Origin of the sequence: Spirosoma foliorum (assembly GCF_014117325.1) — a bacterium.
In the GTDB taxonomy this organism is placed as follows: domain Bacteria; phylum Bacteroidota; class Bacteroidia; order Cytophagales; family Spirosomataceae; genus Spirosoma; species Spirosoma foliorum.
In genome coordinates this window covers 6,166,658-6,224,328 of the sequence record NZ_CP059732.1, presented here as the reverse complement: position 1 = coordinate 6,224,328, position 57,671 = coordinate 6,166,658, and the positions used below count along the sequence as shown (strand labels likewise).

Sequence of the window (57,671 nt, the reverse complement as noted above, 5' to 3'; positions counted from 1 at the left end):
TTCCGAACCAGGGTAGCTTTTACTTGTCCTTTACCATTGTCTTCGAGCCGGTATTGACCGATATAAGAGCCGTCTGTTGGCCCTGTTTTACGGCCAACCATCGCGTATAATACCCCCGATGGGTTTTTATAAAGCGCAATGCCCATCAGATCGCGGAAGCCACTAGCGGTGTCGCCAACAAACATATCAAGACCACCATTGTCGACGGGTTTCATGTCGGGCAGCGAGAAAATTCGGAGCTTGTGCGTGAATCGTTCGGTGGTTACGGCAATGTCGGTGGGTTTGCCGCCCAGCATCAGGCCGTATGCAATGTCCACATTATTGGGGCGCTTGAGGTCGTGAACTTCCCGAACAATTTTGCCTTTCAAATCGAAGACATATAGGCCACCGTCCTGGTCTTTATCGGTACCGATGATCAGGCTTTTAGCATGGTCGGCCGGGTTAATCCAGATGGCCGGATCGTCGGTGTCGTGCCGAACGGTGTCGGTAATGATAACGGGCTGGACAGTAGTTTGGGCTGTAGATTGACAGGCAACCAGGAAAAAGGATAAGAGAAACGAAAGATAGATTTTCATGTAGAAAGGTTGTGACACAGAGATTCACAGAGAAAATAGAGACACACGGAGAGATCTCTGTGAATCTCTGTTTTCTCCGTGTGTCTCTGTGTTACAATCCTTTAAACTTAATTACTTCCGAAAGCACCAATGGTTGTTGATGGAGCTGGCGACTTATACGTCGTGCCATTCGCGAAGGAAATACCATCAGCATACAGGCGGGTGAAGCTCGTGATGCCTTTGCCGATGGCGGGTGAACCTGACTGCAAACGGAAATCCCAGGCTGTGTTGAAAGTTGCGTTTTTAGAATCAGTTGTGAGTGGATAGTTCACAAACTTCGGATCATTGTCGCCAACGGTTTTGCTGATGATGTCGTTGGTACCAGTCAGAATTTCGGTGGTTGGCTGGAAGCCTGTTACACCGTCCTGTGTTGCTCCGTAATACAGGTTGTTGCTCACTTTGGTGCGGCTATCTTCAGGGTTCTTCGGATCGCGTTTTACGCCGAACCGGTCGTTTGCCAGCAGGTTGTTGTACAACTCGGCCCGAACGGCAATTTCTACCCAGATTGAACCACCTTTGATGGTTGGCCGACGCCAGCCTGCATTCACAATCGTATTGTTGTAGGCTACTACATAAGCTTGTGGGGTACGGTCGCCTGTGTTCGAGAGTTTCAGGGCATTGGTGTTAGGGCTATAGACCATATTGAACGCGACATCGGCCTGAACACCCGACTTGATATTGATGGCATCGCCACCCGATACACCTTGGGTGTAAATCTTGTTATTAGCAATGATCACCTTTCCACCTTCGATGTAAAAACCATCTTCGTTCTGATTGTTCAGGCGGCTATTTACGATAACCAGCTTGCCGTTCACGTTCGAGTAGTTAACGGCCGGAACGTGGTTGCCCGCAGCCGCTTTGTACAAGCCTGCTTTTACTGAAGGTGAACTCTCGGTCGTTACCGCGCCACCGTATTCGAGAATGGCATTGTCGAGGAGCAGCTCGGCGCAGGTTGGTGCCGCAATGATGCCACCCCACAAGTTACCCCACTGATTAGCCGTCGTTTTCCAGGCATCGGGTACTGTGAATTTCACCGGATTTGCCGATGTGCCCATTACGTACAGATTTCCTTTCACGATCAACTCGGGCTTCACGGTCGAGTCGCTGAAAATTACGTTGACACCTTCTTCAATAACCAGTGACGTACTGGCTGGAATTTGTAGGTGGCCCGTGATTTTATAGGTGTTTCCTTTCGTCCAGGTACCTGACACATCGCCTGATACGGCTTCTTTTACAACAGGCGTTGGGGTTACCGTGCTACCGTTGTCATCGCTCTTCGAGCAGCCTACGAGTACAGCCGCTGATAGCGCAGCCAGAATAATTACTTTTTTCATGATTGTTGGTTGATTATGAACTTGTTGGTTGCATGGAACGCAGATTTTTATGATCAATAGGATGGATTATGATTTTCTATTTTTTTAATCATAACAATCCTAATAATCTGCGTTCTATTGTCTTGGACTTACAGTTTATACCTCACCCCCAGCACATAAGAGCGCTGGTAGAAATCGCGCCGGATGAGGGTTTTGCCGGATTCATCCTGGTTCGGTACGTCCGAATTTTTACTGTTGACGTTTTTGATGAAAATCTCCGTTGGGGTGTTTAGCAGGTTATTGGCTTTGGCGAATAGCAGAAGGCTTTTGCCCAGTTTCTTTTCGACCGATGCGTCCATCTGAATGAAGCCTTTCTGGTACAGGTCGTTATCGACAAACTGCGATACGGTGTTGATACGTGGTCCTGTGTAGCTGGCCGCCAGTTGACCATCCCAGCCATGTTGGGTGTCTTTGTAGAGCAGCGACAGGTTGGCGATGTGCGCCGATTGCCCGTACAGTGCCCGCGTTTGGCTAACTGTAATAGTTTCCAGATCACCCTGCGCATTCCGAATTCGTTTTGACTTGGGCGTTGTGATGCTGGAGTTTGTGTAGGTGTAATTCGCTTTGATGCCCCACTGCCGGAAATACTTGATGGCATCCAGCTCTAGTCCCAAATTCGTTGCGTTGCCGAAATTGCCCGGTCCGTAGTATAAATCCTGTCCCCGGATGGCGTCTTTCTGAAGCGTATACTCGATCGGGTCCTGAATGTGCTTGTAGAACAGGCCAACCATGAACTGCTCCAGCGGACGCGGGAAGAACTCGTAGCGCAGGTCAACGTTGTCGGCAATGGCACGCTTCAAATTCGGGTTACCGCGCTCCTGATACTCTTCGTTGACAATCCGGTAGGGAACGATCTCGAAAAAGCCAGGCCGGTTCAGCGATCGGAAGTAAGACAGCCGCCAGTTGGTGTGCTCGTCGGGCCGATAGCGGAAGTGCAAACTTGGCAACACATCCGTATAAATCTGGCTTCCGGTTGGGTTGTCTTCGCCAATCGGGAATTTCATGGCGTAGCCCTGATCGGTATGTTCGATGCGAACACCCCCGGTTACTTCAAGCGGTTGATCGGTGGTGCGGAATTGCAGGTAACCCGAAGCGGTTTTCTCGGTGGCATCGTAGTTCAGGGCCGATGCAACTGAACCGAGTGGGTTCTGAATCGTCCAGACAATCTGGTTGTAGTCGGTGAAGTCTGTGCCGTATTGGGCGAATGGATTGGAAGGCCGGAGCGTGTAATTGTTGTAAAAATTCGTCCGTTGCTTGTCGCGGTATAAACCACCCGCCATCCATTCAACGGCCATCCCTGCGAGATTGGTTTTCAGCGTCAGGTTCAGATAACCCGCCAAATCCGTATCGGAATTGTGTTCCCAACGACGCTGGCCGTCCTGTACCGTTGTTTGTTTCTCAACGAAGTTTGTGCGCGTTCCCAGCAGCGGCACATAGGTCTGATCGGGCACTCCGTTCGTTGCCAGCGAATACACTGCCGACCAGTTAATGGCGAAGGCTGGGGTAACCTGATGCGTTCCCTGAAGCGTACTGTTGTAAATCTTCTGCTTGGTCAGACGTGAGCGGGTTTCATAGCCGAGAGTTGCGTTGCCCAACACCGGATCGAAGCCGCCAATGCCCAATTCGGTGGTTTTGGTCTCCCGAATCTGTTCGTTCGTTAGGCTAATCAGAGCGTTGAACCACTGGATTTTGTTGCGTTCCGGTCCGCCGTTGCGGTTCACCCGAAAATCCATCTTGGCATGCAGCCCATAGCGGGTTTGCCGCTCCGAAAATTGCCGTTCGCTTTGTTTGGTAAGGGTTACCCCGCGTAACGTATCGACCACATCACCCGTAAAAAACAGGCTGTTGCTTCCCCGGTACGTATTCTGTAAACTACCGGCCAGCATAACGCCAAACCGTTGGTCAAAGAATCGATTGCCTATGGCAAAACTGCCCATCAAATTCGGCGGGGGCGACTGACGCGTGTAGGTGGTTGAGGCTTTATTGAAATCCGAAAACTTGGCACTGTACTGACTACCAAACTGCTCGTAAGGCGACTGTGAATTGATATTCTTCGTATCGAAACTCACAAACGGGCGATTGAAAAACAGTTCGCTGTAGCCCGACGAAACGTTGGCCAGAATCGTCGGACGGTCGGGCGCATCTTTCATGACCATATTGATGGCACCACCAACCGCATCGCCCTCCATACTCGGCGTAAGGGCCTTGTAGACTTCCAATCGGTCGAGGAGTTCGGATGGAAAAATGTCGAGCGGAACGTAGCGGTAGCGATTATCAGGACTAGGGATTTTCACCCCGTTAACCAGCGTGTAGTTGTACCGTTTGTCCATTCCCCGCAGAATGGCGTACTGTCCATCGCCATTGCTGTTGCGCTCAATCGAAATGCCGGATACCCGCTGAATGACGTTGGCAACGGTTAAATCGGGAGAGAGTTCGATGGTTCGACCCGATACGATGTTGGTCACTTGCAGGGCATTCCGTTCGAGATCGCGAGCGGTGCGATCACTGCTGCCGTCGCGTTTGGCGGTTACCTTTACTTCGGCAATCTGTCGATCGGTTTCGGTTTCCAGTGGCAAATCCAGCGTAATAACCTGTTCATCACTTGCGACAACCACATCGCGGATCATCGTTTTGTACGAGACGTAGCTGATGCGAATTTTATGCGTTCCGGTAGGTACGTTTTTAATCAGATACGAGCCATCCAGGCCCGATACGTTATACAGTTTTGTGTTTTCCAGAATTAGCGTCGCGCCAATAATGGGTTGACCTGTGGTGGCATCGATAGCTCGCCCCCGGATGGTACCGGCCCAAACGTTGGGGATCAGAAGCAGGCAAACGATTGTCAGTAGTAGTCGGTTCATACAGTTTGCGAATGACAACTAGCGGGGCTTACCGGAAGGCCAAGGCCGTACTAAGTTGGTGTCGCAAAGGTGAGGGAGAGCGGATGAACCGGACAAATTTGACCCGTGAACAAAAAGGCAACAAGACGTTTTAGGGTGTGAACAGAAAGGCAACAATAGAATTAAACTGCCATTAAAGTACTGATTATTAATGATTTGACTTGGTTAGTGAAAGCCATTATCTTATTGTTACTAAACTGTTTCCTAATTGTGAAGGCTAACCGAATCGCCTAAATCGTGCTGCTTTCTGGCGATGGTAGCGGCTGCAAAGGAAAGCGCTGAATATAGGCCGAGAGCGATTCGCCTTCGGCAAGACCTAGCTTTTTACGAAGTCGATAACGAGAAACCCGCAGACTATCCGATGAAATCCCGAGCAACGTAGCGACATCGGCAGAGCTAATGTTCATTTTCAGTAAGGCAATCAGGCGCAGGTCGGTGGCGGTCAAGTCTGGGAAATGCTGCGTGAGTTGCGTGAAGAAATAAGGATGAACCTGATCGAAGATCGTTCTGAAATCATCCCAGTATTTGTCCTGACTAAAGTTCAGGCTGATTTTTTCAACCAGTTGTCGGAGTTGTTTTTTCTGATCGCGTTTGTCGTCTTTCAAAATCGCTGTCAGATCTTCTTTGAGTTCTTCCAGCACCTGATTTTTCTGAATGATTTGTAGCGTATGCGTCGTTAATTCTTTGCTCTTCAACTCAAGCTGACCTTTCAGGTTTTCTTCTTCCAGTTGCTGGTTCTTCAATTCCACCTGCATCAGCTCGTTCTGGGTCTGGAATATCTGTTGGTTCTGCTGATTGAGCGCCTGTTCATTTCGAAGTTTCAACCGTTGCCGACTAATGACAACCGCAGCCAGAATCCCAATCAAGACCAGCACAACACTGGCCGCAATGATAATCACGAAGTCAACTTGTTTCTGGGCGTTCAACTGCGCAATCTCACTGTCTTTCCGCTCAACATCATAGAGTGTTTGCAGTAACGTAATCTGGCGGGTATTTTCGGCGGCATAGATGGCATCGACTAAGTCACGGCTTCGTTCCAGATAGGCGTAGGCGCTGTCCGGTTGATTGAGGAAGCGATACGTTTTGGCAATATCGCGAAGGGCCGCGCTAAGCTGGTACAATTCGCCCGTTTGTTTCGCCCGATTCATGGCCTCGTTTGAGAGTTTCAACCCTTCCTGATAGCGGCCTGTTTTCCGAAAAACATCGCCAAGGTTGTTGATGATTTCAATCTGGCCAATCTCATCATGGGTTTTCTGGGCGAGCGTCAGCGCATGTTGATAATAAAAATGGGCCGAGTCGTAGCGGGCTTCATCTTCAAAAATACTGCCCAGATTTTCATAGATTTTAGTCAGGCTAGTCACGTCATTAGCTGCCTGACTGTTGGCCAGCGCCAGTTTTTGGTAATGGTAGGCCTGTTTAGGATCTTTTCGCTTTTCGTAGATATGCCCGATGTTAGCATACGTCTGGGCTAACCCTTCGACGTTGTTACGTTGACGGTAAAAACTCAGTGCTTCGTTGAACTGACTCTGTGCGCGATCTACCTGCTCATTATAGTAATAAACCGTACCGAGTTCATTCCGATTGCGGGCCAACCGTTGGGTATCGTTGGTGTTGAGGAAGATTTTCTGGGCCTGTAGCAGATAATCGATGGCCTGCACATAACTCCCCTGATGATACAGGAGCAAACCAATTTGCTGGAGACAATCGCCCTCCATCGGTCGATCGTTTTGATTAACGGCTTTATCGAGCATAACCTTGATGAGCCGATAAGCGGAGTCGGGGTATTGGCGTGAAAGCTGCTCTGTATTGGTAAGAACCTGAGCCGACGACGGAACACTAAAAAGTCCCCAAACGATGAAAAATAGGAGTTTTATACGTAAACGCAGGCAACGAATTAAGGTATGGGCACAAAGGCGATGCATTCTGTAGAGATTGGTAGAATCTATAAAGATAAAGCCTCGCTCAGCATCCGTAATGTGAAATTTTTGTTAAGCAATCTGGCGCGAGTATTTACTCGTGCCATTAATTTAGCCAGCATTCGCTGGCGTCAGTGAATACTGACTACATGAAAAGGCACGGGTAAATACCCGCGCCAGTACCACTATCAAAACTACCCGCTTTATTTAAGCGGTGCTTTTAACGTCACGAAATAGATTCGGTTGAGATCAACCTTGCCCGTAGCGGGCAGAATTTTGGTCGTGAATCCATTCTTCCCGTTGTCGACTACACCGAAATCGTCATCGTTCGAAATCGCCAGTTGAGTTGGGCTAAGTATAGTAACACCTTCTGCTTTGTCGTGCGGGTAAACGGGTGAAATCTCAGTCAGGATATCGAAAACCAGCGTTTTGGTGACCGGAACAACTCCTGCATTCTGTAAGCCTGCTTTGTCTTTAAGTTGTTCTACTGTCAAGCCATTATAGAGTTTACCCGCATCGCTATTCGTTGGGTCTGAGATATCAGTTGCACCAGCGAGATCGAATTTATAAATCCGTTTGAACGTAGCTGGCGAGACGGAATTTCCACCATAGTTACCATCGCGTTCTAAAGCGATGAACGTTGTGTTCGTGATGGCCGCAATTTCGCTACAGCCCGTCAGAGTCGAATTTTCCATCAAATAGGCATATTGCTTCGTGGCACCAGTGGCGATATCGAAGGTGATAACGCGCAACACAGTCGATCCCGATACGGCTCCCGACGATGGATTGTACATCGGCGACTGCATCAGGCCAACCAATGTTTTGCCATCGGGCGTAATAGTCAAGCCTTCCATACCCCGGTTAGGCCGACGACGGGCCAGCACTTTAGGGAGCGTGCGTCCGCCAGTACCCGAACCAAATGGGTTAATGCGTTCGATAGTTTTACCGGTAGCGTCGAAGTGGGCGATGTGCGGACCGTACTCATCACTGATCCAGAACGTCCCATCTGAAGCTAATACAAGCCCTTCGGAGTCAATACCATCGGCGTTAGGCGCAACCGTTTGTCCGTTCAGGTCGAGCGCAATTTCGCCCGTATTTCCCTGACCGATTGGGTTCGGGAGCCCGGTTAATAATTGGCCAGCGGCATTTTTGAGGAGGATAACTTTTTCTAAAACCAGCTGATTGCCAACTACATGGAATCGGCCGATTTGTGGAGTGAAATCCGCTTTACCGAAAATGATGGTGTTGGCCGCTGCACCCGCTGCATTTGGCCCTCTATCGGTCAATAGGTAAAATACCGTTGGGTCGGTGTGATCCTGGGCGATAGCAGAACCGAATCCACCATTGTAAAGAACCGTACCGTTGGGAGAGGTAGCCAGTATGGCTGGGTTCGATGCTTCGGAAAAGGCGGGAAGAACGGCCGGAATCCGATGATCTTCGCAGGCCGATACGACTAAACCAGCTATAAGCACACAACCCGTGGTGAGTGAGAGAGGTAGAGAGGCTATTTTCATGGAAAAAGCTTTGTTTTTCTACAAAGCTATAGCCCCTTATATTACCCAAATGTAATATGAATGCCTGGTTTGTTATGCCAGTATTAAGGTTTTAATCTGTTGATTGTTAGTGGTTTGCTATATGTATTGTGGATGGCGCGAGCGTCCTCGCTCGTGCCATCTATTCTTCGGCCTCTGGCCGATTGTCTCTTATATTATTCCGGCCAGAGGCCGGGGAATAGATAGCACGAACGTAGACGTTCGCGCTATCCACGCTATGTTATCAGGCGGCTTCTAATTGGCGGCAATAATAATGAGCTTGCCGACTCGCTGTGGGCTGATATAATTTTTGTTGAACGGCTCTGGCAAAGGCAGCTCGATCTGACTTGGTGTAGTACTCGGCAGCAGATGCACCAGAGGGAGCCTTGAATACCCGGCTAATACGCTGGCAAGCTTCCCATAACTCGGGATTCGACTTGATTTTATACTGGCGGATAGGCGTGTCGGCCCCAAACCAGAGATTGTTAATATTATTAGACGTTGCTTTTAATCGATGATGAGCCATAGTGAATTGTTGAGTTGGTAGTGCATAAGGATGCCTGATCGATAATCTGGAGGTATAATGAACCTACAGACCGAGCTGGCATGCCCGTTTTACAACTCCGAAGGGTTGATTTTGTTAGCCCTCAGAATTGCGAAAAATGAATGAGTGCGTTTTTTATTGATTAATCGGCTGTCTGTTTAGATTCTCAGGGATTCTTTGGCTTCTATTGTCGCTAGTTATCAGCGCTATAGAATCCCACAGAGTCCTCGTAGAATCTAGTTTGCCTAACCAGCACTAGAGCGCAGGAAGTAGCTCAATTGCCGAATGTTCGCCAGGTAATCGGTAGCGATCGTGCGGATGGAAGCCGCACTGGTCGAACCCAGCAATTGGCCCGCATGCTCATAAGGCGTAGCCTGATCGGCCAGGATATCATAAACACCTTCCGGCATTAATTCGTGATCTTCGTAGCCCCAGAACAGGAAATCGACAGCATCGAGTAAGCTATCAAACCCTAATCCATAAGACGTTTGAAATTGATTGAAAACAGCGATAAAGCGCATAACGATGATTCATATTGACCACCACAAAGGTAAAGCCCCGGTTTTTGTTGCGTGTTAAGGGAAGATTATTAAACCGATTAAGACGTAGTACGACACATGTACTATCTGTGTTTTTAGCCTTAAGGCACAGGAGTGACTTTTCGCTCATCCCGGAAAAATCCATACTCATCTTCCTGATTTGAAGGCTCATCGCCTTTTAGTTTCTGGCCCGATTGTTCAGTGGCAACTTTGTCCTACTCAAACGAGACAAACAAACATTTACTAACAAAAGCCATGAAAAATGTACTGATTCTGATGTTGGGCCTGGTAGCTAGTACCGCATCATTTGCAAACAATTCAACTATACAACCTTCTTCTACCCAGACTCGTGTTGTGATGACCGCCGGGCAGAAAATCAAACTATACGTTCAGCCGATTCAGACCAAAGGGAAATTAGCTATTTGGGATGCCAACGGACAGGTTGTTTATAAATCAACCGTGAATCTGAAAAAAGGACTGAGTCAGCAATTTGACTTCTCGAATCTTGAAACGGGTACCTACCACCTAACGGTTATGACCGACACCGAAACTTTGACCAAAACATTCGTGGTGCAGGCTAATCCAAACGAAAGCTTTGTGGTTCAGTGATTTAATGGATAATGATGAATGATGAATGATGAATGATATTATTTCTTTGAATATCAGGTAATTAGTTTTTACTATCATTCATCATTCATCATTCATCATTCATCATTTAATAAGTATGCACGATTCCCAGCTTCAAGGCGTCCTCATAGGCCTCTTTTTCGAACTGATATAGGTAAGGAGACCGGTGAGGACCAATTGATCGCTGTTCGGCTAGTTTTTTGATTAACCCCAGGCTTACCAGCTTTTTGGCGAAATTCCGTTGATCTAGGGTTTTTCCTAAAATCGTTTCATACAACGTGTGAATTTCGGGCAACGTGAATTTTTCGGGTAGCAGGTTGTAGCCAATTGGCTGGTGATAAATCTGGAGCCGAAGCGTTGTCAATGCCTTGTCGACCGTTTCATTTTGATCGAATAAAATGGGCGGAATCTCTTTAACGTCCCACCACTGGTAACCCTCGGTGAAAAAGTCGGTCGTAACGCTAACCTTCGAATAATCCACTAACGCAAAATAGCCAATCGATAGGGTTCGTTCGAACAGCCAGTTATCGTCGGATACCTCAAGACCATAATTTTCTTTGAACTCACGGGCGCTCCGTTCCTGAAGCCGATAAGGAGAATCGCCAAAAACGTGAAACTGTTGAAGGAATAAATCGTCGAGACCCGTTCGCTCGTTTAACACCCGATGAGCGGCCTGACTCAGCGGTTCTCTCCGCCGAATAAAACCGCCGGGCAACCCCCAACCATTAAGTCCTTTCCATTTCAGGAGTAAAATCCTGAGCTGCTGATCATGGTAGCCAAAAATGACCGGGTCGATAGTGACGTGAGGCAAATACTCCTGATGGCCGTTCTGGACAAAATCTGTGACTTCTTCGAGCGAGTTCATACATCAAAACTAAAAAAAACATTCCGTAAAATTTACGAATTAGAAGAAAAACGCCTTACCTTTATTTCGTAAAAATTACGCTTTTGAGAATCCTTCAATTTTTTCACTAAATAATCGAGCACTTTTCGATGTTACAACGTATCCCTAATCCGCTTAAATGGCTATTCGGAACGCTACTGATTGGGCTGGTATCCACAGGTCTATGGTCGTATGTGGGTATTGTTGACCCACCGCGTATTCTGGTGTTCAGCAAAACAGCCGCTTTTCGTCATGCTTCTATTGGGGCAGGGCAGAAAGCGTTGTTCCAATTGGGTAAAGAGAAAGGCTTTGCGGTAGATACTACTGAAAACGCAGCCCGCTTTACCGAAGAAAACCTGAAACGATACCGGGCTGTGGTCTTTCTGAGTACTACTGGCGATGTCCTAAACGCACAGCAGCAAAATGCGTTTGAGCGTTATATTCAGGCTGGAGGTGGGTATTTAGGCATTCATGCCGCTACCGATACTGAATACGACTGGCCCTGGTACAATCAACTGGCGGGAGCCTGGTTTTCCAATCACCCCATGCCCGACAACGTCCAGAAAGGCACTTTTGTCGTGGTCGATAAAAACAATCCTGCCACTAGTTTCCTCCCAGAGCGCTGGGAGCGGGAAGACGAATTCTATTCCTTTAAAAACATCAGTCCGGCACTGCATGTACTACTAACCATTGACGAAAAAACCTACAAGGGTGGTACTAATGGTGATAACCACCCGATGGCCTGGTATCAGGAGTTTGATGGTGGCCGTTCATTCTATACGGCGGGTGGTCACACCGACGCCACCTTCTCGGAGCCACTCTTTTTGCGGCATCTGGGCGCTGGATTACAGTACGTGATGGGGGGTGATTCGCCTAAACCACTGGATTATAGCAAAGCAAAATCGAAACTACTGCCCGACGAGAATCGGTTTTCGAAAGTTGTGCTGGCCGAGAAACTCGACGAGCCGATGGAGTTAGTCGTGCTGCCTGATAGCCGGGTATTGCTTGTGGAACGGAAAGGTGCGGTGAAACTTTATAGCCCCTCTACCAGCAAATTAACTACTATTGCTCACATTCCGGTCAATACCAAGGTGACGGACAAGGAAGGTAAAGTTGGGGAAGATGAAGGTGGGCTTCTAGGCATAAACAAAGACCCGCATTTTTCGCAAAACCATTGGTTGTACCTGTATTACTCGCCCGAAGGAAAAGAGGCTAAGAATATCCTGACTCGCTACGAGCTGAAAGGCGATGAACTGGTGCTGTCCTCGAAAAAAGTCATTCTGGAAGTCGATACGCAACGCGAAATCAGTGGTCACGCAGGGGGATCGCTCACTTTCGATTCAAAGGGGAATCTTTACCTCTCCACGGGTGATAATATCAACCCACAACAATCCAACGGCTATAGCCCGTCGGACGAACGGCCGGGGCGTTCACCTTTTGATGCGCAGATGACGTCGGCTAACACGAATGATCTACGCGGCAAAATCATTCGTATTCATCCTGAAGCGGATGGAACGTACACCATTCCCGAAGGCAACCTGTTTCCAAAGGGCACTACTAAAGCTCGTCCCGAAATCTATACGATGGGCCACCGGAATCCGTTTCGTATCTCGGTAGATCCAAAAACGGGTTTCCTGTACTGGGGTGACATCGGTCCTGATGCCTCGCAGCCCAATGATAAACGTGGCCCTGCTGGCCAGGATGAAGTAGGGCAGGCCCGAAAAGCTGGTAATTACGGCTGGCCTTATTTTGTTGGCGACAACAAACCTTACCACCAATACGATTTTGCCACGGGTGAGTCGGGTCCTTTGTATGACCCAGCCCAACCGATCAATAAATCCGTCAATAATACCGGATTGAACCAATTGCCCCCAGCGCAAAAAGCCTTTATTTGGTACCCATATGCCGAATCGAAAGAGTTTCCGTTGGTAGGTTCCGGTGGTCGTTCGGCTATGGCGGGCCCGGTTTATTACAAAGATCAATTCAGCGGAGCGAAGCGCCCTTTCCCGGATTATTACGATGGCAAACTCCTGACCTACGAATGGATGCGGGGCTGGTTGATGGCCGTTACTATGGATGCTTCCGGTAATTATAAGTCGATGGAGCGGGTGATGCCGAGCTATAAATTCTCCAACCCAATGGACATGGAGTTTGGGCCAGAAGGCGACCTGTACATGCTGGAGTATGGTAGCGGCTGGTTTACTCAGAATGATGATGCTCGACTGGTTCGCATTGAATACAACGGCGGTAACCGCAAGCCTGTTGTTCAGGTAGCTACCTCCAAAAAAGGCGGTGCCATTCCTTTCAAAGCCAGACTTTCGTCGGCTGGAACCAAGGACTTCGACAACGATGCATTGACCTACGTCTGGACCGTAAAACCCGCAGCAGGCGGCACTGCCCGGACCTTCCGGGAAGCCAATCCAACGGTCTCTTTCGACAAAGCTGGTATATATAAAGCCACGCTGACAGTTTCCGATCCAAAAGGGGGCAGCACGAGTCGGACTATCGAGATTATGGCGGGGAATGAAGAACCCGTGCTTACGTTCGAAACCCAGAATAGCAACCAGACATTTTTCTTTCCCGGCCAATCCTTTGTGTATGATGTAAAGGTTGAGGATAAGGAAGATGGTAGTTTAGCCAACGGAAAAATCAAACCCAGTCAGGTTGCGGTTAACATCGATTATCTGGCCGAAGGATACGATCTGGTCACAATTGCGCAGGGCCACCGCAGTGCCGATGCCACTGCTCAGGTAGGAAAGGGACTCAGCCTGATTGAAGCCAATGACTGCAAGGCTTGCCATAGCATGGAGAAAAAGTCGATTGGGCCAGCGTACCAACAAGTGGCGCTTAAATACAAGGGCGATGCCAGTGCTGCCGACCGCTTAACCAAGAAGGTTATTTCGGGAGGGAGTGGCGTATGGGGCGATGTTGCGATGAGTGCTCACCCACAGTTATCGGCAGCCGACGCTGGGGTTATGGTTTCCTATATTCTAAGCCTGGCCGAAAAGAAACAAGCGGCACCATCGCTGCCCGTTAAAGGGAGCTATACCATGAGTTTGCCATCAGGCGACAAAGGAGAGGGGCGTTATCTGGTTCGAGCTGCGTATCAGGATAAAGGTAGTGCAGGCATTCCACCCATTACGGCCGAAAAAACACTGTTACTCCGTAATGCCAAGATGCCTGCCGGAAAAGCCGATAAAACGGATGGGGTCATGAAATACGGTACCATTATCATTGCCTCCGTAAAAGGTGGGAATATTGGATTCAGTGGTATCGACCTGACAAATATTGCCCAGATTAAATTTACCGCTTCGGCACCCAAATCTCAGTTGAATGCGGCTGGTGGCAGTATTGAAGTGCGGTTAGATGAACCGACCGGTAAACTAATTGGCGAAACAGCTTTTATGTCGCCTACTGATGGAGCCAGCATGACGAATCTGCCACCGCCGGTCGTTGCCAAACTGACGGAGGTGAAGGGCGTTCACGATGTGTATCTGGTTTTTAAAAATGATAAGGCTCCAGCGGGTCAGGCGTTGTTTGTGCTGATGGATCTGGAATTTCAAACCAGCCAATCAGCGAGTGCCAGTGAAAAATCAGCCTCGGCTCAGCCTGCAAAATCAGCAGGGTCATCTGCCCAGGATTTGGACGCTTATGCCGGGAAATACAAAATGACGGGTATGCCTTTTGAGTACATTGAGATCACTCCTAAAGATGGCAAATTGCACATCAAGGCGGGAACGAATGAAGGCGACCTCGCATCAGGCGCTGAACCCGATGAATTTAAAGGCGATAATGGAACGGTATTCCAATTTGATCGGGGCACGGACAAAAAGGTTACCTCATTAACCCTCAAGGTTCAGGGCATGTCGTTCAAGGGTGCTAAATAAATGGAGTCATGGTAGCCTTTTTAGTCATCCCGACAAAGGAGGGATCTTAAAGCATCCTTAGTAGAGCATAAAGAAACCTTAAGATTCCTCCTTTGTCGGAATGACAAAAGAAAGGTCCTGTAATGCATTGTTAATAAATGATTTGGTCGGTGTGTAGTACATGCCTCATGTTAACTAAGTGTCACATTCAAAATTTCACAATTTAAACCAAGTATACCAATGAAAAAAGTAAGTCTATTCCTATTCATTTTCTTCCTGGGCGTTTGTGTCAAAGGCTTTTCTCAAACAACTCCTCCAACCGACTTTTTTGCGGGTAAATGGGAAATTACTATCAAAGGTACCCCAGAGGGCGATGCCAAGTTTGTAACAGAGCTGGTTCGGAAAGATGGCAAACTGACCGGCGAATTAAAAGATCCGGCTGGTGTTAGACCGGCTACGCCCATCACAAAAACGATCGAAGAAAAAGACAAATTAACCATTTACTTCGACACTGCTCAGGCGGGTGAGATTCCTGTTGAGTTGGCCAAAGTGGACGACGATCACCTGAAAGGATCGCTGATGAATATGTTTGAATCAGTTGGCGTACGGGTTAAATAATAACAGCCATCGTTCGGCGTAGTGTTTACTACGTCGGTGTGTTATCCGGTCTTTGACCGGTTTTTATCTTGCTTTTATTCCGGTCAAAGACCGGATAACACCTGAGCGTAGTCTTAGACTACGCTCAACCAGATAGCCACATAAAACAGCGCGGAGCGTACAAATCGTTGTACGTCCCGCGCTGTTTTGTCATTAAGGCAACCCCCTGTTACTGGACGTACTTCGTTCGTAATTGCGCCAGTTTTGCCGGCGTTAATTCCATCGCCTGAGCCAGAAACTTGTCCATCGAACCATATTGCCGATCAATCGCGTCGAAAGCACTTTGGAGATAAACGGGATTAGCCGCTAACATGCTTTTTACCGTTTTCTCATCCATACCCTGCTTAATCATCGACTGAATTGCCTGAGCCTGACCGCCTTTCCAATACTCATTGGTAGCTGCGTAATCTTTCAGAATAATGCTCCGGTCAACGCCCAGCGCCGATAGAATTAGTGCCGCGCCAATACCCGTCCGATCCTTACCAGCGGTGCAGTGAAACAACAACGCTTTGTCATTATCGAGAGCCAGTAACTGGTCGAACATGGGTTTGTATTTGGCTTTCAGATGGTCGGTGCGGCCATAAAAGGAAATCATCATGGAATCGCGGTTGGCAGGCTTGGCACCCATCAACGCGGCCGATGTGGCACGGGTGTTTTCGCTACCAGCAGGCATGTTATACCAGTTGGCTCCAGCGGGTAGCCGGTCAGGACTAGTTTTGATTTCGTCGGGGCCGCGTAAATCGCAGACGGTGGCAATGTGACGTGCACTTAAGACCTGTAGATCGGCATCGGTTAGTTTACCGATATCGGCAGAACGGTAGATGTGTCCCCATTTTACATGATGACCATCCTGCGTTGGATAGCCGCCGAGGTCACGAAAATTGCTGGCCCCTTCGAGGGTAACGGCCCGTCTTGAGTTATACACCAGCGTATCGTTAGTCTGCCCGAAAGAGACAGACGTAACGAATATTGAGAGAAGAAGAGTGAGTTTTTTCATGAGAATGTGATTGTAAAAAACCTATAAGGTCTTCGAGACCTTATAGGTTGGGAGCTGCATTGTAAAACTTACTTCGTTAACCAAGTATCCATATTCAAATCGTCGGTACCATTGAACTGGCTCATCACAGCGGCCTTATAATTGGCTGTATTGTAGGTCTGTTCATCGACTGGATACTGCCACCGACGTGGGATTTTGCCGTTTGAGCTAATGCCACCACCCGTTGCTACGAATGATTTAGGCAAGCCCGTCCGACGCCAGTTGTAGAAGGCTTCATAACCTGAATTCTGGTGGAAGGCTACGTACTTCTGGTTCAGAATCTGCTCTAGCCCATCGGCATTATCACCCTTGTAGGCTACACCCGCGTTCGACAGGAAGCTGCTGATCGAAATGGTTGTTGTGCCCAGTATTTTGCCACCCTGATCGCCAATGGTGTACGTTTGTCCTTCGGTCAGACCATAGAACGATAGCGATGCGTTGATGCCTTTCAGGTAATAGCTCTCCGCCGATGCACCCGATACCCAACCCCGGTTAATGGCTTCGGCAATGTTGAAGTTCATTTCCGAGTAACCCATAATGATATACGGCTCTGGCCCAGCCACTGATCCGTAGTAGCGTATATCGTTTGTATACGAATACTTGCCCGTCGGGCCAGCGCTGGCTCCTTCGGTATACAAATCACCAATGGCTTTCGAGATATCGGCGCCTACATAAGCCGTGAAATCGCTTACGTTCTTGCCCGAGGTAATTTGTGCGGGTGCGGGCGTTGCAAACACAAACGTACGTGGGTCCTGCGTGGCGGTTGTGATACTCAGATAAGGCGCACCTTCGAACTGATACTGGTTATTGGCATCGTTCGGTGTGTGCGGATAAGTGTTGTAGGCCGAGTTGAACACAAAATTCAGGTTGTCGGCATTGCTGGTCATGATCGGGTACTTCGTTGGGTTGTTCACGATAGCCGCAAACTGAGCTGGAATGTTCAGGTCTGCATTATCGGTAGCCCGCTTGCTGAGACTAATCAACACCCGAAGTTTGAACGTGTTAATTGCTTTACGCCACTTGGTGAGGTCGTTGCCGTAATAGTTATCGCCAGTGATTGACGCCGGTAATGCCGTAGAGCCTGCCAGCGTGCTTAGCACCGTATTCGCCGTATCCAACATGGCCAGGCTTCGGGCATAAACCGCCTTCTGGGTATCATAAGTAGGGTCCAGGTCGGTCAGGCCCTGTCCAGCCTGCGAAGCGGGTGTATCGCCTACCCGGTTAGCCTGCCACACAAATACATAAGCCCGAAAAAATTTGGCTAAAGCTGAATAAGCATTCGCTGCTGTTCCCAACGATTTGACGGCCTGGACATCCATCTGGTTGACGTTCTTCAGGACGCCGTATAAGGTAGTCGTGTTGGTCCAGTTATATTGGTTCTGACCACCATAATACAGGTTATTGGAAATTGAGAACTGGTTCCAACGGTGTACCTGGCTGAATGGTCCGCCATCGCCGATGTTGTACATATCGAACTGTATCTGAGGCAAAATCAACGAAGGGGGAACCGCTTTGTCTTCACCCGCTACGTTGGGGTTCGGCAACAGCTGGTCAAAGGATTTGCAGGCACTGACTGCCACGATGAGGGTCAGTGCTATAACTAGAGATTGAAGTCTTGTTTTCATCGTTTTCTTGAAGAAGAGTGATGATGTATGATGTAGGATATATGATGTATGCTGACCTATTAGTTGTGGGCTGCACATCATATATTCTACATCATACATCCTACATCATTAAAATGTCAGATTGATGTTTACACCGAACCGGCGCGTGGTGGCCGATTGTAAGCTTGGGTTTTTCAGCGTAGTTTGGCTCGACGCACTGTAGCCCTGTGCATACTGGTCAAGGTCGAAGTCTTTGCGCTGAGCGAAGTACAACAGGTTACGACCTACGAACGAGATGTTTGCCGACTTGATAAAGCGGGGCAGCATAGCGCCTGTGAACGTATAGCCCAGAATCACCTCACGCAGTTTACCATAGGTTTTGCTCACCATGTAAGGCTCTTCGATACCGCTGTTGTAAATACCCTGAACATAAGTCTGCACCGTAACGGCTTTCGTATTCGGCGCAAACTGCAATTCGCTCATGTTGCTGATATTTCCGTTGGCATCGAACTTAGCCGTGCCGCCGTTGGCAATAACCACACCAGGACCTACATAAGCCGCCGTTGGCGATTTAGTACCCAGGGCTGTGCTTTGCCATTCTTTCAGACGAGCAGCACCCAGATCACCCTGAACTGTTTCAACCTGGTTACCCGAATTCAGCGCGTAAGCATATACCTGATCGCGGATGACACCACCCACACGACCGTCGAACTGGAAGCTGAAGTTGATGTTCTTGTACGAGAATTTGTTGTTCAATGCCCAAACATAATCGGGGTTGGTATTGCCCATGAACTGAAGGGTATTCGTTCCTGAAGGGCGAGTCAACGGCGTACCTGTTGACGACTGAATGATCTGGCCATCGGGGCTACGCAGGTAGTTGTAGCTGTAGTAACCATCCAGCCGGTCGCCAATGTTGAACACATGGTTTGGTCCCGACAGGTAGATGCTTTGCTCATTGCCATAAATCGACTTTAGCGTCTCTTTGTAGGTAGACCAGTTCGCCAATACGTCCCAGTTCAAACCTGCTGGATTTTTGAGCACCGATCCCGTCAACGATACTTCCCAGCCTTGCTTCTGAGTGGTTACGGCGTTGGCAACCTGGGTGCTATAGCCCGACGATGACGCTACAGGAAGCGGGAAAATCTGAGGACCGTTGATCGAAGTAAAGTGCGTTACATCCAGGCCCAATCGGTTGTGCAGGAACTTGGCATCGAAACCGAATTCATACGACTCTACGTTGAAACTCTGTAAGTTCGGGTTGGCCAGACTGCTGGTATAACTCGCAGAAGGCAGGTTGTTATACGGCTTGCTGATCGTATACGTGTTTTGGTTAATGTAGCTCGGACCGTCATAAGCGGTCATCACTTCGTTGCCATAGCCAAGGAGCGCAGAAGTTGAGTTACCCGTTACCTGTTGGTAAGCCGAGCCAATGCTCGACATCGTGTTTCCACCCTTCACGTCAGCATACGAACCACGCAGTTTGAGGAAGGAAATAGCCTGGGGCAATTGTACGTAATCGGTAATAACCGTACTCAAAGCTGCCGATGGATAGAAGATTGTCCGGTTGGCGGCTGGCAGCGTTGATAGTTTATCGAAACGCCCCGTCAGACCCAGCGTCAGGTAATTCTTATACGTTAAATCGGTGGTTGCGTAAGCGCTCAATACCGACATATCCGAACGCCAGTTGTAGGCCTGAACCGGGTTTTTTGAGTTACTGAAATCATACACACCCGGCACGATCAGGAAGTCGGTGGTAGCCCAGCTTGAGTTGTAGTTGAACGTCCGGGCGTTACCGCCAAGTACCGCGCTAACGTGTAAATCTTTCGAGACATTCTTGTTGAAGCTCAGCAACAGGTCGGTGTTATTCTCGAACAGATTCCGGCGATCTTCGCGGTAATCGCCCAGACGAAGGTCAGGCGTTTTGTACGTAATGGCCGAGTAAGGTACTTTCTCCGTACGAAGCTGATTCCAGGTCGTAACCTGCGTACGGGCCGATAAATTCAGGAAATCGTTGATCTTATAGTTTAAGCGGGCGTAGCCGTAAACGTCTGTTTTGCGGTGTTCGTAAAGCCACTCATAAGCCACAAAATAAGGGTTGTTACCCCGGCCGTATTCCGCATAATATTGCTGAACGCCTGGCACACCCTGAGGGCCTTTCCAATAATCGCGCATGTCCTTCACCGACCAGCTGCTTGATCCGTAAACCTGGAAAATATAGGTTTCGCTTTCGGGGCCTGAGCTTGACTGAGGAATGTTCGGCGAGTTTTGCAGGCTCATGTTCAAACCACCATCGAATTTAAGGCGATCCGTGAAGTTGATACCCGCACTCAGGTTGAAATTGGTGATGTTCAACCGTGTGTTTGGCACCATACCTTTCTGGTAGTTATTCGAGATCGACATCCGAAGATCGTACTTCTCTCCACTCGACGAAATGGCCAGGTTGTTGGTCGATAACATACCCGTCTGCATGAAATCGCGGAAGTTGTTGGCACCACGCGCAACCCAGGGAGTCCCTTGCCGAACACCCGTTGTTGCATCGACCGGGCTATCGTATTGTGGCACAGGTTGTCCTTCAAAACGAGGCCCCCAGATGTTAGCCCGGCGGTTTGGGTTACCTACGTCGTATAGGTTATTGGCATAGGCATACTGGTAGTTTGATCCGAAGCCATACTCACTCTGACGCTCTGGAATAGCCAGAAAGCTAGGCTCGAACATTGTGCTGGTGTTGAAATCAACCGACACCTTACGCTTGTCTTTAGTACCCTTTTTGGTCGTAACCAGAATAGCCCCGTTCTGCCCACGGAAACCATACAGAGCCGCTGCGTTGGGGCCTTTCAAAACAGTATACGTTTCAATATCATCGGCCGATACGTTCCAGGTATCCGAGTTAATAGGGACACCATCGACGACAAAAAGCAGATCACTGTTGCCGCGCAGAATCAACTGCGGGCGACCTAATAATTCGGCACTTGAGGCCACCGTCAGACCGGCAATTTTACCCGTCAATGAATTGATCGGGTTTGGTTCGCGAGCCTTCACCAACTGATCACCAGCAATTTCCTGTGCGGTGTACCCAATGGTTCGGGCTTCTTTTTTGATACCCAGCGCCGTTACGATAACTTCATTTAATTGCGCCGTATTTTCGACCAGCGATACATCGATGATCGATTGATTGCCCACCGTTTTTTCCTGCGGATCGAACCCAATAAACGAATAAGTCAGGACCGCATTGGCAGAGGAAACATTGAGTGAGTAATCACCGTTGGCATCTGTCGATGCACCTGCGCTGGTTCCTTTAACAATCACGTTAACACCTGGCAATCCACTGCCTTTGGCATCCGTTACTTTCCCTTTAACAGACCTGCTTTGCGCATAAGCGCCATAACTCGCGAGGGTTCCCATGATCCATAGACCATAGAAAAGCAATCGGTAAGTTGATCGCGTAAATCGTTGTTTCATTAGATTGAATTAATTAGTAAGAAAGTGAAAATGGTAAGCACAAAAAAAGACACAGTAATACAGCAGATAAGCTTCGCTGTCTGGAAGAATTGACTCGGTAAAAAGCTGATTGACGCTACAGCGTATTTCTATTCTGTTGCAAAAGTAGAAGGGTAGTATTAACTAGATGAGAAGTCAGTATCACCAATAAATTATGAAATTATACGGTGCATAAACTGGCGATAATGTTTTTGCTTTAACCCTTTTAAACAGAGCATTTATTCCTGAGATTATATATTTATCGTTGTTGTATTAATGGTAATTATTTGATTTTCAGTGTATTGTATCTGATAATGATTATATAATATTGCCCTTTTTATTCATTGCCTACTTTTGTGCCATCACTGATAAACTAGTTGCCGAATGTTTGGCCATTGGGTAAACGAATTAATGAATCTGGTCGCTGGTAATAGCCGATATATTACGTATCGACGGCGCTGGAAAATTATATTTATGGTATTTATATTTCTGTTTTTATCAATTCCTATTTTATTATTTTACTTACTATAATTCCTATTTTTTTTAGAAATAGCTAGAAGAATTTATTGTAGATTAGGTTAAGAATGAGTGCAAAAAAATGAGACCAACATTGGTCTCATTTTTTTCTTTTTGTCATTCCAAGGTCAAGAGGAATCTTGACCTTGGTTACTAAGAAACGTTGAGATTCCTCCTGGCGTCGGAATGATAAAAAATAATCATCAATTTTATATATGCTAACCGCAGGTTTAGGAAAAATACTAACTGACTAGTGAACCGCGCCCTTTGTATTATGCGATAGTTATCCATGTGGTCTTATATCATAATGTATTGGTAACATGGAGCCAAAAAGGGGGGCGTAGTTTTGCAAACCAGAAACTATAACCTCTTATGAGACAAACTCTACGTACACAACTTTTCAACTTATTGCTTTGGAGCGGGACTCTATTGCTCGGAACGGGCCTGGCCAATAAAGCACTGGCCCAGTACACTGCCGGGAATTTGGTGGTACTACGCATAGGCGATGGAAGTGCGGCATTAAGTAGCGCAGGAACAGCCGGTTTTCTGGTCGAATACAGCCCTTCGGGCGGAGCGCCGGTTAGTACTGTAGCCTTACCAACAACTGTAGCGAGTGGGAATCGACGATTAGTCTTTAGTGGCTCAGCAACTGGCGATGGAGGGCTAAACCTGTCGAGTGATGGGCGTTATTTGACCCTGGCAGGTTATGATGCAAATACGGGTACGGCTAGCGTAGCCAGTGCCGGGTCCATTGATCGAGTTGTTGCGTTGATTGATAATGCGCAAACGGTTAATACAACAACCGTTTTATCGCAAAGTGTGGCCTACGGCGGAAACAATATTCGGTCAGCTGTTTCGAATGATGGGACTCAGATATGGACCGCTGGTACTGGAAGCGGTTCTACCGGCGGGGTTCGCTACATGGCGCTGGGCGCTACTACTGGAGGAACCCTGTTAAGTTCGAGCCCAACCAATACCCGTGTTGTCAAAATTTTTAATGGACAATTATACGTAACATCGGCATCCGGAGCGTTCCAGTCGGTAGCCCAGGTAGGGAGCGGCTTGCCAACAACAGCTAGTCAAACAACAACGATACTGCCCGGTTTGCCAACGACTTCGGGAAGTCCCTCATCCAATCCGTATTCATTTGTTTTCTTTGATCGTAGCTCTGCTGTTGCCGGGGTCGATCTACTCTACGTTGCTGATCAAACAGGCGGGATTCTTAAATATAGTTATGACGGAACTACCTGGACGGCAAAGGGTAGTGTAACAGGCGGAGTGACGGGAATAACTGGCGCTGTAAACGGTAGTGCCATTGATCTGTACGTCACAACAGGTAGCACGGCAGGTAATTCAATTTACAAGGTAACCGACGCGGGGGCCTACGATGCAACCATTACGGGCGCTGTTACCTCAGGAACTTTAGTGGCAACAGCTGCAGCCAACACAGTCTTCCGGGGCATTGCTTTTGCGCCTACAAACCCACAGCCTGATCTCACCATTACGCTGTCGGCCCCAACGTCGGCTACGCTCAATCAACCTTTCAATTATTCGCTGGTGGTTAGTAATTCGGGAAATGCAAGTGCGTCGAGTATTTCGGCTCAGTTTGCATTGCCTACTTCTACTAGCGCAACGTTCAACTCGACGGTTGATGCCGCTGGGTTTACGGGCAATCAATCGGGTGGAATTGTTTCGTTCTCGGGTGGAACGCTTGCTGCGGGTGCCAGCACGACACTAACGGTCAATGTTACACCAACTGTAACGGGGGCATTACAAAGCGGTACAGCTCTGGTCGACCCATCGAATAGCATTGCAGAAAGTAATGAAACGAACAACTCCGCTGCTGCCGTTACAACTACGGTTGGTGCGGGTAATTTCCCGCCAGTAGCGCCGGCCTTCACCAATCAAACGGGTGTGGTTGCCGTTCCATTTAGCTATGTGGTTCCGGCGTTTACCGATCCCGAAAGTCAGACACTTACCTATACAATTACAGGCGTTCCGGCTGGCTTGACCGCCGACAATAGCACGCTAACCATTAGTGGAACGCCCACAAGCACTGGCACATCGACCGTAACGGTTGTGGCGAGTGATCCGGGTTCTCTGTCTACTACGGGCACATTTACCATCACGATCAATGCCAATCAGGCACCCACGGCACCCGTGATCGCCAATCAGGTAGCCACCATCGGTACGGCGTTTAGTTTCACGGTGCCTGCCTTTTCCGATACGGAAAACCAAACGCTCACCTATGCAATCACGGGGTTGAGCAATGGGCTATCAGCCGACAATAGTTCTCGCGTGATTAGTGGTAACCCAACGACCTCAGGTGTGCAAACCGTTACGGTGGTTGCTACTGACCCGGCTAGCAACACCATTAGTGCCATCTTTTCAATTTCGGTCAATGCCGCTCCAACGGGTGTAATTCGGATTACCGAATTTGCTTACAATGGGGCAGGGGCCGCTAATGAATTTATCGAGCTGACAAACGTAGGCAATGCGCCCATCGACATGACGGGATGGAGTTTCGATGATAACAGTCGCGTACCGGGGTCGTTCACCATCAGTGGTTTCGGAGTGGTACAACCCGGCGAATCGGTGGTTATTGCCGAAGCGTCAGAAGCTGTTTTCCGGGCTGCCTGGTATCTTCCAGCAACGGTAAAAGTGGTCGGAAGTAATAACCAGAATCTGGGTAACGGCGATGAAATGAATATTTACGATGCGTCGAATAACCTGGTTGATCGGCTTACCTACCCAAGCAGCAGCGCAGGAGGTGCTACCGTATTTACAAACGGCGTGAGTGCCTGGACAACACAGGCTAACCTGGGCGCTAACACAATCAACACCTGGACGTTATCGGCTATCAATGATGTGCAAAACTCGTATTCATCGGTGGCGGGTAACGTAGGAAATCCGGGTGGTTATTATGTACCACTCAACCGTGTTCTGGTTCGCGAAACGCTCAATAATACAACCGTTACGGAAGGTGGCGCAACGGATACCTATACCGTAGCGTTGAATAGCCAGCCAACTGCGGATGTTACAATCACGATTACCAGCCCCGGCAGTCCATTGACTACCAATGTACCTTCGCTGGTATTTACACCATCGAACTATAGCACGGTTCAAACGGTAACGGTATCAGCCACGAACGATGGGATTGTACAAGGTACTCGTTCGGTTACCATTACCCAGAGCGCGAGTAGTACAGATCCTGCCTACAACGGCATCACGGTTAACCCGATATCGGTAACGATTGTCGATGGAGCAGCGGCCACTCCGGTCAGTATCAGTGCAGCTACAAACTCGGTTTATCTGAATGCACCAGCAGTTGGCCCAGCTTTCGTAAGTGGTGTGATCAACGACCCGACTGATCCGGCCAGTACGATTGGCGTGAACTTTACGTTGAGTGCTGCCACGGGCCTGACTGTTACGGCCACGAGCAACAATGCCAGTGTGGTGCCTGATGCCAACCTGAATCTGACAGGAACGGACGCTACGCGAAACCTCAAAATTACCCCAACTGGTGTAGGCTATGCGACCATTACGATCACGGTTAGCAATGGTACGACTTCGGCTTCCTATGTGATTAATTACGCGGCTTCGGCCGCTTCGACTACGGCCGCATCGACACGTTTCCACGCAGGCACGAGCGATGCATCAACGGCTATTCTGGTCGATGCTAACTACATGCTTGTTGGCGATGACGAAAACCAGGTGCTGCGGCTTTACAATCGCCAGAACTCAGGATTGCCCGTTAACGGATTTGACTATACATCGTCGTTGGGACTGACCGATATGTCGGGTGGAGTGCCGCGTGAAGTCGATATCGAAGCGTCGGTCATTTCGGGTAATCGTATTTACTGGATCGGCTCACAAAGTAATAAAGATGGGGGGGGAGCACGGCCTAACCGCGATCGGGTGTTTGCCACCGATGTCGCGCTGAATGGCGCTAGTACAACCCTGACGTACACAGGTCGGTATGATTATCTTCGCGAAGACATTATTGCCTGGGACGTAAATAACGGTCACGGAAAAGGGGCTAACTATTATGGATTGCAAGCTAGTGCCGATGCGGCTGTTGGCTCGAAAGTGACGAACGGGTATAACATCGAAGGGGCTGAATTTGCGCCAGATGGTAGCACCGTCTACATTGGTTTCCGTGCGCCACAAGTGCCCTTGCCTGGTCGTGCAAAGGCACTAGTTATCCCGGTTACTAATCTGACGAGTATTCTGAATGCCAACGGTGGCACACAAGGCTCGGCTACGTTTGGCGCACCGATCGAGCTTGATTTAGGCGGTCGTGGTATTCGGGAGATTCGGAAAAATGCATCTAACCAGTATATACTCATTGCTGGCGCAGCGGGTAGTACGACGAATACCCCACCAAACGATTTCCGACTGTATACTTGGACGGGTTTACCAACTGATGCGCCTATACTTCGGTCGGATAATCTGGCAACGTTGTCAGCGAATGGTAGTTTTGAGTCAATTGTGGAAGTGCCCACAACGCTGGCCGATAACAGCCAGATTCAGTTGCTGGTCGATAATGGCGATGCTGTTTACTACAATGACGCTATCGTTGCGAAAGACTTGACGCAGAACAACTTCAAGAAATTCCGTAGTGATATGGCTACACTGGGAGCAGCCATCAAAACCGACCTGACACCAATCCTAACGTTGCCTCAGGCGAATTTTGCAAGCAGTGGTCCCGATGCTTCGCGGAATTTCGTTGTCGAACTGGCCGAAGTTGCGGGTGTATCAACCCCCAGCGGTGCCGTTGTGATTACTGTTACTGCGCCTATTGGCTATACGGTCTCGTTTGCTAATTCGTTGACAACCATCGATGTGTCGGGTAGCTTAACAAATCCTACAGCTGTGAATAATACGAATTGGGTTGTTACCGAAAACATTGCTAACCGGCAACTAACGCTGACTATTAATCCGGGGCAAGTTGTGTCGGCTAATGGCAAGACCGCAGTAGGATTTACCATTAGCCGAACCACAGCGAACTCTGGCAGTGTTGCCAGCATCACGGTTAACGTCAAAGATGATTCGGCACAATCCTATGATGGTAACCCAGCCAACAACGTCTATGCCCGTATTATCAGCGGAATAGAGTCAAATTAATTGATGTATTTAATGAATAATGAATAATGAGGTATAAGTAAACCCTATCTCATTATTCATTGTCCATTATTCATTAAAATCAAACCTCCCACACAACAAGTTCTTCCTGATTGTACCAGCCATTAATGGCTGACTGGTATCGTTTTTCGAGTTCTTTTCGCTTGATTTTTAGCGTAGGCGTCATTAGGTTGTTATCTACTGTCCAGGCGTCTTTAACAAGGATAACTTTCTTTATGCGTTCGTAGGCTTGTAACTGGTTATTGGACACAGCCAGTGTATCGGTCAGGCTTTTGGCCACATCGACCGGAAGCGTTTTCTGGCCAACTTCCGACAGAACCAGCAAGGCAATGGGTTGGGGTAAGTGCATTCCCATCACGCAAATCTGATCGATGAGTGGGTTTTCACTAAATCCGAATTCCAGTTTTGCGGGACTGATAAATTCACCTTTGGGGCTTTTATAGAGGTCGTTCAGTCGCCCCGTAATTCGGAGATAGCCGTCGGCATCAAGTTCGCCAATGTCTCCCGTATGCAGCCAGTTATCAGCCGTGAGCGTTTTGGCAGTCAGTTCTGGATCACGGTAATAGCCCCGCATGTTCCAGGGTGCCTGCGTGAGAATTTCGCCCGTATCCGGATCAATTCGAACGTTCATACCGTCGTTAATTCGGCCCACCGTGCCATCCTTAATCCGATCGGGAGGCATCATCGAAACCGCGCCCAGATTCTCCGTCATCCCGTAACTATCCTGAATGCAGATGCCCAGTCGACGAAACCACTGAAGTAGCGGAATGGGCATGGGCGCTGCACCAGTCAGAATCATGACCGTATCATTCAATCCAAGGCGCTGACGGATTTTGCGTTTAACTAAGCTAGAGACGACCGGAATACGGAGCAGCATCTGTAGCCTGGATTCGGGCAGGTTTGCCTGAATACTCTGCTGAAACTTCGTCCAGATACGCGGCACGGCCAAAAAGTGTGTGGGTCGGGCAGCCGCCAGATTTTTGGCAAACGTGGCAAGCGACTCAACAAAATAAATGGTGCCGCCCGTGATTAAACCGAGCGCTTCGACAATGTTCCGTTCAGCTACGTGGCAAAGCGGTAAGTATGAAAAAAAACGGGATCCCGCTAAATCCTGAAAGGTTTGGGTACGAGTCGATTCGGCGATTTCGGCGGCTGCCCGGTAATCGATCATAACGCCTTTGGGTCGACCAGTGGTGCCAGAGGTATAAATAATGGTGAACAGGTCGTCGGGACTCGGTTTAGGACTTTCGATCATGGGTGGGTAACTGGCCACAATGTCATCCCACGAACGGGCCTCAGAATCAGATTGATTTTCTGGGAACGTGATGCAGAGGACATCCGTCGGCACACCGGCTCGCATGGTGCTCCAGTTATCCAGTTTCCCGGCAAATAGCACGGAACACTGGCTATGTTCCAGTACCGAATGGAGTTGTTCGGCGGTTAGGGTTGGGTATAACGGGACCGATATATGGCCGCTGATGAGAATGGCAATGTCGGCAATGAGCCAATGCGGACAGTTTTTAGAAACCAGACCGATTGGGCTTTGGGGCGGTAGATCGAGTGAACGAAGATAGCTCGCCATCGAACGGGCCTGTCGCCCTACTTCGGCCCAGGTATAGTCAATGTATGTATCGCCAACAGGTTGCCGGAGGTACACCTGATTGGCTTTCTCGCGCTCCCATTTGTAGAAGTAGTCAATGAAAGGCTTACTCGTCGACTGGGTTGTATTGCTACTGGACATGAGCGTGATAGAAAGGCGATTATAACAGCCGATCACCATCAAAAAAACGAATAGGCGCTTATTCTACTGACTGGCGCTAAGTCATTTATCGCTGTGTCGTAATCACGGTCATGTCCAGACAAACGGCTATGTAATGGCCCTTATAATCACGTTGATAAAACTGAAATGACTCACCGGGCGATGTGAGTGCCCAGTGGTGATTTTCCAGTTGAAAACGAACTGTATCCAGCGCCCACCATTTATCGGTTGCTTTCAAAAAGGCTTCCTTCGTCGTAAAAAGCCGGTAGAATATGGACGAGTGAAGCGATTTGGGAAAGACCTTTATCTGTTCATACTCGTGGGGCGTCAGAAAGTGCCGGACGTTCGTCAGGTCAATGGCTTTCGGTAGTTCAATATCGACCCCAATAGGACAACTGGAGAGGCCAATCAGGTAATGGCCTTCGGAATGGGATAGGTTGAAAAAGGGCATAGTCGTTTCGGCCAGCGCAGGCAGATATGGTTTGCCCATAGGTGTTAGCGCAAATGAAATAGAAGCGGGTGATATGCCTAAACAGTTGGCCAGTACTTGTTTCAGAACCGTTTGGCCCGTCAGGAACGACAATTTCTTCTGCGGGCTAATCAGTCGTTGGTATCGGTCTAGTTCGCTGTCGTCGAGCAGGGTTAGATCAGGGGTAATCTCTTCCTGCTCTTTAATGATTAACTCATAATTCATAGAGATTTTAGGGAGCTATGGCTAATCAGTAGAGTCATTTTTGATGCTCAGGGTTGGGATTGTAGAGGGGAAATGGAACGCGTATTGACTGACTCTGTCGATGGGCTATCGGTGGTTGGCTCAGCCACAGAGGCTGATTCTGGCGAGGACCGTTTAGTTTGGGTGCTATGCGCCAGAATCTTCACCAAAGCCTCTACCCGGTGCTGCTGTTCGATCAACGACCTAAGATCAGCTTGCATTTGGAGGATGGTTGGGTTCATACTTCGATTACGTTTGAGGCCTACAAGATTGTCGATAAGCACCAGTTATTAGATTCTCGCCGGATTAAAACCCGGCGAGAATCTAAGTCAGTTAAAAATACCGTAAGCCAAGCCGCTATTTTAGAGAAAGTTGCGAAGGAGGATAGGGTGTAGGTAAACCGCAGAAGTTAGTAGGTGAATGATGATTGGCCAGAACCGCTGGTAGATGCGCGTAATGAGTTTGCCTGATTGGGGGACTTCTTCTTCGTTGACGAAATAAGGCGCGGGTTCATCCAGAATTTTACCTTTGAATAGGGTCGCCTGTTCAGGCATTCGGGCGTGTTGTAGTTGGACATCCTAGTTGCTGCCGGTTATGTGGACCGGAATAAACGGAATCCAGTTGTAGGGAGCGCTGGTACCCAGCAGGTACCGAATTTTCGCTTCGGTGGGCCCCCGGAGCAGGTGGATGTCGTAAGGCGGATGGAAAGAAGGTTGAGGAGCGCTCATACCACATCTGTTTTGATCCTTATCGAATGTAATTCTTTCGCTATAAGGACTTTATGGTTACTTATTGAACGGTAGTTAAACTGAGTTTGCTACGTTTTTCGACAGGATTTACAGCCGGGCCGACGTTCGGATGAACAGGATTGGTTTTGCTATTAAAAATCCTGTTAATCCTGTCAGAAATCCTTCAGAAACTATTAGGTAAATGACCTGCTGTGCTTTCGTAGATAGGCATCGTCAAGCCCGTTCTAAACCCCGAAACAGTATGAAAACTTCACGCAGGAATTTTTTACGAAACTCAGCCATGACCGCTACTGGAGCGGGATTGATTAGTTTGCCTAGTCTGGAGGCCATTGCCAGTCAGCGCAAAACGATTTCCCCAAACGATAAGCTTCAGGTTGGCCTTATTGGCTGCAACGGCATGGGCTGGTCGGACCTGCGCTCGCATTTGCTCATGAGCGATGTCGAGTGTGTTGCGCTGGCCGATGTCGATCAGAGTGTGCTGGACAAACGTGCTGCCGATGTGCAGGTGATGCAAAAAAATAAACCGCTACTCTTTAAAGACTATCGGAAGCTGCTGGAACATAAGGATATCGATGCCGTCATCATTGGTACGCCCGACCACTGGCACTGCATGGCCATGATTGACTCAGTATCGGCGGGCAAACACGTGTACGTGGAGAAGCCATTAGCCAACAGCATTGAAGAATGTAATCTGATGCTAGCAGCCGCGAAGAAGTACAACAAAATTGTGCAGGTTGGCCAGTGGCAACGCAGCGGTTCGCACTACGAAAAAGCCATTGAATATATCCGGTCGGGGAAGCTGGGCAATATTCGTCTGGTGAAAGTATGGGCCTATCAGGGCTGGATGAATCCCGTACCGGTTCTCCCCGATAGTGCGCCCCCCGCTGGTGTCGACTACGACATGTGGCTGGGCCCAGCTCCCAAACGACCTTTCAATCCGAACCGCTTCCATTTCAATTTTCGCTGGTTCTGGGATTATGCGGGCGGCCTGATGACCGATTGGGGCGTTCATGAAATTGACATCGCGCTCTATGCCATGAATGCGAAAGCACCCAAATCGGTGATGGCCTCGGGCGGTAAACTCGCCTATCCCGACGATGCCTCTGAAACGCCGGACACCCTACAGGCTGTTTATGAATACGATGGCTTCAATATGCTCTGGGAACATGCAACGGGTATTGATGGTGGTAACTATGGCCGTACCGAAGGCATTGCCTTCATTGGCAATAATGCAACGTTGGTGCTAAACCGGGATGGCTGGTCGCTGTTGCCCGAAACCCAAACCAAGAACGGGATCAAGGTTTATAAAGTAGACAGCATCCCTAATCAGGCCCGAAATGGCGATTACCTGAACGAGCACACGAAAAACTTCGTCAATGCCATCAAAGCGAACGATGCCAGTCTGCTTAAGTGCGGCATTGAAACCGGCAGTATTGCCGCCATTAACGCCCACATGGGCAACATTGCGTACAAAACGGGCCGAAAAGTGTACTGGGATACGGCAGCAAAAGGATTTAAGAATGATGCACAGGCCAACGCGCTGATAGCAGCTCATTATCATAATGGCTGGAAGTTGCCGGTTGTTTAAGTTTTCAGAATTTTACCCCACCCCAACCGAAGCGTCGATTGGGGTGGGGAGCCTGACGAGCGGGAGAATTGCCAGGTATTATTGGCCAACGGGATTTTTCTTACCCGGCCCCCACAACGCACGGCCTGGTAACACTCCAGTATGCTCGCCGTTCCGCAAAACCTGTTTGCCATTGACCCAAACGTGTTCGACTCCGACGGCATACTGAAAGGGTTTTTCGTAAGTGGCCTTGTCGGCAATGGTGGCAGGGTCGAAGATCACGACATCGGCGAAGTAACCAGGTTTGAGGAAGCCCCGACTGATGAGCTTGTGGTTGCTGGCTGGTAAACTGGTCAGTCGTCGGACGGCCTCTTCGAGCGAGATGACTTTTTCTTCCCGGACGTACTTGCCCAGCAACCGGGCGAAGTTGCCAAACTCGCGAGGATGCCCCTTTCCCGCCAGTGTATCGGCAATCGTAGCCGAACCCGCATCAGACCCAAAGCTAACCCAAGGCTGACGGATTTCTTTTTTAACGTTCTCTTCCGACATTAGAAAGTAAAGCGTCCCGACTCGACTTTTGTCCTGTACAATCAAGTCCATTGCCGTTTCGAGCGGATCTTTAGCGCGTATGGCCGCTACTTGCCCCAGTGTTTTTCCTTCGTATTTTTTGAGCGAGTCCTGTTCAAAACCAGCCAGCACAATATTATCCATCGAACCAGCCAACTGAAACAGATTCTCCCAGGGCTGGGTTTGCTGATGCACCTCCTGCGCAATTTTGCGCCGTTCGTCGGGGTCTTGTAAGCGTTTCCAGCCCGCCAGAAATCCACCGTTGAAGACATAAGGTGGCAGACAACTGGTTAGGCCGGTTCCGCCGGCCGTGTAGGTGTACATATTGGCGGTAACGTCCTGTCCTTGTTGTCGGGCGTTATTAATCAGGGCAATGGCTTTGTCGACTTTGGGCCAGTTGCGTACTCCACTGGCTTTGAAATGATAGAGTTCAACGGGCACTTTAGCTTCTTTCCCGATGCGGATCAGTTCCTGAATGCCCTCTTCAAGTCGATCGGCCTCACTTCGCATGTGCACGATGTACCGGCCTTTGTAGCGGGCCGCTTCACGGCAGAGGGCAATTAGCTCATCGGTATTGGCAAACGTATTGGGTGGATAAATAAGCATCGTGGTTACGCCCAAGGCTCCACCTTCCATAGCTTGCCGAACCAGCGTTTGCATCTGCGCGAGTTGCGTAGGGGTCGGTTTTACGTCGTTTTCACCCAGCACCATCATCCGTATTTCGCCCGCCCCTACATAGGAGGCAAAATTTGGGGTAACCCCTTTTCGTTCAAGTTTTTGCATGAATCCTTCCAGAGTCGTCCAGTCGTAGGTTTGGCCTTGTGCTTTTAACCAACTGCTCTGTAAGAAGGGTAATTTATCGGGGTTGACGGGCCCCCAGGAAAGCTCGCCGAACACTTCGGTGGTTATGCCTTGTTTTAGATCGCTCATGGAATGCCCATCTTTAAGCAGATGGCTCCCCGCGTGCGAGAGAACATTGATAAAACCCGGTGCTACCGCCATGCCGTTTGCGTCGATAACGGTGGTGGCTTTCGCGCTCGTTAGCTTGCCAACAGCGACAACGCGATCAGCGCGAATGGCCACATCGCCCCGGTAAGGTTTCTGACCCGACCCATCGTAGATAAGACCGTTGCGAATGAGTACGTCGTAGGTGGTTGATGAGGCCGGGCGGCTTTGCCCCAAACAGTTCAAAGAGAAGGCAAGGCCAAGCCAAATGAGAAATCGGGTTTTCATGCAGAAAGAGGAACAGGTTGCTTATGGAATACAGGACTTTCGCCAAAAGCTGCGCTACGGTTTGTTTACGTGTAGTAGTAAACCGTGGTACAGTTTTTTGTGATAGCCCTAAAATAACGAGCCTGTTTTTAACTTTCTAATAATGACTTTGATTAACTGGTTTTTTGTCATTCCGACGCCAGGAGGAATCTTAAGCTTGATCAATACACAACGTTGAGATTCCTCCTGGCGTCGGAATGACAAAAACTTACCATTTTGGGCTAAACAGGAAAGCTACTTCAGGAAATCCCGGATCAGCTTTTCTGTTTCGGCAGGATGCGAGATAAACACGTAGTGGTTCGCGTCTTTAATACCTGTAACCGTACCTTTGGCGACTTCTTTTCGGAAGAGATTTTCCTGGTCGGCAGTAAATTTCGTCATCATGGGAAAGGCGGCTATGGCCTTCTTACGATCAGTAGAATCAAAGCGATCATAGCAAGGAAAGTCACTGCGAACAGTGCTGTGTCGAGCATAAATCGCCAGCGCCGGACAGTAAATATGTCGGTAATCAGGGCGCTCTAACTTCGATAAGGTAGCCGGGAAAACAAATTCAGGCGTTACGTCTCGTAGGTATTTGCCTTCTTTTGAGAAAACAGCCGTTTCTCGGATTTCTTCGGCTGGCATCGGTACACCCATAACTTCTTCTATACCCCGGCTGAAGTTAGCCACTGATGCAGAGTCTTTTGCGGTTGGAGTTGGTTGAGGAGGAAGTTTGGCGAATAGTTGCAGGAGATTGGAGCGATCGTAGGCGGCATCGAGGTAAACCAATTTACTCACCCGATCTGGATACGATGACGCGAATTTGCTCATCTCATCGCCGGCAATGGAATGGCCCACCAGCAGGGCTTTCGAAACGTGTAAGGAATCCAGCACAATCAGAATATCATGCGCCAGCGTACCCATGTCGTAGCCCGTTTTAGGTTTGGATGACTGGCCGAAACCCCGACGCGTAATGGCATAGACGTGGTACTGATTGGTGAATTTGGGCGCAAACTCATCGAAGACGTGGGCCGTGTTACCAAAGCCCGTCAGGAACACCAGCGGCTGGCCTTCGCCACTCCAGTCGAGTACTTCAAGCCTGACGCTGTCGGCTACGGGTATAAGTTGGGTTTTATGGGTAGTCAACGTCGTTTTGGTTTTGGACAATGAGCAGCCGGAAAAGGCAGCCACAAGCACGATGATGACTAGAAAGAGGTTGATTTTCATGGTTATAAGAAGAGGATATACAGAATAGTCAAAAGTAAAGAACTGAACCCAGAGGAGCTATTCCATTTGGGCCATAAACTACCTCATTTAGGCCAACTTACGCTGGACGGGCGGATTACTTTCACTCGCTGGGTGAGGGGAGAGTTACTTTTCGGATGAAATACCGTGAAATGTATAAGTCACGCCTTCAAATGTTTAATTTATTGGCAATGAGATGCGGGAATTTTGTGTCATAAAAAGGATAGTTATGAACACAGAAAATCAAACATCGAAAGTCGCCCTGGTGACTGGCGGTAGCCGGGGTATCGGGCGAAGTATCGCGTTGAATGCAGCAAAGCGTGGCATTGGCGTTATTCTTACATACAACACGCACGCTGAAGAGGGAGAATCCGTAGTGGCTGAAATCAACCGGAATGGGGGTAAAGCCGTTGCGTTAAAATTGGATTCGGCGAAGGTGGGATCATTCGCTGAGTTCAGCGAACAACTCCTTCAAGTGTTGAAAAACGAATGGAATCGAGAGAACTTCGATTATCTTGTTAATAATGCCGGAATAGCCCAGCGGACACGCATTCAGGATACAACCGAAGCTATTTTCGATCAACTCGTTACTGTAAATTTTAAGGGAGTCTTTTTTCTGACCCAGACGTTGATTCCGTTGATCGTTGATGGGGGACATATCATCAATATCTCATCGGCGCTGGCCCGAGCCGTTTTTCCGGGAGTTGCTGTTTATGGTTCTCTCAAAGCAGCACTGGAAGGGTTGACACGGTATTTCGCCCGAGAGTATGCTGATCGGAAAATCCGGGTCAACACTGTTGCACCCGGTGCGATCGACACGGAGTTTGGTGGAGGAAAGGGCGATGAAAATCAGCGCAAGCAAATTGCCGGTATGACCGCACTGGGTCGCCTTGGTGAAGCCGAAGACGTTGGCCTATTTGTAGCCTCACTGCTCTCCGACGACAGCCGCTTTGTCAATGCACAACGGATTGAAGTTGGCGGAGGCAGTTTTTTCTGATAGGTGCAGGGCAAATTCAGTATTTGCCCTGTTTTGTTAACTTTATTTGTTCGGCGTAGTCCATACTACGCTCAACGCACGTTATGGAATTTGTAGATATCAAATCGATTGCGGAGCTGCACGATTTTTTTCATTACGGCAAACCAATCCACCCCTTACTATCCGTTGTCGATCTGGCTAAGGTAGATCGTTCGCATCGGAAACCGGGTGTTGCTTACCGAATCGATTTGTATTCGATTGCCTGCAAGGAAATACAGGGTAAGTTTATGTATGGTCGGACAACCTACGACTTTTCGGAAGGGACACTGATGTTCACGGCTCCTAATCAGATTTTATCGCCTGCTGCCGAAAACAGGGTTACGGGTTGGGGAATTTACATCCATCCCGATTTTTTGAATGCAAGTCCCAAAGGACATGCGTTAATGGAATACTCCTTCTTTGGGTACGACATGAATGAGGCTTTGCATACGTCAGAAGCCGAGAAAAAGGTATTAGACGACTGCCGTCAAAATATCGAACGAGAGCTGTCGAACAATTTAGATAAGCACTCGGCCAATCTTATTCTGATGAATCTGGAGATGATTTTAGGGTATTGCTCTCGGTTTTACGATCGGCAGTTTTTAACAAGGACTAACGTAAGCAACGACATTGTTGAAAAATTTGACAGACTGCTAACGAATTATTTTGCCCAACATTCGCTGATCGAATCCGGCGTGCCAGACGTAGGTTATTTTGCGTCGCGCCTGAATCTGTCTGCCAACTACCTGTCCGATTTATTGGGCAAATACACGGGTAAATCAACGTACGAGCATATTCACCTAAAGCTCGTGGAGAAAGCGAAGTCCTTATTGTGGAGCACCGAAAACTCAATCAGCGAAATTGCCTATGATCTTGGTTTTGAGCATCCATCGCACTTTACGAAGGTGTTTAAAAACAAAACCGGCCTATCGCCCAGGCAGTTTCGAAACCTGAATTAGAAAGCGTTGGTTGGTGAACGGATAAACTCCTCATTCGGCGTAGTGAATACTACACTCAACGAGAGAACTTCTTTAGCAATCTTTGCGCATCGCCTTTGCGTACTCCGCGGTTGTTAAAAAACTAAACCGTTTCTGAAAATCATTCCAATAATGGCAGTTAGACTCCTACAACTCGATAAGAAATACGCATTTGTTATCGTAGCAATACGCTGCCTGATAACCACTTCGGCTTGGGCTCAGCTAGGTCCGACGGGCGGACGGGATACATCATTCACGGTACGGAAGTCATACATTCAGGAGAAAAAATACCATCCCGAAATAACTATAGTCGATTCGACCTTACCGGCTGGGGTCCGTGTTGCGCGGGCTATTGCGTATAGCAATCCGGTAGCCAATCGGAAATTGCTACTGGATGTGTATTCACCAGTAGCTTCCGGGAAAACGAACCCGGCTGTGCTCATGATTCATGGCGGTGGCTGGCGTTCGGGCGATCGGTCGCATAATAACACACTGGCGGGGCAACTGGCCGGTAAAGGGTTTGTAGCTATTCCGGTCGAGTATCGTCTATCGCCCGAAGCATTGTATCCGGCGGGTGTTCATGATGTGAAAGCGGCTATTCGCTGGGTGCGGGCCAATGCCAAGAAGTACGCCATTGACCCCAATCGGATTGCCGTATTGGGCTTTTCGGCGGGTGGACAATTGGCCGCGCTTGTTGGCACGACTAACGGAAATAAAGTTTTAGAAGGAACAGGCGGCAATGCTAAGCAGTCGAGTGATGTACAGGCTATTGTTGATATTGATGGCGTGCTGGCGTTTATTCACCCCGAATCGGCCGAAGGAAATGATACAAAGTCAATATCTGCCGGGACTTATTGGTTCGGGTATTCGAAAGAGCAGAAGCCTGAATTATGGCAGGAAGCGTCGGCGTTGAATCACCTTGACAAGTATACTCCACCTATCCTCTTTTTGAACAGTTCAGTGGATCGAATGCATGCCGGACGGGATGATTTACTGGCTAAACTCAAGCCGTTTGGTACGTATTCGGAAGTGCACACGTTTGCCGATGCGCCCCACACGTTCATGTTTTTCAATCCCTGGTTTACGCCAACGCTGACGTACATCACTAATTTTTTGCACAAGGTGTTGGCACGTTAGTGTTGACTGAACCGTAGTTTTGTTTTTTGACAGGATTAACAGGATAAAACAGGATTTTTTTATAAGTAATTAAGCATAAATAGCTTAGGTTATTTTGGAAAGGCGTTTTTGTCCTGCTGACGAAGGAAGCATCTTCGGGTGAGGCTATTTATCCGGCTACCAAAGATGCTTCCTTCGTCAGCAGGACAAAAAATAATCTAATGTATTTTAGTCGGCCTACTTATTATAATCCTGCGGAACACCACCGGCCGGAGCAAAAATGTAGTAATAGCCATTCCGCTTATAGATTTTGGGGCCTTCGATGGTGGGATCGGTTTCGTGACCGTCGTAAACAATGGCTCCTTCGTCGATCACTTTCGCGCCGTCGGGGCTCAGCTTTTTCACCGTAATAACGCTTTTGATACCTGCCCGGCTACCAGCCCAACCGTGTACCAGATACACCTGCCCATTATCGTCCCAAAGCGGACAGGGGTCGATCAATCCTTTGCCGCCTTCAACCAATATCGGTTCTGACCAGGGACCCGCTGGATTTTTAGCTTTGGTCAAATAGATTCCAAAATCCGGGTCGGGGTAGTAGATGTAAAATTCATTGTTGTGGTAACGAATAGCGGGTGCCCAAACACCATTACCGTGCTGCGTCTTCTCAAAATGATCGAAAGGTGGTTGACGTTTCAGAGCATGGCCAATGAGTGTCCAGTTAACCAGGTCTTTTGACTGCAGAATGGGAAGGCCAGGTATCGCATCGAAACTGGAGGCTACCAGATAATAATCATCACCAGCCCGACAAGCGTCAGGGTCGGAATAATCGGCATTCAAAACGGGATTTTTGTAACTCCCATTGCCTAAATCCGACACCCAAACTTTTGAAACATAAGGCGTTTCTGATTCCGTAGTCGCGGATTTCGGTTTAACCGTTTGTGCAATGACTGACACTATTGGCAGACAAACTAAACCAATTAGGGGTAAAATTTTCATGAGAAACTTTCTGTAAGTTTTTCTGGATCTCTTTTTTAGCCCCTCTCCTGTTTTGGGAGAGGGGAGCGAGCCATTTCACTTCTTCGGATTCCAGGCCGATTGTGCAGAAAAGATGGTCGTCAGGGTATATTGATTGGCCTCCTTAGTAGACAGCTGTTTCGACCAGCCAGCTCGTTTCGATGAATTACCACCGGGGCCAGTGCTGCCGTATTCGGCGTAGAGAACCGTTTTTTCGTTGTCGGCGTTGCCCCAGTTATCCCAACCTACGGGTAAAATGTGATCGCCCATATCGATTCGGATGAAAATTGTTTTGGCATAAAGCCGCCAGGGGCGTCCCAAATAGACTTTTTGGGCAGCAGGATCGGCAATGAGTTTGCAATCAAAAAATACGAAACCATAGCGTTGATACTCGGGCGTAGCGGCTGCGGTAATAAACGAATCAGAAAGATTTTTGATGGTGCAGGACTGAAAAACGGCGATTGATTTCCCGAAAATGAAGTCGGTCGTTCCTTCGATGTAGCAATTTTCGTAGTACTGCCGACTTCCTTCGGCGGCTGCATAAAGCGTATCCTGATTGCCCAGCAACACGCAGTTTTTGCACACGAACCGATCACCTTCTACATGCAGCGCCACCGCCTGACCGACTCGACCAGCGGTGTTCCGAATGGTCAGATTTTCTAGGATTATATCTGGCGCATCGACCAGAACGACGTAGGAAGTATAGGTACTGTATTTGTCTTTCCCAGTCCAGTCTTTCCCCCCCGGATAATCTTTCCCCGAATAGTCATTCCCCGTAATAATGACGCCCTCTTTACTCTCGCCAATGACATGAATATTGGGTTTCCAGGATGGGATGACGAGTTTTTCAGCATAAACGCCATTTTTAATATACAGCGTTACCCGCACCTGCATATGATCGCGGAAGTTGTTGACGGCTTCCTGAATGGTTTTGTAGTTACCGCTACCATCCTGCGCCACCGTAACGGTTACTGAAACTGTGGGTGAAGCTGGTGGGGGAGTCTGGGCAAATGAACTTGTTGTCCAGATTAATAAGAAAAGTAGTAATAAGGGGCGAATCATTGGGCTATAGTTAGAGCGGTCAGGGGGAGTTCAAAACAGAGAACAAAGGGGCTAAATATTGAAGCTGTTTAAACTTTAATATTTCATTGACAAGCGAGCCTTTTTTGTCATTCCGACCGTAGGGAGGAATCTCAAACCTTCCTATCAAGGGACTTTAAGATTCCTCCCTACGGTCGGAATGACAAAAAACATCGATTTTAACTTCACTTGAGGAAGTCAAAATAACCCGTTTAAGCTATATCTCCGTGCCTCTGTTGTTAATAGATTTATACGACTATTGGCTAATAATCAATTGCTTTTCAGCGGCACCTTTGGTGAATTCAGCTTTGGTTTTCGCTTTCGTAAGATCGGTATGGGATACGCGAATTGCCTGACTCCGTTCGCCTGTTATTGAAAACAATAAATTCGTATTCGCATCGTACTGAACAGCATCGAAGGTCAGGTTATGGCTATTGTCGACCAGAATGACGGGCTTCGTTTCTTTGGTAATCAACTGAGTATGCGTCAGCCGAATGTCACTTGCGTCGATTAGCTCTACACCTTTGTCGGCCTGTAGCACCAGATTGTCCATCTCGATATTTTTGATAGGCATTTCAGGCAAGCCACGGATGAAAACGCCTTTGGTGGCACCATTACAGACGATATTCTCAAACTTCATATTTCGGAAGACAGGCGTGCCTTCATTAATGACTGGGCGTTCGTCGCGCTCGCCATCTGTCGCGAACTTCACGAAGTAATACATATCGAAGAAAATGGCTTCCTGCGCGATGTCCTTCATGAAAATATCCTTCGCGTAAATATGCTCGACTACGCCACCCCGCCCTCGTACCGATTTGAAACGTAGCCCTTTATCGGTTCCCATAAACGTACAGTTCGAGACGAAAATATACCGGGCTCCTCCGCTCATTTCGCTGCCCACCACAAATCCTCCATGTCCGTTGTAGACGATATTATTCCGAATAATGCCATTTTCGGTTGGCATGCCGCGTTTACGTCCTTCCTCGTCTTTTCCCGATTTAATACAAATGGCATCGTCGCCTACGTCGAGTGTACACCCTTCGATCAGGAAGTTTTTGCAGGACTCAATGTCCATGCCGTCGCCGTTGTGGGCATATTCAGGATTCTTCGTCGTAACGTTTCGGATGGTCAAATCCTGACACATGAGTGGATGCAGGCACCAGGCTGGTGAATTCTGAAACGTGACGCCCTCCAGCAGTACTTTTTTGCAACCCGTCAGCACCAGCAGGTTTGGGCGAAGGAAGTCTTTCATATCGGCAAAATCCTGAGGAGCTTTGCCCGCTGCCAGCAACATGCTCCGGTTTTCGGTAGTGGCCCGCTTAAACTGCTCGCTTGGGTACCATACCTTGCCGTCGTCTTTCAAAACACCACCCGAAGCTACTTTCTCCTGCCACTGACTATCAGTTAATTGGCCTTTGTTAACAGCCCGCCAAACATCACCGTTTCCATCCACAATGCCCTGACCGGTAATGGCTACATTGGTCAGATTTATGCCCGATATAGGCGACTGATTTCGGGCGGCTCGTTTGCCTTCGTATACGCCTTCTACCAACGCATACTGATTTTTGTCGGTGGTGAACAGCAGCGTAGCCGATTTTTTCAGGTGTAGGTTGACGTTGCTTTTCAGCTCAATTGGCCCGGTCATCCAGATACCACTCGGCACCAGTACCACGCCACCACCTTTCTGGCTACAGGCCGAAATCGCAGCATTAATCGATTTCGTGTTCAGAGTAACCCCATCGGGCTTGGCACCATACGCTAAAACGCTGATTGTATCCTTCCGAAAAACGGGCTGAGCGATCTTGGGAAGGTTAGTCCAGCTATACGCTACGGGCGATTGAGCCAAGGTCGGGAAACTGGCCAGCGTTGCTAAAGCAACACGTACTACGAACTGAGTTTTATTCATCTACGTACTGTATGACTTGCCGAAAAGAGAATTTTTGGCGCTTTTCTGGATCGGATATCCAGGTTGCGTCTTAAGATCAGGTAGCTGTGGATTTATACTAGCTAGGACAAGGAACAGAGTGTATTGCCGCAAATAGTTTTATTGATTCTTTTAATAGTATAATTAAATAAGTGTTATTGGTCGATAATTATTAAAATAGTACTATGTGATTTTGGGAGATGTAGTCGGTCCTATTTTTCATTCTCGCCGGGTTAAAACCCGGCGTAGTTCATCCATTCTGTGTTTTTGCGCCGGGTTTTAACCCGGCGAGTTTTTCCATCAAACACAAAAAAACGCTGACCCTATGGGAGTCAACGTTTCTTGCTTCATCTAGAATTGAGGGAACAAAGGGTCTATTTTTCAACCGGACTAATGCTACTCTCGGCTGTATTGCTGATGAAGGCGACCCGTTTGCTGTCTGGCGACCACGATGGGGTGTTAATCGTGCCCTGCCCACCATAGATGTAGGCAATCACTTTCGGTTGGCCAACGCCCGAAATAGGCAGCAAACGCAGGTAAACATGTTTGTAAAATGGATGGTCGTCGGACTTCACTTCGTCTTTCAAAAACGATAGAAAAACGATCCATTTGCCATCAGGCGAAATATGCGGGAACCAGTCGTGAAACTCACCGTTTGTGATGGCTACCTGTTCACTTCCATCGGCTTTCATGCGGTAGAGTTGCATGGTTCCGGTACGGCTGGAGTTAAAATAGATGTGTTTGCCATCGGGCGTATATTCTGGACCGTCATCAAGTCCTTTTGCTTCTGTCAGGCGGGTTTCTGAGCCACCGTTGGAAGGGACGCTGTAAATGTCGAACTCGTTATTGCGCGAACCGGTGAATACCAGCGTTTTCTTATCCGGCGACCAACCGTGTAAGTAGGAGGGGCCTTTGGGCGTAATCTGTTTCGGCGACCCGCCCTTTGATGGAACTGTGTAGATAATTGAACCGCCCAGTTCTTTTACACCACTGCTCAGCCCCAGCATTTTGCCGTCAAAAGATAGCACGTGGTCGTTGTTATTATTTTTTACATCGCCTGTGTTCAACACAGACGGCTGCCCTGTTGCCAGATTGAAGCTGTACATCTGGCCGTCACCATTATAGAGTAGCGTTTTTCCATCGGGCATCCAGTTAGGAGCCTGAATCGACTTGGGTGCATTGAAAATCACCTTCCGATTCCCCGACGCTACGTCCAGTATTTCCAGGTTGCTGGCCAGATATTCTCGGTACGGCACGAGTCCGTCATGAGCGGGGACGCTAATGCGCACATCGCGAAAGGTGCCTCGTTCGAGTACATCTTTATTATGCGATCCAATAAATAAGCCGACGTAGACTTCTTCGCCCAGATCCAGATCGGTTACCTGCTCAGTTACAAAGGGTTCGCCAAACTTGGCTACTCGCATGGTATAGGTATTGCCTTTCCGTTCCAGTTGAATGACGTCGGCATGGGTTAGTTTCGAGCGTACCTCTTCGGTATTGGCACCGGTAGTCCGCCGGAATTGTAACGACGTAAGGCCATCGCCATGCTCGGCTGCGTTGATATGGGCCGATTTGCCGTCGAGACTGCTCCGAACCATCCAGCCAACTTTACGATGTGGGTCAACGCCTTTGCCTACCAGATTGGCCCGCGTGTACAGAATGAAGTCGCCTTTTATTCGTTTCCACAAGTAATGAAACTCGTCGTGATCGAACCAGATATTATAGCCGGAACCCGAAAGTTCGTACTGGTGCGTTTTGGGATTATACTGCGCAGAACCGGGTTTCAATACGGCGCCGATGTCAGTATTTCCCTCAAAAACTCCCAGGTTCTGCTTCTGTGCCAGAGCGGATGAGCTTGCCAACAATAGGAGATTGGCTAAATAAATCAGAAGCGTTTGGTTTAGGCTTTTCATAGGTTGGTTAGCCGTTATGTTCGGTCTGCCTAAAAAAGTCTGCTTGGGAGTATTCTAATGACTACTAAGTAATTAATGAGTGAGGTAAAGTGGCACACTGGCGCGAGCATTTGCTCATGCCGTTTAATTTAGCCAGTATTCACTGGCGCATATCCAGCCGGAAGGTCAGCGAATGCTGACAATATGAAACGGCACGAGCAAACGCTCGCGCTAGAGTTATCCTTTTTCGACGGGAATGATCATTTCTACGCGGGTGCCAGATGGGTTATTGTTTTCATCGAAAAGGTCGATTATCTCCAGCCGGGCGTCGCTGTCTTTCCGGCTGAGCGATTCGAAAAGCCCTTTCGTCATCTCCTGTCCGCGCGAGATGTGGCCCTCACGCTGTGGAGTTAGTTTTCGACCAACGCCGTTGTCTTCAATTGTGCAATAAATATGGTGTCGGTCAATGCGGGCTGAGATTTTGAGGTTTTTCTCCCCTTCTTTCGGCATCAGACCGTGCCAGATGGCATTCTCGACATAGGGCTGGAGTAACATAGGCGGCAGCAGGGCATCCAGTAGCGTTTCGTTTTCTTCGATGTCGAACTCGTAGTGAAATTCATGATTGAAACGGAACGACTCCATCTCGATATACATCCGAAGGGTTTCAATAATCTGCTCGAAACGCAGGTACTGATGATTCGAGTTTTCCATGATGCGCCGAACCAGCCTCGAAAATTTCGACAGGTATTTGGCCCCTTCGATACCCCGATCAGTAAGCAGATAGTTCTGAACGGAATTGAGTGAATTGAACAGAAAGTGGGGATTCATTTGGGATTGCAGGGCCCTGAGTTTCAATTCAGCGATTTGTAGATCCATGCGATTGCGCTCGGCAATGGTCTGATTTCGCTCTGCCAGCGCATTTACCCGCCAACGCATCATACCTACCACAAGACCGCCTATCAATAAGCCAATGAGCGACCGAAACCACCAGGTGGCCGTAAAATGCGGCTTTACAGTAAATCGAACGACTAAGGGCTTGTCGGTCCAGACGCCACTCCCGTTGCCGCTTTTAATGTTGAGTTGATAAGTTTCCGGAGCCAAGTTGGTAAACGACAGCATGTGTCGGTCGCCCAGATCGACCCAACTGGTGTCAAGCCCCAGCAACTGATATTTGTACTGGTTTTTGGAGGCTGGTTCGTAGTTCAGCGCCGAGAAACTGAGTGTAATGGCATTCTCGTCGGGTTGGAGGGTAAGCTCTTTCGATACATCCAACTGAACAGGTTTTCCTTTTATTTCAAGCGAGCTAAGGGCGATATGTGGTTTAGTGATCTGGTTATTTAACTGATTGACATTTAAAATATTGATGGTGTTCGTATGGCCCAGGAACAGTTCGTTGGCTGGGCTGTAATAGAAACCCACTGGCGAGTTACTATGTAGCCCTTCAATGGTGGTTATGTAGCGAATCGTGTGATTTTTGGGGTTCGCAATGTTGATGCCCTCGTTGGTACTAAACCATAGATTTTTATTGGGCGATTCGGCAATGTTGGAACAATAGGTGTCGATGAGTGGGTCGGTTTTGAACTCGAAGGTCGTCAGAATCTGCCCGGTGCTTGACAGCTTCGACACACCACCCCAGCCGGAAATCAGAATGGAGCCGTCGGGCGTCAGATTCATGCCGATGATGCATTCCCCGCCAATGATTTTTCCTTTGTTGATAGGGAGACTCTCTATGTTGATGAACTCGGCTCGTTTTTCATCGAAAAAGAATAGCCCACGGGAGCAGGTCGCCACCCAGATACGTCCGTCGACACCTTCCAGGATGCCTTTTATGTAGGTCAGAGTCAATAATTTTTTGTTCTCTTTCTCGGGCCAGAGTTTGATTTCCTGACCGGTAGTCGGCGCAATGACTTTTACCCCATCGTTCAGATTGGCAATCCAGAGTCGTCCTTTTCGGTCGAGCAACCCATCACGGAAGTCGGTGTTTTTGAATAAGCGGGTAGCGGGTTCCCAGCTAGAGAAACGGCCCTTCTGGAGATCGCCCACAAAAACGCCTTTGTCGGTAAACGCAAAGGGACGACCCTGAATCCACCGAAGTTGTTGCGTGAGTGCGTTGACAGGGTAAGACAACCGCTGGAAATGATTGGTGCCAGAGGTCCAGACAAGTGCACCTGAATGCGATAAGCCGAGCAGGTAGTCGCCAGTGGGAATGGGTAAAATACTGCTGACCTTCACCGGAAGCCGGACAATCGTAGGCGGAATGTTGACCGTGTGAATACCCGCATTGCGGTACCGGTATTTATAAACGCCTTCGGTAGTGCCAATCCATAAAATTCCATTGGCAGTATCGTCGCACATATCTTTTACCTGCGTGCCATTGTTGTAGAATTCGGGTAAATGATACAGTTCGTTTCGGTCGGGATAAAAAATGCTGATACCGTCGTCGGTACCAACGAACAGGATTTTTTGCCCATTTTCATCCTGCGACTCTCTGACGCACACCACATTCGTATGGTCGAACCCTTCTTTCCGAATGCTGAACGACTGCGTTTCGGGTGAAAACCAGACCAAACCATATTCGTAGCCGCCAATCCAGAGATTCCCGGCGGCATCGGCCGAGGCTTTGCATAAGCGAATCGAAATGCGGTTACGGGCTAAAACCGCGTCTTTACCTAACATGCAAATAAGTTTGTCGCGCTGACGATCGTAGCGATAAAGCCCGATCTCCGAAACGACCCATAATTGATGATGGGCATCTTCGTAAAAGCTGGCATATTGATACACATCGCCCCCCGAAGCGGTCTGTGAAAATTTGTACCGATGGAGCTTTTGGGTAGTGGGGTCGTAGCGTTTAACGGACGTGTAGTCGCACACCCACACCTGATCGTGGGAGTCGACCATGCCCTGTTCGTGGAGATCGTTGCTCGGGTCGGTATCGTCGTAGTTGTTTCGGGCAACGGTGGTTACGGCCAGTGTTTTGGCGTCGATTTTGCAAAGCCCCCGCGTGTCGTTCGAGGTGTAGATGTCCCCTTTGGAGTCGGTGGAAACGCCGGAACAATAGCCCAGTTTGAGGCTATCCAGTCGCAGGAAATTATAGCCATCATAGCGGCAGATGTTTCGACCCGTACCAATCCACAAAAAGCCATGCCGGTCTTTGTTCAGGCACCAGACATCATTGGAAGGCAGCCCTTCACGCGTTGTCAGGTGTTCAAGCTTCAAGGCAGGCATTTGGGCCGATGCGGACCAACGAAGCAGAACAACCAGCAAACCGAACAGAAAACAACGCATTGATTAAAGAGTAAGTAGGCTGGGTTTGATTGTAATTGAGTTGAGCGGATTAGTCGCCGAATTGGGTCTGTTTGGTATCCTCGGTCTGTGAGGATATATACATATCTCTGATATAGTCTAATCAGCCCTGTAAGGGCGTCCGGTCAATAGTTATTGTTGTTTATTAGAAACCTGAAGCGCCGTAGCCGGGCCGCCGGAGCGGTGCGATCGATAGGAACAGAATTAGGTCGCACCGCTCCGGCGGCCCGGCTACGGCGCTTCAGGTTATGCTCAATCCTCTGTTTTCTATTAACAGGCCACTCCTAACGGAGTTTTGAACATGCTCAAAAAAAAGTGTGTATACTCTAGATGAGGACACAGACCGAGGATACGAATCAACAATGTCATCGATTTTTTTAGACAAGCTAATGAATAATGCGTTTAAACTAATGCATTTGTTTATGAGTGAACCGGTTGACTTGGTATGCGGGGCAATCTGAGTGGAAAGCGGAGGATTTAATTTGACAGATGGTGCGTAACCACAGCCGACAACTAAGTAAGTAATCATAAGCATTACGATATTTTACCCCACCCCAACCCCTCCCCTTAGTTCAAGGGGAGGGACTAAAAAATACCGAGTCTTCACCCCTCTCCTGTTTTCAGTGGAGGGGACGGGGGGGGGTAAAATACCGTGATACTTATGCACCGCCGACAACTAAAAAGCCCAGACAAACAAATTGCCTGGGCTTTTACATGAACGGGATTGTTTTTATCGCTTACCGAACGGTTCCGCTTTTTGTCTTCTGAATAACGATCGGTACACATTTCGGATCGGGGCAATTGCAGTAGGCTGGTTCCAGGATGACGGTCACATCGGTATAGCAGCTTCCACCTGGGTTATACAATCGAATGGTGTAAGGCTGGCTCGTTCCTGGATTTGGCAGGTTGGTGAAGCTCACCGTTCCGGCCGTTACCGTCAGGTTGGTTGGTGCTCCATAAGCCGGGCCACTGCCATACGTGCTGCCTACAACAATGTCGGCCCGTTCGGTATTCACCAGCGTTGTCAACACAATTCGAGCATCGTTGTTCGCTGCCGCACCAGTACAGGTAGCTGTTACTGCCTGAGGTGCTGCAGTATAAGATGGCACGTCGTTAACCGTTACGCTTGTTGCCGTTGTGGACGAACAGCCCGTCGAAAGTGTACAGGTTGCCGAATAGATTGTGGTGATCGATGGCGACACCAGAATACTGGCGGTCGTTTCTGTAGTTGACCAGAGAACCGAACCACCTGTACAACCCGTTACCGTTAACGTTGCCGATTGACCCGAACAGACCGTTGCCGAATTGACCGTGATCACTGGCAATGGATTGACCGTGATGGTGATGCTGGCTATATCCGAACATCCATTTACGGTGCTTACGGTTACCGAGTAAACGTTGCTGGTGTTCACCACGATCGAAGCACTTTGTTCACCGGTCGACCAGGTATACAGATCGCCACCGCTCGCGGTTAAGGTCGCGCTTTGGCCCTGGCAAAGTGTTGCGCTGGTGACCGTAATGAGTGCCGTTGGCAATGGGTTCACTGTGATGCCACCCGTAGCCGAACCTGCGCAACCGGCACTGGTGCTGGCGGTTACCGAGTAAACGCCAGCCACTGTTCCAACTACTTCATTCGGTGTGCCCGGAACAGGTGTCAAACCAGCCGAGAAAATATAGTTCGTAAAGCCAGCAGTAGCGGTTAACGTTGCCGACTGACCGGCACAGATCGTTGCTGAGCTGAGTGTAACGACTGCCGTTGGATTTGTCGTGATGCTTCCGGTAGCGGTACCTACGCAACCTGCATTACTGATCGCCGTTACTGAGTAAGTGCCTGCCAGGGTGCCACTCGCTACATTGGACGTTCCAACCTGCGCTAGTCCCGTCGAGAAAATATATGTGTCGTAACCCGGCGTTGCTACCAACTCACCTACCTGACCTGTGCAAATCGTTGCCGATGTAAGTGTTACAGTCACGGCTGGATTAATGGTAATGCTACCCGTTGCGGTACCCGAACAGCCTTCGGTGCTAATGGCCGTTACTGAGTAAACACCGTTTGCGGTTCCCGTAGCCACATTAGGCACGTTGACGTTCTGGTGTTAATCCTGCCGAGAAGATATACGTGTCATAACCTGTTGTTGCCGTTAGGCTTGCCGTCTGACCATCGCAAACACTCATGGACGTTAAGGTTACAACTGGATTCGGATTCACTGTGATACTACCCGTTGCCGTCGCCGAGCAACCTTCCGTACTGATGGCCGTTACCGAGTAGACGCCCGCTGTTGTGCCCGTAGCTACATTCGATGTGCCGACCTGAGTGAGCCCTGCCGAGAAGAGGTAAGTGTCGTAACCTGTGGTAGCGGTTAAGGTTGCCGATTGACCCGCGCAGATGGTCGCTGAGGAAAGCGTGACTACTGGGTTCGGATTCACTGTAATGCTACCCGTTGCCGTCGCCGAGCAGCCTTCGGTGCTGATGGCCGTCACCGAATAGTTTCCTGTCGTTGTGCCAATGGCTACATTGGACGTTCCAACTTGAGTCAAGCCCGCTGAGAAGACATAAGTGTCATAACCCGAAGTGGCCGTCAGACTGGCCGTCTGACCATCACACACCGTAGCTGAAGTCAGGGTTACCACTGGTAATGGATTCACTGTGATGGTGCCTGTTCCTGTTCCGACACAGCCTTCCGTGCTGGTTGCCGTTACCGAATACGTACCACCTACTGAACCTGTCGCCATGTTAGGCTGACCCGGTACTGGTGTTAATCCGGCTGAGAAAGCATAACTAGCATAACCCGCCGTGGCTACCAGCGTAGCCGATTGGCCCGCGCAAACTGTCGCTGATGACAGATCAACCACAGGTACTGGGTTCACCGTAATGGAGCCCGTTGTCGTCGCCGAACAACCTGTGTTGCTGATGGCCGTTACTGAATAGATTCCCGCTACTGTGCCCGTGGCCACATTCGACGTACCTGATTGAGTCAAGCCTGCCGAGAAAATGTAGGTGTCATAACCCGCGGTTGCCGTCAGTGTTGCGGTTTGCCCCGCACAAATCGTAGCTGAAGACAGGGTAACGACTGGGTTAGCGTTGATGGTGATACTACCCGTCGCTGAAGCTGAACACCCTTCAGTGCTAATGGCCGTCACGGAATAGGTACCATTGGCAGTACCAATAGCCACATTCGAGCTACCGATCTGAGTCAGGCCCGCCGAGAAAATATACGTATCATAACCCGCCGTAGCCGTTAGACTGGCCGTTTGACCATTACAAACGATAGCTGATGATAGGTCAACGACTGGCAGCGGGTTCACTGTGATGGTGCCTGTCCCCGTTCCAACACAACCTTCCGTGCTGGTTGCCGTTACCGAGTAAGTTCCACCTACCGAACCTGTGGCCATATTGGGTTGGCCAGCTACTTGTGTTAATCCAGCTGAGAAAGCATAACTAGCATAACCTGCTGTGGCCACCAGCGTTGCCGATTGGCCTGCACAAACTGTTGCCGACGAGAGCGTGACGACTGGCAGTGGGTTCACCGTGATGGAGCCTGCCGTCGTTGCCGAACAGCCTTCTGTAGTGATTGCGGTTACTGAGTAGGTTCCTGCGGTTGTGCCTGTGGCCACATTAGAGTTACCAACCTGAGTGAGCCCAGCTGAGAAGAGGTAGGTATCATAACCCGTAGTAGCTGATAGCACTGCTGTTTGTCCAGCACAAATCGTGGCCGAAGACAGGGTAACGACTGGGTTGGCGTTGATAGTGATCGAGCCTGTCGCCGAAGCCGAACACCCTTCAGTGCTGATGGCCGTTACGGAGTATGTTCCGCCCACTGTGCCAACAGCTACATTAGAGCTACCGATCTGGGTCAAGCCTGCCGAGAAGACATAGGACGCGTACCCCGCAGTGGCCGTCAGACTTGCTGTCTGACCATCACACACCGTAGCTGAAGTCAGGGTTACCACTGGTAACGGGTTCACCGTGATAGAACCTGAGCCCGTTCCGACGCAACCTTCCGTGCTGGTTGCCGTTACTGAATACGTACCGCCTACCGAACCTGTCGCCATGTTAGGTTGACCCGGCATCGGTGTTAACCCGGCTGAGAAAGCATAGCTGGCATATCCCGTAGTGGCTACCAGCGTTGCTGATTGACCCGCGCAGACCGTCGCTGATGAGAGGGTAACAACTGGCAGCGGGTTCACCGTAATGGAGCCTGCTGCTGTCGCCGAACAACCTGCACTGCTAATGGCTGTTACCGAGTAGGTGGCACCTACTGTACCTGTAGCCACATTGGAGCTACCTACCTGAGTTAATCCCGTTGAGAAGATATACGAGGTATATCCTGATGTAGCGGATAGCACTGCTGTTTGTCCAGCGCAAATGGTGGCTGAGGACAGCGTAACAATCGGTAGCGGATTAATTGTGATACTACCAGTTGCCGTCGCCGAGCAGCCTTCGGTACTGATGGCCGTTACCGAATAGATACCACTGGCTGTACCAATAGCCACATTGGAACTACCAATCTGAGTCAGACCAGATGAGAAGACGTACGAGGCATAACCTGCCGTAGCCGTCAGACTAGCCGTCTGCCCATCACACACCGTGGCCGAGGTCAAGTTTACTACTGGTAGCGGATTCACTGTGATAGAACCTGTTCCCGTTCCAACACAACCTTCCGTGCTGGTGGCCGTTACCGAATACGTACTGCCTACTAAACCTGTGGCTATATTGGGCTGACCCGTTACCGGTGTTAATCCAGCTGAGAAAGCATAACTAGCATAACCTGCTGTGGCCACCAGCGTTGCCGATTGACCTGCGCAGACCGTTGCCGACGAGAGAGTAACCACTGGCAATGGGTTCACTGTGATGGAGCCTGTAGCCGTTGCCGAACAACCTGCATTACTGATGGCCGTTACCGAGTAGATACCTGCTGTTGTGCCCGTAGCCACATTCGAGCTGCCTGATTGCGTCAGTCCGGCTGAGAAGATATACGTGTCATAACCCGTGCTAGCTGATAGCACCGCTGTTTGTCCGGCGCAAATGGTTGCCGAGGACAGCGCGACTACTGGGTTAGCGTTGATGATGATGCTACCCGTCGCTGAAGCTGAACACCCTGCGGTGCTGATGGCTGTTACCGAGTACGTTCCACCCACTGTGCCAACGGCTACATTGGAGGTGCCGATCTGAGTCAAACCCGACGAGAAGACGTACGAGGCATAACCCGCAGTGGCCGCCAAGCTGGCTGTCTGGCTAGCACATACGGTAGCTGAAGTCAGGTTTACAACCGGTAATGGATTCACGGTGATGGTACCGGTTGCCGTTGTGGAACAGCCTAATGCTGTAGTAGCGGTTACACTATAAATGCCAGCGGTGGTACCAGTTGCCTGGTTCGTGGTGCCGAGGTGAGTTAAACTAGTTGAGAAGACGTAGGTTGCAAAACCACTTGTTGCAGTCAGAGTTGCCGTTTGACCCGCACAGATGGTTGCCGAAGAGAGCGTCAGAGCAGGTACCGGATTAACTATGATGCTACCCGTTGCCGTAGTTGAACAACCTAGTGCGGTCGTTGCCGTTACCGAGTAAATAGTTGCGATAGTACCAGTTGCCTGGTTTGTGGTGCCGATTCGGGTTAATCCGGTTGAGAATACATAATTGGCAAAACCTGTTGTCGCCGTTAGTGTTGCTGACTGACCCGCGCAAATGGTGGCCGACGAGAGCGTCAAAGCAGGCAGCGGGTTCACGGTAATAGTGCCCGTTGCCGTAGTTGAACAACCTAGTGCTGTGGTGGCGGTTACACTGTAAACTCCAGCCGCCGTGCCGCTAGCTACGTTAGTTGGACTTCCCTGGGTTAGACTCGACGAGAAGACATAGGTTGCAAAACCCGTTGAGGCCGTTAGCGTTGCCGACTGTCCAGCACAAATCGTTGCAGATGACAGCGTTAGTGCAGGCAGTGGGTTCACCGTGATGGTACCCGTTGCCGTAGTTGAACAACCTAGTGCCGTAGTGGCCGTTACGCTATAGATTCCACCGGTTGTACCGGTAGCCTGGCTGGTCGAACCTATTTGAGTAAGTCCAGCCGAAAAAGCATAGGTCGCAAAGCCCGTTCCGCCTGCTACTAATGTCGCCGTTTGACCCGCGCAGATTGTCGCTGAGGATAACGTGACCGTTGGTAGTGGGTTCACCGTGATAGAACCCGTTGCGGTGGTTGAACAGCCTAAGGCTGTGGTGGCCGTTACCGAGTAGATATTTGTGGTAGTACCCGTGGCCTGGTTTGTCGTGCCGATTCGGGTTAATCCAGTTGAGAAAACATAATTGGCAAAACCAGCCGTCGCCGTCAGTGTTGCTGATTGTCCGGCACAGATCGTGGCTGATGAGAGGGTCAGAGCCGGTAGTGGATTGACGGTGATGCTACCCGTCGCGGTGGTTGAACAGCCTAAGGCCGTGGTGGCCGTTACCGAGTAGGTATTTGCTGTGGTACCGGTGGCCTGGTTGGTAGCACCTACTTGGGTTAGCCCCGACGAGAAGACATAAGTTGCAAAACCACTTGAGGCCGTTAGCGTTGCAGACTGTCCGGCGCAGATGGTCGCTGACGAGAGCGTCAGAGCAGGTAGTGGGTTGACGGTGATGCTGCCCGTTGCGGTAGCTGAACAGCCCTGGGCTGTAGTAGCGGTTACACTGTAAACTCCAGCCGCTGTGCTGCTGGCTACGTTAGTTGGACTTCCCTGGGTTAGACTTGTCGAGAAGACATAGGTCGCAAAACCCGTTGAGGCCGTTAGTGTCGCGGTTTGGCCAGCACAAATCGTTGCAGATGACAGGGTCAAAGCAGGTAGCGGATTGACAGTGATAGTACCTGTTGCCGTAGTTGAACAACCTAAGGCCGTAGTAGCCGTTACGCTATAGATTCCACCGGTTGTACCGGTGGCCTGGCTGGTCGAGCCTATTTGTGTTAAACCTGATGAGAAGGTATAAGAAGCAAAACCCGTTCCACCTGCTACTAATGTCGCTGTCTGGCCCGCACAAATGGTGGCGGAAGACAGGGTCAGAGTAGGTATTGGATTAACTGTGATCGAGCCTACTGCCGAAGCCGAACAACCGACCGAATTCGTTGCTGTTACCGAATAGATATTTGCGGCAGTACCTGTTGCCTGATTCGTGGCCCCTAGTTGTGTTAAACCCGATGAGAAGGTATAAGAAGCAAGGCCTGCTGTTGCAGTTAAGGTTGCCGTTTGACCCGCACAAATCGTGGCCGACGAAAGCGTTACCGTAGGTGGCGTATTAACGGTGATGGTTCCTGCTCCGCCAGTAGTAGACGATACTCCAACACAACCATTGCTATTGACAACTGTGACTGAATAAGTGCTAGCTGCGGAACCCGTCGCCTGGTTTGTGGTGCCTATCCGCGTTAGACCTGACGAGAAGGTATAGTTGGTGAAGCCCGACGTTGCGGTCAGGGTTGCGGATTGGCCCGTACAAATCGTGGCTGAGGAGAGCGTCACTACAGGTAATGCATTCACCGTAATACTACCACTAGCTGTGCCTGTGCAGCCGAACGAATTTACGGCCGTTACGGAGTATGTTCCATTTACACTACCACTCGCCACGTTGGTCGTACCAACCTGGGTTAATCCCGACGAGAATGTATAGCTGCTAAAACCTGATGTGGCGGTTAGACTGACGGTTTGACCCGCGCAAATGGTTCCAGAGGTTAACGTTAAAGCCAGCGGAGTACAGGCATAACCGACATCATAAGTAAAGTTGTTTTGTCCCGCAGTTCCAAGCGTTATGGAAATAGCTCCGGTAGCATCAGCATCGGAGTCAATCGCTCCACCATTTGTACCTGTAGCTGAGTTCGGAAATGCACTTATGGTGAAGGCGCTGACACTGGTTGGGAAACTCAGTGTATAGCTGCCACCCGCCGTCAATGTTAAGTTTTCTATGGAACTAGCGGTACTGGTTCCAGTGGCACTGGAAAAATAATACTCCCCATTGGCGTCAGTAACTGCCGTTGCAATCGTAGTATTGCCAGGCCCACGCAGAACAACCTGTACGCCAGCTAAACCCGGTTCACCTGGGTCCTGAACCCCATTGTTGTTCACATCCCGGAAAACACGGTTACCAATCTGAATCGGTGGCAGGTCGCAATTAAGTTCAAGATCGCCCAGACCATTGGCTTTCCCAAAGGTTGATACGCCACTACTCACGTAAATCTGTACACTAGTTGAAGGGCTACCAGAGCCATCCGAATTTTTGAATCGCCGAACACCCCCCGCATCAACAGCGTTGGTTGGGTCAAGTACAATAGAGGCTACCTCGCCAGTTCCCGGAAATAAGGCTAGTCCACCTTCACTCATTTCGAGGTGATAAGGGTTGGTTGTATTAGGTATGGCTATAGCATCACTATAATAATATTCACCTCCACCGGGCCCCTGATTTGTGTTGGCCCCCGCAGTGGCTGGACCACCACAGACGCGAGCATTGCTTTCAAGCGTCCAGAGGTTTACCCCAGGCGTACATTGCCCCGCTCGCAAAATATCGCCCGGAGCAATGGCCCGGTACAATTGCGTATTGGTTCCGGCTGGATCTGCTCCCAAGTTATTGTTCCCGTATTGATCGCCGAAACGGTCGCGTATACTAAGGATCATCGACCCATCCACGTCGAATTCGATACCCGACAGCATCGGTTGCGGGTAACTGGCATTGGCAAGGTCATTTCGACTATATCGGTTCGGGAGTTGCCCGGCTGTTGGGGTCGGGTAAGAGGGTTGTACGCTAACCCAGGGAAACCAGCGGTCAGAACGGCTCACGCCGGTTTGGTCATTGTCAGTAGCTCCTTTTGTATAGCTAAGTGGAAACGACAAAACCGTTGTAAAGCTAGAGTTAACCGGGTTGAACTCAAAGACATAGGCGACCATTGTCGATGGGTCTCGGGTTACCAACGAAGTCGTTCCACCAGTTGAACCTGTCCCTAAGTTTACCGTTGTCGATACCGCTTCATTGGTGGTAACGGCCCCTACGTAAACGCGCCCTCGATAGACTTTAAGGGCAAACGGTCGCAAAACACTACCTGTTGTCTGCGTAGGAGCAGGTAACGTAAAACTGGTGATAGAAGCAGTGGCTGCCGTTGGATTCGTTGTATTCGCATTCGTGATCGGAATTTGGTATAACCGTCGATCGCCGAGGTTAATCGCGTAGAGCTCTGTGCCATCTTCCGAAAGTTCAATATCGCCTAAGCCCGCTTTACCTACCTGATCAAACGTAGAAACATCATAGTTTGTCGTCGTTGTAGCAGTCGGTAATCCTCTGGCTGAGTTGGTACCAACAACGGTTGTTCCGCCTATAGCAGCCGGCGAAACCGCTGAAACAGCGGTGGGCAGCGTAGCAAACACTGTGCTTGTATAGGTTGTGCCTGAACCCGGTTTTGTAATATAAATAGCACCGGCACCGCCTGTTCCAAGCCCAGAGTGCCGTTTTACAAAAGCGGCTGTGTATATATTTTTAGAGGTTCGGTTGTAGGCAACGCCAAATACCGTTCCTATCTGAACGTTGGTTGCAACGGCAGTTTCCGTTGGCGTGTTACCAGTACTACTATAAGGTAAGGAGACTAAGACGGGCTGTGTACCAGCGTTTCCTCCGCCGGCGGGGTCACCGTTTACATAACAGGGGACAATGAAGTTGGGAGCAGCCTGGCAATAATCGAAAGGGTAGTTAATCCCTAAGTTGATTCCCGTAGCTGGCGAAGTGGTAACAAACTGAACCGACGTTCCACTTGCAGTACCTCGTTGACCGTCGTAGTAACCAGAGGGTAAATTGACAAACTCAACCCGATAGGGGGCTGTTCCGGATACCGTAACCGTGTAGGACCCTGCTGTAGCCGTGGCAGAACTGGTAACAGTAGTGCCTGCTAATGCGCCTGCAGCATTATACACGTTGACGGTTACGCCCCCAACCCCGATTTCACCTTCCAGCGGTGTGGCAGCCGTGAAGCTCCGGACACCATCTTCGTTAAAATCCCGATAAACTGCACCTGAGATTTGGGCCCTAGCCGTTTGTGATAAGGCTACGAAAAAAAATAAGAGACAGACAATTTGGTACAAATGGGATGATTTTGCCCAAATGGAACGATTCAGATCACCCTTTTTTGTGTAAAGGTTTTTTTTCATAGTACTATCAGTTGAGCAGTTACTGAAAAAATAATTGTGAATCCGCTCTGTCGAAGATGAAAACGATAACTTTCCCTTAAGTCGGAATGGTGATTACCTTGTTAGACAAATGGAGTGCCACTTTGGTA

32 protein-coding genes and 1 pseudogene (1 of these 33 cut by a window edge) are annotated in these 57,671 nt (G+C 49.3%); 8 read left to right on the top strand and 25 right to left on the bottom strand.

Annotated elements, in window-relative coordinates; genetic code table 11:
• From H3H32_RS26175 to H3H32_RS26145, 7 genes are all read right to left on the bottom strand, one after another.
• Positions 1-575 carry the 5' portion of a phytase gene (locus H3H32_RS26175; protein ID WP_182458702.1) on the bottom strand. 460 nt of this gene lie to the left of the window's left edge, so the window shows 575 of its 1,035 coding nt (coding positions 1-575); it begins with the start codon at positions 573-575; its stop codon lies beyond the left edge, outside the window.
• 107 nt (positions 576-682) lie between these two features.
• Positions 683-1,948: a beta-helix domain-containing protein gene (locus H3H32_RS26170; protein ID WP_182458701.1), complete on the bottom strand. Its 1,266-nt coding sequence runs from the start codon at positions 1,946-1,948 to the stop codon at positions 683-685.
• Between the two features lie 128 nt (positions 1,949-2,076).
• Complete coding sequence (locus tag H3H32_RS26165) at positions 2,077-4,848, bottom strand: TonB-dependent receptor (RefSeq protein ID WP_182458700.1); 2,772 nt, start codon at positions 4,846-4,848, stop codon at positions 2,077-2,079.
• 269 nt (positions 4,849-5,117) lie between these two features.
• Complete coding sequence (locus H3H32_RS26160) at positions 5,118-6,809, bottom strand: tetratricopeptide repeat protein (protein ID WP_182458699.1); 1,692 nt, start codon at positions 6,807-6,809, stop codon at positions 5,118-5,120.
• Between the two features lie 197 nt (positions 6,810-7,006).
• Positions 7,007-8,317, bottom strand: a complete 1,311-nt coding sequence (locus tag H3H32_RS26155; RefSeq protein ID WP_182458698.1) for an esterase-like activity of phytase family protein — start codon at positions 8,315-8,317, stop codon at positions 7,007-7,009.
• 262 nt (positions 8,318-8,579) lie between these two features.
• A complete protein-coding gene (locus H3H32_RS26150) occupies positions 8,580-8,861 on the bottom strand; it encodes a hypothetical protein (protein ID WP_182458697.1) in 282 nt (93 codons plus the stop codon).
• 263 nt (positions 8,862-9,124) lie between these two features.
• Complete coding sequence (locus tag H3H32_RS26145; RefSeq protein WP_182458696.1) at positions 9,125-9,400, bottom strand: hypothetical protein; 276 nt, start codon at positions 9,398-9,400, stop codon at positions 9,125-9,127.
• Between the two features lie 273 nt (positions 9,401-9,673).
• Here H3H32_RS26145 and H3H32_RS26140 point away from each other — a divergent pair, with 273 nt between their 5' ends.
• A complete protein-coding gene (locus tag H3H32_RS26140) occupies positions 9,674-10,027 on the top strand; it encodes a T9SS type A sorting domain-containing protein (RefSeq protein WP_182458695.1) in 354 nt (117 codons plus the stop codon).
• A gap of 106 nt (positions 10,028-10,133) precedes the next feature.
• Here H3H32_RS26140 and H3H32_RS26135 read toward each other — a convergent pair whose 3' ends face one another.
• Complete coding sequence (locus H3H32_RS26135; protein WP_182458694.1) at positions 10,134-10,910, bottom strand: NUDIX hydrolase; 777 nt, start codon at positions 10,908-10,910, stop codon at positions 10,134-10,136.
• Between the two features lie 128 nt (positions 10,911-11,038).
• On the opposite strand from H3H32_RS26135, the gene H3H32_RS26130 reads away from it, so the two are divergent.
• Complete coding sequence (locus tag H3H32_RS26130) at positions 11,039-14,815, top strand: ThuA domain-containing protein (RefSeq protein WP_182458693.1); 3,777 nt, start codon at positions 11,039-11,041, stop codon at positions 14,813-14,815.
• 219 nt (positions 14,816-15,034) lie between these two features.
• Complete coding sequence (locus H3H32_RS26125; protein ID WP_182458692.1) at positions 15,035-15,412, top strand: hypothetical protein; 378 nt, start codon at positions 15,035-15,037, stop codon at positions 15,410-15,412.
• Positions 15,413-15,620: 208 nt separating this feature from the next.
• On the opposite strand, the gene H3H32_RS26120 is transcribed toward H3H32_RS26125, so the two are convergent.
• From H3H32_RS26120 to H3H32_RS26110, 3 genes are all read right to left on the bottom strand, one after another.
• On the bottom strand, positions 15,621-16,448 hold the full coding sequence (locus H3H32_RS26120; RefSeq protein ID WP_182458691.1) for a tyrosine-protein phosphatase: 828 nt from the start codon (positions 16,446-16,448) through the stop codon (positions 15,621-15,623).
• 68 nt (positions 16,449-16,516) lie between these two features.
• On the bottom strand, positions 16,517-18,112 hold the full coding sequence (locus H3H32_RS26115) for a SusD/RagB family nutrient-binding outer membrane lipoprotein (protein ID WP_182458690.1): 1,596 nt from the start codon (positions 18,110-18,112) through the stop codon (positions 16,517-16,519).
• A gap of 108 nt (positions 18,113-18,220) precedes the next feature.
• Positions 18,221-21,550 (bottom strand): SusC/RagA family TonB-linked outer membrane protein, encoded by a 3,330-nt coding sequence (locus H3H32_RS26110; RefSeq protein ID WP_240543495.1) that lies wholly within the window; start codon positions 21,548-21,550, stop codon positions 18,221-18,223.
• 906 nt (positions 21,551-22,456) lie between these two features.
• On the opposite strand from H3H32_RS26110, the gene H3H32_RS26105 reads away from it, so the two are divergent.
• A complete protein-coding gene (locus H3H32_RS26105; RefSeq protein ID WP_182458689.1) occupies positions 22,457-27,211 on the top strand; it encodes a beta strand repeat-containing protein in 4,755 nt (1,584 codons plus the stop codon).
• A gap of 79 nt (positions 27,212-27,290) precedes the next feature.
• On the opposite strand, the gene H3H32_RS26100 is transcribed toward H3H32_RS26105, so the two are convergent.
• From H3H32_RS26100 to H3H32_RS26080, 5 genes are all read right to left on the bottom strand, one after another.
• Entirely contained in the window at positions 27,291-28,970 is a 1,680-nt protein-coding gene (locus tag H3H32_RS26100) for an AMP-binding protein (protein WP_182458688.1), read from the bottom strand.
• An 85-nt stretch (positions 28,971-29,055) separates the two neighbouring features.
• On the bottom strand, positions 29,056-29,682 hold the full coding sequence (locus H3H32_RS26095; protein WP_182458687.1) for a 4'-phosphopantetheinyl transferase family protein: 627 nt from the start codon (positions 29,680-29,682) through the stop codon (positions 29,056-29,058).
• Positions 29,683-29,729: 47 nt separating this feature from the next.
• Positions 29,730-29,921, bottom strand: coding sequence for a hypothetical protein (locus H3H32_RS26090; protein WP_220472563.1), 192 nt, complete (start codon positions 29,919-29,921; stop codon positions 29,730-29,732).
• A 141-nt stretch (positions 29,922-30,062) separates the two neighbouring features.
• Entirely contained in the window at positions 30,063-30,254 is a 192-nt protein-coding gene (locus tag H3H32_RS26085; protein ID WP_182458685.1) for a hypothetical protein, read from the bottom strand.
• Positions 30,255-30,278: 24 nt separating this feature from the next.
• Positions 30,279-30,428 carry a hypothetical protein gene (locus H3H32_RS26080; RefSeq protein WP_182458684.1) on the bottom strand — a complete coding sequence of 50 codons (150 nt, stop codon included), beginning with the start codon at positions 30,426-30,428 and terminating at the stop codon, positions 30,279-30,281.
• 262 nt (positions 30,429-30,690) lie between these two features.
• Here H3H32_RS26080 and H3H32_RS26075 point away from each other — a divergent pair, with 262 nt between their 5' ends.
• A complete protein-coding gene (locus H3H32_RS26075; protein ID WP_182458683.1) occupies positions 30,691-32,037 on the top strand; it encodes a Gfo/Idh/MocA family protein in 1,347 nt (448 codons plus the stop codon).
• A 78-nt stretch (positions 32,038-32,115) separates the two neighbouring features.
• On the opposite strand, the gene H3H32_RS26070 is transcribed toward H3H32_RS26075, so the two are convergent.
• Positions 32,116-33,816: an N-acyl-D-amino-acid deacylase family protein gene (locus H3H32_RS26070; protein ID WP_182458682.1), complete on the bottom strand. Its 1,701-nt coding sequence runs from the start codon at positions 33,814-33,816 to the stop codon at positions 32,116-32,118.
• A 273-nt stretch (positions 33,817-34,089) separates the two neighbouring features.
• Complete coding sequence (locus H3H32_RS26065; protein ID WP_182458681.1) at positions 34,090-35,061, bottom strand: alpha/beta fold hydrolase; 972 nt, start codon at positions 35,059-35,061, stop codon at positions 34,090-34,092.
• A 247-nt stretch (positions 35,062-35,308) separates the two neighbouring features.
• On the opposite strand from H3H32_RS26065, the gene H3H32_RS26060 reads away from it, so the two are divergent.
• The 3 genes from H3H32_RS26060 (at position 35,309) to H3H32_RS26050 (ending at position 38,208) form a co-directional block, all read left to right on the top strand.
• Positions 35,309-36,076, top strand: coding sequence for an SDR family NAD(P)-dependent oxidoreductase (locus tag H3H32_RS26060; RefSeq protein WP_182458680.1), 768 nt, complete (start codon positions 35,309-35,311; stop codon positions 36,074-36,076).
• A gap of 83 nt (positions 36,077-36,159) precedes the next feature.
• On the top strand, positions 36,160-37,053 hold the full coding sequence (locus H3H32_RS26055) for a helix-turn-helix domain-containing protein (protein ID WP_182458679.1): 894 nt from the start codon (positions 36,160-36,162) through the stop codon (positions 37,051-37,053).
• A gap of 150 nt (positions 37,054-37,203) precedes the next feature.
• Positions 37,204-38,208, top strand: a complete 1,005-nt coding sequence (locus H3H32_RS26050; protein ID WP_182458678.1) for an alpha/beta hydrolase — start codon at positions 37,204-37,206, stop codon at positions 38,206-38,208.
• Between the two features lie 237 nt (positions 38,209-38,445).
• Here the strand turns inward: H3H32_RS26050 and H3H32_RS26045 are convergent.
• From H3H32_RS26045 to H3H32_RS26015, 7 genes and pseudogenes are all read right to left on the bottom strand, one after another.
• Positions 38,446-39,183, bottom strand: a pseudogene (locus H3H32_RS26045) (glycoside hydrolase 43 family protein); the annotation flags it as partial.
• Between the two features lie 75 nt (positions 39,184-39,258).
• Positions 39,259-40,263, bottom strand: a complete 1,005-nt coding sequence (locus H3H32_RS26040; protein WP_182458677.1) for a pectinesterase family protein — start codon at positions 40,261-40,263, stop codon at positions 39,259-39,261.
• 274 nt (positions 40,264-40,537) lie between these two features.
• The gene (locus H3H32_RS26035; protein ID WP_182458676.1) at positions 40,538-42,187 is read right to left on the bottom strand and encodes a glycoside hydrolase family 28 protein; all 1,650 of its coding nucleotides are present in this window, start codon (positions 42,185-42,187) and stop codon (positions 40,538-40,540) included.
• Positions 42,188-42,579: 392 nt separating this feature from the next.
• A complete protein-coding gene (locus tag H3H32_RS26030) occupies positions 42,580-44,118 on the bottom strand; it encodes a TolB family protein (protein ID WP_182458675.1) in 1,539 nt (512 codons plus the stop codon).
• Positions 44,119-44,334: 216 nt separating this feature from the next.
• Positions 44,335-47,382 (bottom strand): sensor histidine kinase, encoded by a 3,048-nt coding sequence (locus H3H32_RS26025; RefSeq protein WP_182458674.1) that lies wholly within the window; start codon positions 47,380-47,382, stop codon positions 44,335-44,337.
• A gap of 755 nt (positions 47,383-48,137) precedes the next feature.
• Positions 48,138-49,472 carry a hypothetical protein gene (locus tag H3H32_RS26020; protein ID WP_182458673.1) on the bottom strand — a complete coding sequence of 445 codons (1,335 nt, stop codon included), beginning with the start codon at positions 49,470-49,472 and terminating at the stop codon, positions 48,138-48,140.
• Position 49,473: 1 nt separating this feature from the next.
• Positions 49,474-57,543, bottom strand: coding sequence for an SdrD B-like domain-containing protein (locus tag H3H32_RS26015; protein WP_182458672.1), 8,070 nt, complete (start codon positions 57,541-57,543; stop codon positions 49,474-49,476).
• Positions 57,544-57,671: the final 128 nt, after the last annotated feature.

Coding starts and splice junctions, on each gene's coding strand:
- H3H32_RS26160 (WP_182458699.1), bottom strand. CDS start 6,809: ATGCATCGCCTTTGTGCCCATACCTTAATTCGTTGCCTGCGTTTACGT.
- H3H32_RS26050 (WP_182458678.1), top strand. CDS start 37,204: ATGGCAGTTAGACTCCTACAACTCGATAAGAAATACGCATTTGTTATC.
- H3H32_RS26095 (WP_182458687.1), bottom strand. CDS start 29,682: ATGAATTATGAGTTAATCATTAAAGAGCAGGAAGAGATTACCCCTGAT.
- H3H32_RS26055 (WP_182458679.1), top strand. CDS start 36,160: ATGGAATTTGTAGATATCAAATCGATTGCGGAGCTGCACGATTTTTTT.
- H3H32_RS26140 (WP_182458695.1), top strand. CDS start 9,674: ATGAAAAATGTACTGATTCTGATGTTGGGCCTGGTAGCTAGTACCGCA.
- H3H32_RS26100 (WP_182458688.1), bottom strand. CDS start 28,970: ATGTCCAGTAGCAATACAACCCAGTCGACGAGTAAGCCTTTCATTGAC.
- H3H32_RS26130 (WP_182458693.1), top strand. CDS start 11,039: ATGTTACAACGTATCCCTAATCCGCTTAAATGGCTATTCGGAACGCTA.
- H3H32_RS26030 (WP_182458675.1), bottom strand. CDS start 44,118: ATGAAAAGCCTAAACCAAACGCTTCTGATTTATTTAGCCAATCTCCTA.
- H3H32_RS26120 (WP_182458691.1), bottom strand. CDS start 16,448: ATGAAAAAACTCACTCTTCTTCTCTCAATATTCGTTACGTCTGTCTCT.
- H3H32_RS26145 (WP_182458696.1), bottom strand. CDS start 9,400: ATGCGCTTTATCGCTGTTTTCAATCAATTTCAAACGTCTTATGGATTA.
- H3H32_RS26075 (WP_182458683.1), top strand. CDS start 30,691: ATGAAAACTTCACGCAGGAATTTTTTACGAAACTCAGCCATGACCGCT.
- H3H32_RS26110 (WP_240543495.1), bottom strand. CDS start 21,550: ATGAAACAACGATTTACGCGATCAACTTACCGATTGCTTTTCTATGGT.
- H3H32_RS26135 (WP_182458694.1), bottom strand. CDS start 10,910: ATGAACTCGCTCGAAGAAGTCACAGATTTTGTCCAGAACGGCCATCAG.
- H3H32_RS26070 (WP_182458682.1), bottom strand. CDS start 33,816: ATGAAAACCCGATTTCTCATTTGGCTTGGCCTTGCCTTCTCTTTGAAC.
- H3H32_RS26165 (WP_182458700.1), bottom strand. CDS start 4,848: ATGAACCGACTACTACTGACAATCGTTTGCCTGCTTCTGATCCCCAAC.
- H3H32_RS26025 (WP_182458674.1), bottom strand. CDS start 47,382: ATGCGTTGTTTTCTGTTCGGTTTGCTGGTTGTTCTGCTTCGTTGGTCC.
- H3H32_RS26170 (WP_182458701.1), bottom strand. CDS start 1,948: ATGAAAAAAGTAATTATTCTGGCTGCGCTATCAGCGGCTGTACTCGTA.
- H3H32_RS26080 (WP_182458684.1), bottom strand. CDS start 30,428: ATGAGCGCTCCTCAACCTTCTTTCCATCCGCCTTACGACATCCACCTG.
- H3H32_RS26035 (WP_182458676.1), bottom strand. CDS start 42,187: ATGAATAAAACTCAGTTCGTAGTACGTGTTGCTTTAGCAACGCTGGCC.
- H3H32_RS26155 (WP_182458698.1), bottom strand. CDS start 8,317: ATGAAAATAGCCTCTCTACCTCTCTCACTCACCACGGGTTGTGTGCTT.
- H3H32_RS26015 (WP_182458672.1), bottom strand. CDS start 57,543: ATGAAAAAAAACCTTTACACAAAAAAGGGTGATCTGAATCGTTCCATT.
- H3H32_RS26085 (WP_182458685.1), bottom strand. CDS start 30,254: ATGCCTGAACAGGCGACCCTATTCAAAGGTAAAATTCTGGATGAACCC.
- H3H32_RS26090 (WP_220472563.1), bottom strand. CDS start 29,921: ATGCAAGCTGATCTTAGGTCGTTGATCGAACAGCAGCACCGGGTAGAG.
- H3H32_RS26115 (WP_182458690.1), bottom strand. CDS start 18,112: ATGAAAACAAGACTTCAATCTCTAGTTATAGCACTGACCCTCATCGTG.
- H3H32_RS26125 (WP_182458692.1), top strand. CDS start 15,035: ATGAAAAAAGTAAGTCTATTCCTATTCATTTTCTTCCTGGGCGTTTGT.
- H3H32_RS26060 (WP_182458680.1), top strand. CDS start 35,309: ATGAACACAGAAAATCAAACATCGAAAGTCGCCCTGGTGACTGGCGGT.
- H3H32_RS26105 (WP_182458689.1), top strand. CDS start 22,457: ATGAGACAAACTCTACGTACACAACTTTTCAACTTATTGCTTTGGAGC.
- H3H32_RS26040 (WP_182458677.1), bottom strand. CDS start 40,263: ATGATTCGCCCCTTATTACTACTTTTCTTATTAATCTGGACAACAAGT.
- H3H32_RS26065 (WP_182458681.1), bottom strand. CDS start 35,061: ATGAAAATCAACCTCTTTCTAGTCATCATCGTGCTTGTGGCTGCCTTT.
- H3H32_RS26150 (WP_182458697.1), bottom strand. CDS start 8,861: ATGGCTCATCATCGATTAAAAGCAACGTCTAATAATATTAACAATCTC.